42 protein-coding genes are annotated in these 54015 nt (G+C 45.1%); 26 read left to right on the forward strand and 16 right to left on the reverse strand.

All coding sequences use genetic code 11. The features are described 5' to 3' along the window. Positions 1-244 precede the first annotated feature (244 nt). The 12 genes from H8S63_RS18235 (at position 245) to H8S63_RS18290 (ending at position 9703) form a co-directional block, all read left to right on the forward strand. The gene (locus tag H8S63_RS18235) at positions 245-625 is read left to right on the forward strand and encodes a DUF3876 domain-containing protein (protein WP_002560979.1); all 381 of its coding nucleotides are present in this window, start codon (positions 245-247) and stop codon (positions 623-625) included. A 23-nt stretch (positions 626-648) separates the two neighbouring features. Further along, positions 649-1278 carry a DUF4141 domain-containing protein gene (locus tag H8S63_RS18240; protein WP_002560978.1) on the forward strand — a complete coding sequence of 210 codons (630 nt, stop codon included), beginning with the start codon at positions 649-651 and terminating at the stop codon, positions 1276-1278. 3 nt (positions 1279-1281) lie between these two features. Further along, complete coding sequence (gene traJ / locus H8S63_RS18245) at positions 1282-2286, forward strand: conjugative transposon protein TraJ (RefSeq protein WP_122121712.1); 1005 nt, start codon at positions 1282-1284, stop codon at positions 2284-2286. A 30-nt stretch (positions 2287-2316) separates the two neighbouring features. Further along, positions 2317-2940, forward strand: a complete 624-nt coding sequence (traK, locus tag H8S63_RS18250) for a conjugative transposon protein TraK (protein WP_004293887.1) — start codon at positions 2317-2319, stop codon at positions 2938-2940. A gap of 39 nt (positions 2941-2979) precedes the next feature. Further along, the gene (locus H8S63_RS18255; protein WP_005796920.1) at positions 2980-3267 is read left to right on the forward strand and encodes a TraL conjugative transposon family protein; all 288 of its coding nucleotides are present in this window, start codon (positions 2980-2982) and stop codon (positions 3265-3267) included. Continuing rightward, positions 3248-4594, forward strand: a complete 1347-nt coding sequence (gene traM / locus H8S63_RS18260) for a conjugative transposon protein TraM (protein WP_010538266.1) — start codon at positions 3248-3250, stop codon at positions 4592-4594. Before H8S63_RS18255 ends, traM begins: the two co-directional genes overlap by 20 nt. Positions 4595-4640: 46 nt before the next feature. Further along, positions 4641-5630: a conjugative transposon protein TraN gene (gene traN / locus H8S63_RS18265; protein ID WP_010538267.1), complete on the forward strand. Its 990-nt coding sequence runs from the start codon at positions 4641-4643 to the stop codon at positions 5628-5630. 2 nt (positions 5631-5632) lie between these two features. Beyond that, a complete protein-coding gene (locus H8S63_RS18270; RefSeq protein ID WP_029425577.1) occupies positions 5633-6208 on the forward strand; it encodes a conjugal transfer protein TraO in 576 nt (191 codons plus the stop codon). Between the two features lie 7 nt (positions 6209-6215). Further along, positions 6216-7118 (forward strand): toprim domain-containing protein, encoded by a 903-nt coding sequence (locus H8S63_RS18275; protein WP_029425578.1) that lies wholly within the window; start codon positions 6216-6218, stop codon positions 7116-7118. Beyond that, positions 7115-7612, forward strand: a complete 498-nt coding sequence (locus H8S63_RS18280) for a DUF3872 domain-containing protein (RefSeq protein WP_010538270.1) — start codon at positions 7115-7117, stop codon at positions 7610-7612. The genes H8S63_RS18275 and H8S63_RS18280 overlap by 4 nt, the downstream gene beginning before the upstream one ends. Positions 7613-7614: 2 nt before the next feature. Further along, entirely contained in the window at positions 7615-8142 is a 528-nt protein-coding gene (locus H8S63_RS18285; RefSeq protein WP_029425579.1) for a lysozyme, read from the forward strand. An 82-nt stretch (positions 8143-8224) separates the two neighbouring features. Continuing rightward, the gene (locus H8S63_RS18290; protein WP_010538272.1) at positions 8225-9703 is read left to right on the forward strand and encodes an ATP-dependent endonuclease; all 1479 of its coding nucleotides are present in this window, start codon (positions 8225-8227) and stop codon (positions 9701-9703) included. A gap of 211 nt (positions 9704-9914) precedes the next feature. Here H8S63_RS18290 and H8S63_RS18295 read toward each other — a convergent pair whose 3' ends face one another. Genes H8S63_RS18295 through H8S63_RS18330 form a run of 8 tightly spaced genes read right to left on the reverse strand, consistent with a single transcriptional unit; the run spans position 9915 to position 13259 of the window. Continuing rightward, complete coding sequence (locus H8S63_RS18295) at positions 9915-10223, reverse strand: hypothetical protein (protein WP_004293896.1); 309 nt, start codon at positions 10221-10223, stop codon at positions 9915-9917. Between the two features lie 53 nt (positions 10224-10276). Further along, positions 10277-10579, reverse strand: a complete 303-nt coding sequence (locus tag H8S63_RS18300) for a hypothetical protein (RefSeq protein WP_310591693.1) — start codon at positions 10577-10579, stop codon at positions 10277-10279. Continuing rightward, positions 10519-10749, reverse strand: coding sequence for a DUF3873 domain-containing protein (locus tag H8S63_RS18305; RefSeq protein WP_010538274.1), 231 nt, complete (start codon positions 10747-10749; stop codon positions 10519-10521). The genes H8S63_RS18300 and H8S63_RS18305 overlap by 61 nt, the downstream gene beginning before the upstream one ends. Positions 10750-10770: 21 nt before the next feature. Next, positions 10771-11028: a hypothetical protein gene (locus tag H8S63_RS18310; protein WP_010538275.1), complete on the reverse strand. Its 258-nt coding sequence runs from the start codon at positions 11026-11028 to the stop codon at positions 10771-10773. Between the two features lie 24 nt (positions 11029-11052). Next, positions 11053-12384: a PcfJ domain-containing protein gene (locus tag H8S63_RS18315; protein WP_010538276.1), complete on the reverse strand. Its 1332-nt coding sequence runs from the start codon at positions 12382-12384 to the stop codon at positions 11053-11055. After that, entirely contained in the window at positions 12381-12797 is a 417-nt protein-coding gene (locus H8S63_RS18320; RefSeq protein WP_029425580.1) for a PcfK-like family protein, read from the reverse strand. The genes H8S63_RS18315 and H8S63_RS18320 overlap by 4 nt, the downstream gene beginning before the upstream one ends. Before the next feature lie 13 nt (positions 12798-12810). After that, positions 12811-13032: a hypothetical protein gene (locus H8S63_RS18325; RefSeq protein WP_004348431.1), complete on the reverse strand. Its 222-nt coding sequence runs from the start codon at positions 13030-13032 to the stop codon at positions 12811-12813. 11 nt (positions 13033-13043) lie between these two features. After that, positions 13044-13259 (reverse strand): hypothetical protein, encoded by a 216-nt coding sequence (locus H8S63_RS18330; RefSeq protein WP_010538278.1) that lies wholly within the window; start codon positions 13257-13259, stop codon positions 13044-13046. A gap of 421 nt (positions 13260-13680) precedes the next feature. Between H8S63_RS18330 and H8S63_RS18335 the strand changes: the two genes are divergently transcribed. The 4 genes from H8S63_RS18335 to H8S63_RS18345 all read left to right on the forward strand — a co-directional run bounded on the left by H8S63_RS18335 (position 13681) and on the right by H8S63_RS18345 (position 20269). Then, complete coding sequence (locus H8S63_RS18335; RefSeq protein WP_010538279.1) at positions 13681-13818, forward strand: hypothetical protein; 138 nt, start codon at positions 13681-13683, stop codon at positions 13816-13818. 106 nt (positions 13819-13924) lie between these two features. Beyond that, positions 13925-14146, forward strand: coding sequence for a hypothetical protein (locus H8S63_RS20435; protein WP_010538280.1), 222 nt, complete (start codon positions 13925-13927; stop codon positions 14144-14146). 337 nt (positions 14147-14483) lie between these two features. Then, a complete protein-coding gene (locus H8S63_RS18340) occupies positions 14484-18818 on the forward strand; it encodes a hybrid sensor histidine kinase/response regulator transcription factor (protein ID WP_186927586.1) in 4335 nt (1444 codons plus the stop codon). Positions 18819-18958: 140 nt separating this feature from the next. Further along, positions 18959-20269, forward strand: a complete 1311-nt coding sequence (locus H8S63_RS18345; protein WP_186927587.1) for a glycoside hydrolase family 28 protein — start codon at positions 18959-18961, stop codon at positions 20267-20269. A 142-nt stretch (positions 20270-20411) separates the two neighbouring features. Here the strand turns inward: H8S63_RS18345 and H8S63_RS18350 are convergent, their stop codons facing one another. Then, positions 20412-21368, reverse strand: coding sequence for a polysaccharide deacetylase family protein (locus H8S63_RS18350; protein WP_186927588.1), 957 nt, complete (start codon positions 21366-21368; stop codon positions 20412-20414). 244 nt (positions 21369-21612) lie between these two features. Here H8S63_RS18350 and H8S63_RS18355 point away from each other — a divergent pair, with 244 nt between their 5' ends. Then, a complete protein-coding gene (locus tag H8S63_RS18355) occupies positions 21613-24015 on the forward strand; it encodes a glycoside hydrolase family 2 TIM barrel-domain containing protein (RefSeq protein ID WP_186927589.1) in 2403 nt (800 codons plus the stop codon). On the opposite strand, the gene H8S63_RS18360 is transcribed toward H8S63_RS18355, so the two are convergent. Further along, entirely contained in the window at positions 24005-26761 is a 2757-nt protein-coding gene (locus tag H8S63_RS18360; RefSeq protein ID WP_186927590.1) for a glycosyl hydrolase, read from the reverse strand. The genes H8S63_RS18355 and H8S63_RS18360 overlap by 11 nt on opposite strands. Before the next feature lie 187 nt (positions 26762-26948). Between H8S63_RS18360 and H8S63_RS18365 the strand changes: the two genes are divergently transcribed. From H8S63_RS18365 to H8S63_RS18390, 6 genes are all read left to right on the forward strand, one after another. Further along, on the forward strand, positions 26949-28070 hold the full coding sequence (locus tag H8S63_RS18365) for a glycoside hydrolase family 88 protein (RefSeq protein ID WP_007764909.1): 1122 nt from the start codon (positions 26949-26951) through the stop codon (positions 28068-28070). Positions 28071-28331: 261 nt separating this feature from the next. Next, positions 28332-29612: a rhamnogalacturonan acetylesterase gene (locus tag H8S63_RS18370; RefSeq protein WP_007751059.1), complete on the forward strand. Its 1281-nt coding sequence runs from the start codon at positions 28332-28334 to the stop codon at positions 29610-29612. Between the two features lie 121 nt (positions 29613-29733). Then, positions 29734-30672: a fimbrillin family protein gene (locus H8S63_RS18375; protein WP_055278520.1), complete on the forward strand. Its 939-nt coding sequence runs from the start codon at positions 29734-29736 to the stop codon at positions 30670-30672. A gap of 34 nt (positions 30673-30706) precedes the next feature. Next, positions 30707-31597 (forward strand): fimbrillin family protein, encoded by an 891-nt coding sequence (locus H8S63_RS18380; protein ID WP_022276129.1) that lies wholly within the window; start codon positions 30707-30709, stop codon positions 31595-31597. A 22-nt stretch (positions 31598-31619) separates the two neighbouring features. Further along, on the forward strand, positions 31620-33221 hold the full coding sequence (locus H8S63_RS18385; protein WP_186927591.1) for a fimbrillin family protein: 1602 nt from the start codon (positions 31620-31622) through the stop codon (positions 33219-33221). Between the two features lie 21 nt (positions 33222-33242). Continuing rightward, positions 33243-34013, forward strand: a complete 771-nt coding sequence (locus H8S63_RS18390; RefSeq protein WP_022276127.1) for a hypothetical protein — start codon at positions 33243-33245, stop codon at positions 34011-34013. Between the two features lie 502 nt (positions 34014-34515). On the opposite strand, the gene H8S63_RS18395 is transcribed toward H8S63_RS18390, so the two are convergent. The 6 genes from H8S63_RS18395 to H8S63_RS18420 form a co-directional block, all read right to left on the reverse strand. Further along, the gene (locus H8S63_RS18395; RefSeq protein ID WP_186927592.1) at positions 34516-36120 is read right to left on the reverse strand and encodes a RagB/SusD family nutrient uptake outer membrane protein; all 1605 of its coding nucleotides are present in this window, start codon (positions 36118-36120) and stop codon (positions 34516-34518) included. Between the two features lie 14 nt (positions 36121-36134). Further along, positions 36135-39266 (reverse strand): TonB-dependent receptor, encoded by a 3132-nt coding sequence (locus tag H8S63_RS18400; RefSeq protein WP_186927593.1) that lies wholly within the window; start codon positions 39264-39266, stop codon positions 36135-36137. Between the two features lie 207 nt (positions 39267-39473). Then, complete coding sequence (locus H8S63_RS18405) at positions 39474-40352, reverse strand: sialate O-acetylesterase (RefSeq protein ID WP_186927594.1); 879 nt, start codon at positions 40350-40352, stop codon at positions 39474-39476. Between the two features lie 135 nt (positions 40353-40487). Continuing rightward, on the reverse strand, positions 40488-43451 hold the full coding sequence (locus H8S63_RS18410; protein WP_186927595.1) for a sugar-binding domain-containing protein: 2964 nt from the start codon (positions 43449-43451) through the stop codon (positions 40488-40490). 205 nt (positions 43452-43656) lie between these two features. Further along, positions 43657-47949 carry a two-component regulator propeller domain-containing protein gene (locus tag H8S63_RS18415; protein WP_186927596.1) on the reverse strand — a complete coding sequence of 1431 codons (4293 nt, stop codon included), beginning with the start codon at positions 47947-47949 and terminating at the stop codon, positions 43657-43659. Between the two features lie 80 nt (positions 47950-48029). Then, positions 48030-49931 carry a rhamnogalacturonan lyase gene (locus H8S63_RS18420; RefSeq protein WP_186927597.1) on the reverse strand — a complete coding sequence of 634 codons (1902 nt, stop codon included), beginning with the start codon at positions 49929-49931 and terminating at the stop codon, positions 48030-48032. Positions 49932-50159: 228 nt separating this feature from the next. Between H8S63_RS18420 and H8S63_RS18425 the strand changes: the two genes are divergently transcribed. Genes H8S63_RS18425 through H8S63_RS18435 form a run of 3 tightly spaced genes read left to right on the forward strand, consistent with a single transcriptional unit; the run spans position 50160 to position 53676 of the window. Further along, positions 50160-51629 carry a glycoside hydrolase family 28 protein gene (locus H8S63_RS18425; RefSeq protein ID WP_186927598.1) on the forward strand — a complete coding sequence of 490 codons (1470 nt, stop codon included), beginning with the start codon at positions 50160-50162 and terminating at the stop codon, positions 51627-51629. A gap of 45 nt (positions 51630-51674) precedes the next feature. Further along, positions 51675-53225 (forward strand): rhamnogalacturonan lyase domain-containing protein, encoded by a 1551-nt coding sequence (locus H8S63_RS18430; RefSeq protein ID WP_186927599.1) that lies wholly within the window; start codon positions 51675-51677, stop codon positions 53223-53225. 22 nt (positions 53226-53247) lie between these two features. Next, positions 53248-53676 carry a hypothetical protein gene (locus H8S63_RS18435; protein ID WP_022276118.1) on the forward strand — a complete coding sequence of 143 codons (429 nt, stop codon included), beginning with the start codon at positions 53248-53250 and terminating at the stop codon, positions 53674-53676. Positions 53677-54015 lie beyond the last annotated feature (339 nt).

Genomic DNA, 54015 nt, shown 5'->3' on the forward strand with positions numbered 1-54015 from the left:
GCCGGATACAGGGAGACTTGTAAGTCCGGTTCGGAGGCGAGTACTCGGAAACCTACCATAGAAATATGACAAGGCGCTGGGTGCTTAGCCTACGCGTACACCACCGAGGAAACGGAGAAAGTGGAGGTTTACTGTCTGGCGGATAAGTTGGGCGGCGACATCGAAGCCGCCATCCGGCAACTTGCCGAGAAGCGGAGAACCAAAAGTTAATCATTTAATCATCAGCTAAAAACAAGAAATGCGTATGAATTTATCAAAAGTTAAAATGCTGCAAGTCAGCAAGTGCCTGATCGGATTGGCGGTCATGATGCTGCAATCCTGCGATGTGGTCGATAACCGCCGTGATATGCTGTGCGGGAACTGGGAGAGCGTGGAGGGGAAGCCCGATGTGCTTATCTACAAGGAGGGCGAAGCCTACAAGGTGACGGTGTTCCGCCGGAGCGGTCTGCGCCGCAAGCTGAAACCGGAAACCTATCTCTTGCAGGAGGAAAACGACAACCTGTTCATGAACACCGGCTTCCGCATCGACGTGTCCTACAACGAGGCAACGGACGTGCTGACCTTCTCGCCGGGCGGCGACTATGTGCGGGTGAAACCGCAGCCGGGACACCCGACAGAAGAATAACAACCACTAAAATCCAAAGTAACATGAGAACAAGAATAACAATGATTATCTGCCTGTGCCTGCTTTTCGCAGGCAGGGCAAGCGCACAGTGGGTCGTAAGCGATCCGGGCAATCTGGCGCAGGGTATCATCAATGCCTCCAAAAACATCATTCATACCTCCAAGACTGCCACGAACATGGTGAGCAACTTTCAGGAAACGGTGAAAATCTATCAGCAGGGCAAAAAGTATTACGATGCCCTCAAATCGGTGAACAATCTCGTCAAGGACGCCCGCAAGGTGCAGCAGACCATCCTGATGGTAGGCGACATCACCGACATTTATGTAAACAGTTTCCAAAGGATGCTCCGTGATGGAAATTTCAGACCAGAAGAGCTGTCGGCAATCGCTTTCGGTTACACGAAACTGCTGGAAGAGAGCAACGAAGTGTTGACGGAACTGAAGAATGTGGTGAACATCACCACGCTCTCCATGACCGACAAGGAGCGCATGGACGTGGTGGAACGCTGCTACTCCAAAATGAAGCGTTACCGCAACCTTGTGAGCTATTACACCAACAAGAACATCTCCGTGAGTTATCTGCGTGCGAAGAAAAAGAACGACCTCGACCGCATCATGGGGCTGTACGGGAACATGAACGAAAGATACTGGTAGCCTATGGAGTTTGACAACCTTCACCAGATTCTACGCTCGCTCTACGAGCAGATGATGCCGCTGTGTGGGGACATGGCGGGTGTGGCGAAAGGCATCGCCGGGCTGGGTGCGCTGTTCTACGTCGCCTACCGGGTATGGCAGTCGCTGGCGAGAGCCGAACCGATAGACGTATTCCCGATGCTCCGTCCTTTTGCCATCGGTCTGTGCATCATGTTCTTCCCGACTGTGGTGCTGGGTACGATAAACAGCATCCTCTCACCCGTTGTACAGGGCACGGCAAAGATGCTGGAGGCGGAAACGCTGGACATGAACCGATACCGGGAGCAGAAGGACAAGCTGGAATACGAGGCGATGGTGCGCAACCCCGAAACCGCCTACCTCGTGTCCAACGAGGAATTTGACAAGCAACTGGAGGAACTCGGCTGGTCGCCCTCCGACATGGTGACGATGGCGGGAATGTATATCGACCGGGGAATGTACAATATGAAGAAGAGCATCCGCGACTTCTTCCGCGAGATACTGGAACTGCTGTTCCAAGCCGCCGCCCTCGTGATAGACACCGTCCGCACCTTCTTTCTCGTGGTGCTGGCGATACTCGGTCCGATAGCCTTCGCCCTGTCAGTATGGGACGGTTTCCAAAGCACGCTCACGCAGTGGATATGCCGCTACATACAGGTCTATCTGTGGCTTCCGGTGTCGGACATGTTCAGCACCATACTGGCGAAGATACAGGTGCTGATGCTGCAAAGCGACATCGAGCGGATGCAGGCAGACCCGAACTTCTCGCTGGATTCGAGCGACGGGGTGTATATCGTGTTCCTCTGCATCGGCATCATCGGATACTTCACCATTCCCACCGTTGCCGGCTGGATTATCCAAGCCGGAGGCATGGGCGGTTACGGTCGCAACGTGAACCAGATGGCGGGACGCGCCGGAAGCATGGCTGGCGGAATTGCAGGAGCGACCGCAGGAAACGCAGTCGGACGTGTCGGCAAATTGCTGAAATAATCAATATGCAATCATAAATTAAAAATATAAATGGAATTCAAATCACTTAGAAACATCGAATCGTCGTTCAGGCAGATACGCCTGTTCGGTATCGTCTTCCTCTCGCTGTGCGCCGTGGTGACGGTGTGGAGCGTGTGGAACTCCTACCGTTTCGCAGAGAAGCAACGGGAGAAAATCTATGTGCTGGACAACGGCAAGTCGCTGATGCTGGCTCTCTCTCAGGATTTATCGCAGAACCGTCCGGCGGAGGCACGGGAGCATGTGCGCCGCTTCCACGAGCTGTTCTTCACGCTATCACCTGAAAAAAGCGCGATTGAACACAACGTAAAACGTGCCTTGCTGCTGGCAGACAAGAGCGTGTACCACTATTATTCGGACTTCGCCGAGAAGGGGTACTACAACCGCATCATCGCCGGAAACATCAACCAAGTGTTGAAGGTGGACAGCGTGGTGTGTGACTTCAACGCCTATCCCTACCGAGCCGTGACCTACGCCACGCAGAAAATCATCCGGCAAAGCAATGTCACCGAGCGCAGTCTCGTGACCACCTGCCGCCTGCTGAACGCATCACGGTCGGACGACAACCCCAATGGCTTCACCATCGAGGGCTTCACCATCATCGAGAACAAGGATTTACAGACAATCAAACGGTAACGGATTATGAAACGGAAAGTAAAAAGTATCAGAAAAACAATGTGGGGCGCATACTGGAAGCTCCACGACAAACGGAAACGGCTGGTGGCAAGGCTCAAAGGGTATCTGGACGGTTTGCCGCCGGAAACACGCCGCCGCATCGTGCTGGGGATGCTCGCCGCCTTCGCGGTGCTTGCCCTCTATACCTTCGGCAGAGCCGTCTATGACATCGGCAGAAACGACGGCTCACGCATGGAAACGGGACACGCCGGACGGGTGGAACTGCCGACCCCGGTGGAAACAGACAATCACTTAACACCTTATTCATATGGAACAGACGAAGAATGAACCGACGAAAGAGAACAAAGCCGCTCCCGACACGGGAAAGCCGAAAAAGGGGCGCGAACCGCTGACCGAGGCGCAGCGGCTGAAACGGCAGAAGATGATAGTCCTGCCCGCTATGGTGCTGGTGTTCATCGGGGCGATGTGGCTGATATTCGCCCCGTCCTCCGGCAAGGAGCAACAGCCGGGAACAGACGGATACAACACCGAGATGCCCGACGCGGACAAGGCGAACCGGCAGATTATCGGCGACAAGTTGAAAGCCTACGAGCATGGGGAGATGGAAGAGCGTCTGGAGAGCCGCAACCGTGCCATCGGGCAGCTGGGCGACATGTTCGACCGCGAGATAGCTGGAACGGAGGACGGGACGGACTTCGACCTCGCCAATCCGGGCGGCAAGGAGGAAAAGGCACAGCCCGCCACGCCGCAGACCATCCAATCCTCCGCAGCCGCCTACCGTGACCTGAACGCCACCCTCGGCAACTTCTACGAACAGCCGAAGAACGACAATGCCGAGATGGATGAGCTGTTGGAGCGCATCGCCTCGCTGGAGTCGGAACTGGAAAGCGAGAAGAGCAGGACTTCATCTATGGACGAACAGGTGGCACTTATGGAGAAGTCCTATGAGCTGGCGGCAAAGTACATGGGCGGTCAGAACGGAGGAAAGCCGGAACAGGCGGCAGAGCCTTCCACCGTGCAGAAGGGAAAGAAGAACACGGCGACACCCGTAAGGCAAGTGACCCGCCAAGTCGTTTCCTCCCTTGCACAGCCCATGAGCAACGCGGAGTTTGTCGCCACCTTCTCGCAGGAGCGCAACCGGGGGTTCAACACGGCTGTCGGCACTACAGAGGTATCGGACCGGAATACCATCCCGGCATGTGTGCATGGTGCGCAGAGCGTGACGGACGGACAGACGGTAAGGTTGCGCCTGCTGGAGCCTATGGCAGTGGCGGGCAGAACAATCCCACGCAATGCAGTGGTGGTCGGCACGGGCAAGATACAGGGTGAGCGGCTCGACATCGAGGTCACCTCGCTGGAATACGATGGCACGATTATCCCGGTGGAGCTTGCGGTCTATGACACGGACGGACAGCCCGGTATCTTCATCCCAAACTCGATGGAGATGAACGCCGTCAGGGAGGTTGCCGCCAACATGGGCGGCTCATTGGGGAGCAGCATCAACATCTCCACCAATGCCGGGGCACAGCTCGCCTCCGATTTGGGCAAGGGGCTGATACAAGGCACGAGCCAGTACATCGCCAAGAAGATGCGCACCGTCAAGGTGCATCTGAAAGCCGGGTACAGGGTCATGCTCTATCAGGAAAAGGACTGAAAACAACAATCAATAAAAACCATTTACCACTAAAAAACCAAAAGTAATGAGAAAAGTAATCATCATGTTTACCCTCGCTATGGGCATCGCAACTGCCAATGCGCAGGAGAATGTAACCGTTGAACAGAACAACGGAAGTAATGAACAGCCAACCTTAACGAAGGAGGTCTATCCGCAGAAGGAGGCGGACGGCGACCTGTATCACGGTCTGTCGCGCAAGCTGACCTTCGACCGCATGATACCGCCGCACGGTCTGGAAGTGACCTACGACAAGACTGTCCACGTCATCTTTCCGGCGGAGGTGCGCTATGTCGATTTAGGCTCGCCCGACCTGATTGCCGGGAAAGCCGACGGAGCGGAGAACGTCATCCGCGTGAAGGCTACCGTGAGAAATTTTCCCAACGAAACGAATATGTCCGTCATCACGGAGGACGGCAGTTTCTACACCTTCAACGTGAAGTACGCCGCCGAACCGCTGTTGCTCAACGTGGAGATGTGCGACTTCATCCATGACGGCAGCACGGTGAACCGCCCGAACAACGCGCAGGAAATCTATCTGAAAGAGCTGGGCAGCGAAAGCCCGATGCTGGTGCGCCTTATCATGAAGTCCATCCACAAACAGAACAAACGGGAGGTGAAGCATATCGGCTGCAAGCGTTTCGGCATCCAGTATCTTCTCAAAGGCATCTACACGCATAACGGATTGCTCTATTTCCACACGGAGATAAAGAACCAGAGCAACGTGCCTTTCGATGTGGACTATATCACATGGAAAATCGTGGACAAGAAGGTGGCGAAGCGTACCGCCGTGCAGGAGCAGATCATCCTGCCGCTCCGAGCGCAGAACTACGCCACCCTCGTGCCGGGCAAGAAAAGCGAGCGCACGGTCTTCACGATGGCGAAGTTCACCATCCCCGATGACAAGTGCCTCGTGGTGGAATTGAACGAGAAGAACGGCGGCCGTCACCAATCCTTCGTGATTGAGAACGAGGATTTGATACGCGCGGGTACCATCAACGAACTTCAAGTGCGCTGACTATGAGAAAATACATCGCAATAATCATCGCGTCGCTTGCCCTTTTCACGGGGCAGGCGCACGCCCAGCGGTGTCTGCCGAAGATGCAGGGCATCGAGGTGAGGGCGGATATGGCGGACGGCTTCAATCCCGGCGGCAAGGACGGCGGGTACAGTTTCGGGGCGGGTCTCTCCATCTACACGAAGAGGGGGAACAAGTGGCTGTTCGGTGGCGAATACCTCCTGAAGAACAATCCTTACAAGGATACCAAGATACCCGTGGCGCAGTTCACGGCGGAGGGTGGATATTACTTCAAGATACTGTCGGACGCCCGAAAAATCGTGTTCGTCTATGCCGGGGGTTCGGCTCTCGCCGGATATGAGTCTGTGAATTGGGGGAAGAAAGTGCTGCATGACGGCTCCACGCTGCACGACCGGGACGCCTTCATCTATGGCGGTGCGCTGACGCTCGATGTGGAGTGCTATGTGGCAGACCGTATCGCCCTGCTTGCCAACCTGCGGGAGCGTTGCCTGTGGGGTGGCGACACGCAGAAGTTTCATACGCAGTTCGGGGTCGGCATCAAGTTCATCATCAACTGACACGGGCATGGAACGGACGGAGATAGATGCTGTCAGAAGGATGCCGCTTGCGGACTTCCTCGCACGGCTGGGGCATGAGCCTGTCAGAAGGAGCGGCAACGAGCTGTGGTATATCGCCCCGTACAGGGGCGAGCGGACACCTTCTTTCCGTGTGAACGTGGCGAAACAGCTCTGGTATGACTTCGGTTTGGGCAAAGGCGGCGACATCTTCACGCTTGCCGGGGAATTTCTGCAAAGTGATGACTTTAGGACGCAGGCGAAGTTCATAGCGGAAACCGCCAATATGGTGGTTGACAGGTTGGAACCCCCGACCTATCAAGCAAAACCAACCGAATCGGTCTTTGAGGATGTGGAGGTCGCTCCGCTGTTTCGCTCACCGCTGACGGAGTATCTGGCGGAACGGTGCATACCTTACGCTGTCGCATCCCGCCACTGCTGCCGTCTGAATTACGGTGTTCGTGGGAAACGGTATTTTGCTGTCGGTTTCCCGAACATGGCGGGTGGCTATGAAGTCAGAAGCCGCTATTTCAAGGGGTGCATACCGCCCAAAGATGTGTCTTTGGTGAAGGCAACGGACATCCCGGCTGGCGAGTGCCTCGTGTTCGAGGGCTTCATGGACTTTCTATCTGCCGTGACACTTGACGTAACCGGTAACGCTGACTGCCTTGTGCTGAACTCCGTCGCCAACGTGGAGAAGGCGGCGGGATTGCTGGACGGCTACGGGAGCATCGTCTGTTTCCTCGACCGTGACGATGCCGGACGGCGGACGCTTGCCGCGCTTGTGGGGCGATACGGGGAGCGTGTCACTGACCGCTCTTTCCTCTATGACGGTTGCAAGGACTTGAACGAGTATTTGCAACGGACAACGAAAAAACAGAAAAACAACCATCTAAAAATCGAAGAACAATGAACATATTGAACAACAGAAACAAGAGAATATCCATCTTTAAGGCGGTGGCGTTATGCCTGATAGCCGCCGTGTCGTTCACCCTCGTGTCGTGTGACGACGACATGGACATCCAACAGTCCTATCCCTTCACGGTGGAGGTCATGCCCGTGCCGAACAAGATGGCGAAGGGGCAGACGGTGGAAATCCGCTGTGAACTGAAAAAGGAGGGCGACTTTTCGGGGACGCTCTATACCATCCGCTATTTCCAGTTCGAGGGGGAAGGCTCGCTCAAAATGGATAACGGCATTACTTTCCTGCCCAACGACCGCTACCTGCTGGAGAACGAAAAGTTCCGCCTGTACTATACGGCGGAGGGTGACGAGGCGCATAATTTCATCGTGGTGGTGGAGGATAATTTCAAAAATTCCTATGAGCTGGAATTTGACTTCAACAACCGGAACATCAAAGATGACGGCTTTGCCGCCATACCCATCGGAAGTTTCAAACGTGTATGAAGATGATGCGTGTATTCATGACAATGCTCTGTTCGCTTCTGGCGGTCTGTTCCGTGTCAGCACGGATCAGCCGCCAAGAGGGAACGGACGGGCAGGCGGCAATCTACCGGCTGCCACTTTTCGAGCGGGCGGTACGCTGCACGAAATATTTTGAAGGCTGGCATTCGGAAAAACACCACCCATACGTGGGCTGGGGTCATAGAATTTTGCCGGGAGAAAGGTATTCTGCACGCACCATGACGAAGCGGCAGGCGGACGTGCTTCTGCGGAAAGACTTGCGGAAGTTCTGCACGATGTTCCGGCAGTTCGGAAAAGACAGTCTAATCCTTGCCACGCTTGCCTACAACGTGGGTCCATACCGGCTTTTGGGTAGCAAGACAATCCCTAAAAGCACCTTGATAAAGAAGCTGGAGGCTGGCGACAGAAACATCTACCGTGAGTATATCTCCTTCTGTAACTACAAGGGAAAACGCCACGCCATGTTGCTCAAACGGAGAAAGGCGGAGTTTGCACTGCTGTATGTGCCATAAAAGGACTGACAAAACTGACAAGGGACGTGTCATATTTCATATTGGCACGTCTTTTGTATTTAATAAGTAAAAACTTACAATAATGCCCATTAGAAACAGACCTCAAAGACTTCAAAAAATTCAATTTCGTAAGTTGAAAAACTTGGAAAATTTGGAAATCTCGTTTGAAAATAAACATATTACGGGTATTTTCGGAACAAATGGTTCTGGAAAATCAACTATACTTCACGCTCTTGCGTGTTTGTATCAACCTGTTGCAAATAGTACTCGGAGGAATTTCAAATTTCCTAATTTTTTCATTCCAACAACCTTAGATTTATGGAATGGCAGTCAATTTACCATTGAATATGAAATGATAAATGGTGCTGCAATGGCTCCAGAAAGAAAAGAATATAAAAAAAACAGAGATCGATGGAGCCCCCGGTATCAAACAAGACCACATCGAGAAGTTTTTTATATTGGTATTGACAGTTGTGTTCCTGATATGGAGATAGAATCCAGAACATCACGTATTCCATTAATACGTGAAGCATATGATGATGCGGTTTTGGGTGAAAAAATAAAAGAAAAACTTTCTTTTATAATGCATCGTAACTATGGTGATTTTATTAACTATTGGAATGAACGAAAGTCGTACAAAGGATTAACATATGGGGCTGTTCAGTATCCGTCACTTTACATGGGTGCTGGAGAACAACGTATTATTAAATTTCTTGAAACGATTTACTCAATACCCGATTATTCATTAATCTTGATTGATGAATTAGATTTAACATTGCATACTGAAGCATTGTTGAGGTTAATGCAGGTTTTGAATGATGAATGCAACACAAGGAATATACAAATAGTATTTACTTCCCATCGTGAAGAATTACTTGATTGTAACTTTATAAATATACGACATCTCGTCAATGATACAAATGGCAAAACTTCTATATGCTTGGAACGAACAACCCCTGATTGTATAAAACGCCTTACTGGTATATGTCCTAAACCGCTTGAAATAATGGTTGAGGACAATCTTGCCGAAGCTTTAGTTCGTAAGATACTGCGAACACATAACTTAGAACAATCTTGTAAGGTATCTCAATTTGGTTCAAAAGAAAATTCATATCTTGTAGGTGCAGGATTGTTACTTAGAGGTGAAACATTGGATAATACGCTTATTGTATTGGATGGTGATGTTGATGTTGCAGAAGCTGAAAAAAGAACAAAAATAAATCGCGTAATAACAGGAACAGATAATGATAGTCAGCAAAGACGTGATAAACTATTATCAAAAATCAAACAATTCTGTTTGCCTGTAAATAGAAAGCCCGAAGAATTCATCACGGACGAATTAAAAACATTAGACGATGCAGTACACAGCTTAATACCTCATATCAAGGCAACTGGACCAGTACAAGACCATCACGACTTGTTAAACACCCCAATAACCAATAGTGGTATGCCTGAACAAACTGCATTTGCTGAAATAGTGACCTTAATGGAACATCGACCTTGTTGGGCAAATTACGTTGCTGAGATTGACGATTGGGTTGTGGATAAAAAGCAGAATTAGGCATTTAGTATAAACAAGAAAAAATCGTGTGTCTCAAAATTCAATAATAATAAGACACACGATTTCTGTTATCTATATTTCACTTTAATACTCTTTTTATCATATTAATACGACATTGTATCACAGATTGGACAAAGGTTTCTTTGCTACTTTCTTTGTCCGCCATCCTGCTCACTGAAAGAAAGTAGGGCGGCTTTCGCCGCCCCACCACTCAAAAGCGTGTGTAAAGTCCCGTCACCATCGTGAACATTTCTTCCAGCATATCAAAATAGATACCCTCGTGTACGGCAATGTCCTTTGTCTTGCACTCAAAGGTCTTTTTGCTGAACGTCCTGCGGTAGAAGCGCATATTGTAGAGGTCTGCCCCTGCGTCATAGATGATGTCAAGGCGGTTGGCACTTGTCTTGTTCCGTGTAAGGCTCATCCGTAAACCGTTGCCCATGTCGATGAAATCACGGCTGCCCGTCATGGCGGTAAATCTTCTTCCGCCTATCTGCTGTAATATCGTTTTTGCTATCATATCCTTTGTTTTTAGAGGTTTATGTGTTGGCGGTGCGGACACCGCCAACTTGTTCAAAATTCTCGAATCTCGGCAATGGGTGTCTGCCGTTGCAACCACTCCTTCACACATTCCATATTGTATTCGCTCGTGATGACCGCCGTATGGCTGTCGGTGGCGGTGAAACGTGTGCTTTCGTAATCATCTATCCACCCTTTGAGGGTGTCCGTTCCCCACGCTTGGGCATCGTCAAAGATACCGTCCAATGCCGTGATAGATTCGCTGAATTTGACTATCAGCGTTTGATAGGTCGTGTTCATCGGTTGCCCTCCTTTCCCTGCTTTGCGTTCAGCCACTTGTTCCTTGCGGTTCGGCACTCGTCCAATGTGGGTTTGACACAAGCGAACAGTTCTCCGTCCGTATGGCGGTAGTCGTACTGCACAAGTGTCCGCTTGCGTCTGCCGATACCCGATTGGAAACGCTCATATTTCTCCGTACCTGCGTCAGTGCAGGTGCTTACTCCGTTGATTGTCATCCGTGTTGCCATAATCGTTGTTTTTTTAGATGGTTAAAAATGTACAGACAGAACTCTGTTCTTCATCACCATTTCGGGATTGCTCGCGTGGCGTTGGTGCAGGTAGAAATGGTGTGAGCCGAAACCGTAAAAGAAAAACTTGTCAAGTCCGTGTTTCTCGGCAAACGCCTTTACGCTCTTTCTCAATTCCCCCTCACTCGTTGTGAGAGTGAGGAGATTGACAAATTCAATGAACATCGTGGAGATTGCATCATCCCACACACAAATCATACTTTCAATTCTTACTTCCATATCAATGTTGTTTTAGGGTTTATGCTATGCCGCTTTCATCCGCTCACGGATAAGGTTGGCGTTCTTGTTCACAAGGTCTATGATACGCTCGTGGTATTCGGTGTCTTGGTTGTACTTGCCGTGGCACTGCACCACCTTGAGTGTCCGCAAATCCACCTCTACGGTTTCAATTATCTCACCGCCAATCCTTGCCGAGAGTATGAGGGTGTCGGCTTTCTTGTAGTATTCACTGCCAAACACGCAGATGTTCTGTGCCTTGCCCTCGCTGTAATACTCGTCTATGCTTTCAAGCACCTTGATGATTATTTCCTCGTCAGTGATTACCAATCCGAAGAATTTGGATTTGTTGGCAATGAAATCCTCCGCATCTTTTTCCCTTTGCAGTTGCCGCTGTTGTTCACGCTCACGCCTTTCAATCTCCCAGCGGCGGCGTTGTTCGGCTCGTTCCTTCTCGTGTATGGCTTCAATCTTTCGGGTTGCGTTGTCGTGTGCCGCCATGAAATCTTCGGGGCAGATGTTCTTCGGGTTGCGGAGGTCTTGATCGAGTTTGTTGAGCATACGCAGATAGTCGCACCACATGGAGAAATTGTCTATCCGATACTTGTGACGTTTGGCAATCAGATATGATGCCCAGCATTCATCGGCAGTACGGGCATTGAAAAGAAAGTGTTTCATGACCTCAATCTCACCGCCTTTCATAAGGGTTTCAATTCTTGGGTCTGAAAGCAAGGCTTTGAAAAGACGCACGGGGGAAATGCCGTGGAAATCGCCCTTGAAGCCGTTGCGTCTGAGTTGGCGTAATACCCTCATCTTGGGATATGCACAGCTTCTTGCCACAACATCATCGTATAGGCTGTTGTGCGGTCTTATCTCCATCGCGCTGCACAATGCCCATACATCGCAGTAATAGAATGTGAAGCCACGAAGCAACGCCATGTCCGTAACCTTACCGTCGGGTGAAATCCAACGCTGCACAACCTCGTGGCAATAGAAGTGCATCGGCTCGCCTTTCCTGCTCTCGCATCTGACCTGCGCCACACGGATTACCTGATAGCCTTTGCAGGTGGTTATCACGCTGAAATACTGCGTTTCCTTGTAGATACGTTTGCGTGTGTCCTGCACTTTGAGTTCGGCATGGCATTTGGGGCAGGTGCAACCTTCAAGGGTGTCGCATAGTCCACTGTCACTGTGCCACTCGTGACCGCAGTCGGAGCAGGTAATGTTCCCTTTCTTGGTGCGGTAGCCGATATGTTCAACGCAGTGGCGGTATGCCCATTCAATTTGTGTCGTTGATATGGGGCGGAGGTTGGCTGAAAGTCTTGCCACCTCTTTCTGTATCTTGGTCTTCGGTTTCATAAGCCTAAATCAAATAATGAGGGTTGGGGTTGGTTTTCTTTTCTCGCTGACGGTCTGTTGCGGTTCTGCAACTTGCGGAGTTCCTCCTCTTGGTATCTGCGGACTGCATTCTGACGTGCCTCCGCCTTTTCCTCTTCCGTGAGTTCCACAACATGGTTCACCACCACTTGGCAGTTTATAGGTTTGCCCACCTCTATCTCGTTTTCCTCATAGTAGTGGATGGCTTGCCCGAATATCTCTCCGTCCGTGAAGCCGTTGCAACCACTTTTCTGCACATGGTTCAGAATGTGGGTCACGCACTCGTCTATGTTCTTGGCAGGGTTGCGGTACTTCTTCGCAAAGAGCGTATCTTCCTCCGCCCGCTGTTCCAGATACATTTGTATCGTTCTTTTGAAATGGTCTGTTCCTTTCATATCGCTGTCGTTTTTAGATTGTCTGTTTAAGTATCTCTCTCCAATAGGTCGGCTCTACCTCGCTGAGAAGGAAGTCCATGAAGTCCCTCCGTGCGTCCTTGTTTAGTTCGTGGTACAATCTTCGGAACGTTTCAAAATTGCCGTTGATGTACGTTTCCACCATATACACAAAGATGTTGTCCACCTCGTAATATCTGCACTGCTGCGCTACCGTCTTGCTGTTTCTCTTTGTCATGTCGGTAAGGGTTAAAGGGTTAATAACCAAAGGATGAAGCCGAAGTAGGCAATGGTGGAAAGGATAGCCACGATTACACCTATCACCACTCGGAACACTCCGTTTACAATCTCTCTGATGATGCCCCAAAGGATGCCGAACACCCCGAAGGCGGTGCGCATCATCAAGCCGCATATCGCCAACCCGATGTATTGCGCCACTTGTCTGAAATTTGCCGTTGCTGTCATATCTTCGCTGTTTTTGATTTTTTTGTTTTTTATGCGGATTCAAGAGCTGAGGAAGTTGAGTTTCAAACTATCTTATCTGCCTCTTGTTTATCCGACATTTTTTTTATGCGTCTTTCTGTCGCATCGGTCGTTTTCGTTTCGGGTGCTTGAAAAGGTAGGGATTAGGGAATGCAAGGTTTTTCGGTCAAAATACTACCCGCAGGGCTGGAGATTTTTACCGAAAACAGGAGGCTTGACCTTGCTTTCCCGTCCAATCCCGGAATTACCTTTGCGCCCAGAACGAAAATGACTGACTGATGCGGCTCACTGAAAGGGACAAAATGGAGGTAAACGAAAACAAAGGCAGATTGGGTAGAAAAAAACTTCAGGGGAAATCCGTAAAAAGAGGGAACAACTGAAAGGGAAAGACATCACCGGAAGCGTGAAAAGGGCAAACCACGACAAAGGAAGTATGATTGTTTCCGATCCGACAGGATTTATCCAGCCGGGCGGCAACAGTCTTTCTTCCCGGTTTGTCCGGCTGTGTGTGGCCGCTTGCTTCATTCATGGAGCAAGCTGACACACTCTGCATCCTTTCCGCTTCCGGCACAAATGGACTGCGAAAAAGAAAATCATCTGAAAACCCGTAAAAGCACCTCTTGGCATAGCCACAAAAGAAAGGGGCATTGCATCATCAGTCTAAACATTGTTTAGGCGTGAGGCAATGCCCTTTTCTCCGGCTATGCGGTAGTCGGCACACGTTTGTTCAAAACTCGTTTTGGGCAATGGTGTTCCGACGGATAATATCGCTTTTACGGAAAAATCTTATGAATGATGGGATAAAAAACGGGAGTTTATATCAAAATCTCGAATTAAATAGCTACTTTTGCATAGGAAGAGTTCTTTGAAGGTTACGCAATGCGCAGAAGGATAATGCAGTAGATAACTAACTAAATCGTAACCTATTACTATCAAGAGCAATTAACCTACGCTCATTTCCAATAAATTACACTCTTTTCGTAACTTCTTGGTGCAAAAGTACGATGTGTTCTTCTTCTTTTCAATATAAATTCATTCATATTTATTCAATATTGTGCATAGTACAGTCTGAATGAGGTTATATCACAATTTCTATATAATTACGTACAATATTCTATTTTAATAAAAAGCTATGGCCTGTACCTTTGTGTGTTGTTTTTTTAGTACTTTTGCCTGTCTAATTCATTATTAATCTGAAAATCTATTATGATAAACAGACATATCTTATTCTTCATCTTATCTATCGGTCTTGTGCTGAACATTTACGGGGCGACTGAACTTCGCTCTACACAAATGAGAACAAGTGATGGTTTGCCCAACAATTCTATTCGCTATATATATCAGGATACTAAAGGATTCTTATGGCTGGCAACCTTGAATGGACTGAGCCGTTATGATGGTAATTCGTTTCTGACATTCCGCCCGCAAGCCGGAGATAAAGTATCGTTGTCTGATAACCGTATTTTTGACCTTACAGAAGACAAGGATGGCTTTCTATGGATTTCTACGACACCGGAATTGATCAGTTGCTATGACCTGCAGCGTGCACGTTTCGTTGATTATACAGGTTGCGGAGATTTGAGGCAGAACTATTCGGCTATATTCGTAGCGAACAATGGTGATGTGTGGTTATGGCATTCCGGAAATGGTTGTCGGAGAATCGTTCATAAGGATAACGGAGAGATGACATCGACTGTGTTTAAAACAGAACGGGGTAATATGCCGGACAATAGAGTGCGGTTTGTCAGTGAGGGTGCGGATGGACGGATATGGATTGGGACACAGAGCGGATTAGTATCCGTTTCTAACGGTCAGTACAGGATTGAAGACCGGTTGATTCATTTTGCTTTTTCTCAGTCCTATAAGAATGATATGTATTTTCTGACGGAAGAGGGAGATGTCTATTGCTATCAGGCTACTACGCAAAAGATGAAAAAATGTGCTTCTATTGCTTCTATTGCGGGAAAAACATCACCTACCGGGAATTTTCTGTTGAAGGACCAATGGGTGATCCTTACTACTACCGGAGTGTATATGTATGATTTCAGTACCGGAGAAATAGCTGCGGATTCCCGCCTGAATATCAAACATGGCAAATTAACAATGGACAATCGTGGTGATTACTGGATTTTTAATCACACAGGGTGTCTTACCTATATCACAGCCGATAGTGGAAAAATAAAGGAATTCCGGTTGATTCCCCAAGACAAGTTGAGCTATATCGATTTTGAGCGTTATCATATTGTGCACGATTCGCGTGGCATTATCTGGATATCTACGTATGGTAATGGTCTCTTTGCCTATGATACGGCTGAGGATAAATTGGAACATTTTCTGGCTAATATAAACGATAAAAGTCATATCGCTTCAGATTTCCTGCTTTATGTGATGGAGGATCGTTCCGGTGGAATCTGGGTAAGTTCGGAGTATTCCGGATTATCCCATATCTCTGTTTTGAACGAAGGTACTTCTCGTATTTATCCGGAATCTCCCGATTTGTTCGACCGTTCGAATACCATTCGTATGCTGACTAAGACATCCGACGGAGATATCTGGTTTGGTACGCGTAGGGGAGGACTGTATACCATTGACTCGGATTTCCATTCGAAGATAACAAATCAGTATTTTCATTCCAACATTTATGCCATTACTGAGGATAAAGAAGGGAAAATGTGGATGGGTACTCGTGGAAACGGATTAAAGATAGCGGATTCATGGTATGTCAATGATCCTTCGAATCCGACTACATTATCCGCTAATGATGTCTTTTCGATCTATCGTGACCGGAAAGACCGGATGTGGGTAGGTACTTTCGGGGGAGGACTTGATTTGGCTGAACCGACTGCGGACGGGGGATATAAATTCAGGCACTTTTTTCAGGAAAGGTTGGGCCTGCGGATGGTTCGTGTGATAGAAGAAGACGAGAACGGTATGGTTTGGGTGGGAACCAGCGAGGGAATATGCATTTTCCATCCTGACTCATTGATTGCCGATGCCGATAATTATCATTTGTTCAGCTACACGAACGGTAAATTCTGTAGTAATGAGATTAAATGTATCTATCGGGACGATAAGGGGCGTATGTGGATTGGTACGTCGGGGTCGGGATTGAATCTTTGTGAACCACAAGAAAACTATGATTTGCTGAAATATGAGAATTACGGAACAGACGAAGGGTTGGTAAACGATGTTATCCAATCCATTCTCGGAGATAAAAACGGTGACTTATGGGTGGCTACCGAGTATGGTATTTCGAAGTTTAATCCGGTTACTCATTCTTCTGATAATTATTATTTCTCTTCTTATACTTTAGGAAATGTATATAGTGAGAACAGTGCTTGTGTGGGAAAAGACGGCAAGTTGCTTTTTGGAACAAACTATGGAATGATTGTCATTGATCCGGAGAAGATACAAAACAATGATTCTTTTTCTCCGGTTGTTTTCACTAATTTGTATGTGAATGGAATCCAGATGAATCCCGAAATGGAGGATTCGCCTTTGCAACAGTCACTGGCTTATTCGGACGAGATTTCTTTGAAATATTATCAAAGCTCCATTCTGATAGACTTCTCAACACTGGACTATTCGGATAGCGGACGTACGAAATATATGTATTGGCTGGAGAATTATGATAAAGGATGGAGTGCTCCGTCTTCTCTTAATTTCGCATCTTTTAAGTATCTCAATCCGGGAACCTATCTGTTGCATGTAAAATCTTGCAATGGCTCGGGAATATGGAATGAAAATGAGACTACTTTGAAGATTGTTGTGGTTCCTCCGTTTTGGAAGACTAATTGGGCGGTATTCGGTTATATTCTGGTATTGGTTATAGCCCTGTATCTTGCCTTCCGTATTATCCATAATTTCAATAGCTTACGCAACCGTATCAATATAGAAAAGCAACTGACGGAATACAAGCTTGTGTTTTTTACAAACATATCTCATGAGTTCCGTACCCCTCTGACATTGATTCACGGGGCTTTGGAAAAGATACAGCGTGTGACTGATATTCCGCGTGAGTTGGTACATCCGTTAAAGACAATGGATAAGAGTACTCAGCGTATGCTGCGCCTTATTAATCAGTTGCTTGAGTTCCGGAAAATGCAGAATAATAAACTGGCTCTTTCCCTTGAAGAGACGGATGTAATTTCTTTCCTCTACGAGATATTTCTGAGTTTCGGTGATGTGGCGGAACAAAAAGCGATGGATTTTCGATTCCAGCCTTCCGTCCCTTCTTACAAAATGTTTATTGATAAGGGTAACTTGGATAAGGTGACTTATAATTTGCTTTCCAACGCATTTAAATATACTCCTTCTAAGGGTATTATTATCCTGTCTGTAAATGTGGATGAGGTGAAGAAGATTTTGCAGATTCAGGTTTCAGATACGGGAGTCGGTATTCCGAAAGAGAAGCAGAATGAGTTATTCAAACGTTTTATGCAAAGTAATTTCTCCGGTGACAGTATTGGAGTAGGTTTGCATTTGAGCCATGAACTGGTACAGGTACATAAGGGGACTATTGAGTATAGAGATAACGAAGGTGGCGGTTCTGTGTTTACGGTGTGTATTCCGACAGATAAGACAGTTTATGAAGAGAAAGATTTTCTGGTTGCCGGTAATGTGCTGTTGCAAGAAGCGGATAGCTGGAATCACCATTTGGAACAATTGCCGGAAGAACTGCCCGAACAGGATAAAATGACGACTCCTTTGAATAAACGGAAAATCTTGATCATTGAGGATGATAATGATATCCGTCAATTCCTGCAGGAAGAGATTGGCGTGTATTTTGAGGTGGAAGTAGCTGCCGATGGAATTTCCGGATTCGAAAAAGCGACTACGTATGATGCGGACTTGATAATCTGTGATGTGCTAATGCCGGGAATGACAGGATTTGAGTTGACAAAGAAGCTGAAAACGGATTTTGCAACCAGTCATATACCGATAATTTTGTTGACGGCATTGAATTCTGCGGAAAAACACTTGGAAGGTATTGAGGCCGGCGCCGATGCATACATTGCGAAACCTTTCAGCATCAAACTATTGTTGGCACGGGTATTCCGTTTGATAGAACAGCGTGATAAACTGAAAGAGAAATTCTCCAGTGAGAAGGGAGTGCGCACTACGATTTGTGCTACCGACCGGGATAAAGAGTTTGCCAAAAGGTTGGATATTGTGATGGAGCGTAATCTGTCCCGACCGGAGTTCTCTGTGGATGAGTTTGCACAATTTATGAAATTGGGGCGGACGGTATTTTATAGAAAATTACGTGGCTTGACAGGCTATTCCCCTAATGAATATCTACGTGTAGTACGTATGAAGAAAGCTGCCGAGCTATTATCGTCGGATGAACGGTTGACGGTTTCGGAAGTGGCTTATCGGGTAGGGATTAATAGTCCGTTCTATTTCAGTAAATGTTTTAAGGAGCATTTTGGTGTAGCGCCTTCTGTGTATCAGCGCGGAGTAGACGGAGATGCTGTACCGGAGGAAGAGCTACCGGAAGAGAAATCCGGTGAACAAGAAGAAAATAGACCGGAAAACTAATAGGAATGAACGATTTTATATGAATTATTAAAGAAGAATGTACAAAAGTGCATTCTTCTGTTATTTTAGTCCATTCCTATTTACGGTGGATGTGATAACTTTGCAATGTACAAGTTTAATCAAAAAAAGTAATATCGAAGATGAAATTGATTGTTGCATTTATCACACTTTGCTGCTGCTTGCAGGTTTGGGGACAAGATAAGTTCCCTGATGGTAAACTGATTCCTGACTGGTTCAGGAATAATGAGAGCGTGAATATAAATTCGCTCGGTAAGCAGTATAGGATAACAGATTATGGGGTAGTTAATGACAGTGCAAAACTACAAACCGAACAGATACAGAATGTGATTGACCGGGCGGCGAAGAATGGTGGGGGAGTCATTGTAATTCCTAAAGGGACTTTTTTAAGCGGTTCGCTTTTCTTTAAACCGAAGACGCATTTGTATCTTGAAGAAAATGCCGTATTGAAAGGAAGTGATGATGCGGGTGATTTCCGAATTCAGCTTACCCGCATGGAAGGACAAACGGTAAAGTATTATACAGCTTTGATTAATGCAGACGGCATTGACGGTTTTACTATCTCTGGAAAAGGTATGCTCAATGGCAATGGTTTCCGTTATTGGAAAGCGTTTTGGTTGCGTAGGGAGTGGAATCCGAACTGTACGAATATGGATGAGCAGCGTCCCCGTATCATTTATTTGTCTAACTGCAAGAATGTTCAGATAGAAGGAATCAGTATTGCCAATTCTCCGTTTTGGACTACTCATTACTATAAATGCAGTTACGTGAAACTATTGAATCTTCATATAACGTCTCCCCGCAAACCGATGGAGGCCCCGAGTACGGACGCTGTTGATCTGGATGTCTGTAACAATGTGTTGATAAAGAATTGTTATATGTCAGTGTGCGATGATGCGGTGGCATTAAAGGGAGGCAAAGGTCCTTGGGCGGACAAAGATGTCAATAATGGCGGCAACTATGATATTGTTATTGAAGATTGCCGATATGGTTATTGTCACAGTGCTTTGACCTGCGGGAGTGAGTCAATACATAACCGCAATGTAATATTCCGTCGCAGTACGATGGATCAGGCACGTATTCTTCTGCATTTAAAAATGCGTCCCGATACTCCGCAGAAATACGAATATATCTTGGTGGAAGATATAAAAGGAAATGCCGGAGATTTTATCTATGTGGCGCCGTGGACTCAGTTCTATAATTTAGGAGACCGGAAAGATATCCCTATCTCATATTCTAATAATATTACTATGCGTAATATCGATCTGGATTGTACTACTTTCTTCAATGTGAAAAAGTCTGACCAATATCGGTTGTCCGATTTTTGTTTTGAGGATCTGGATATCCGGGCGAAGAAAGTCCAGTTTGATAAGGATATTGTTGACCGTTTTGTAGTTAAGAATGTAAAGGTCAATTCGCAAGAGGTACGCTAACGGGGTGGATGGAAATTCAAAAGTAAAACGCTGATTAACGCAAATTATCGCAGAAATAATGTTATAAGTCGTTGATTAATAACTGAAATAATACGATAATTTGCGTTAATCCTGCGTTTTTTTTTATCACCCTCCTTCTTGTTTATTTAAGATAAACTTTGATTGCTTCTCCGAAAGGATTAAAATCGAATATGAATTTATCGCCAATTTTATGAACTGCCAGTTTTTTCTTTCCTTGTCTGGCTGTCATCTTTCTGACACCTTCTTTTTGAATGACCATTGTAAGCGGTTCTGTGAAAATCTCTTTATCCAGATCCAGTTGCGGGGTTATGATGAGTCCTTTCTTTTGTTGGCGAATGTCCAGGCGCGTATGTTTCTGTTCTTTGGTATAAGCTGCCACTTCCCGGAAAGTACCTACCCAGATCTTATCTTCCATAGCTTTTACTTTGTCCCAATGATCCCATAAACGTTGTGGATTCGGGAAGGCATCGTAACCATACGTCAAACCATGTGTCATACCCACTCCCCAATCATTTGTGGCAATTAATGTCGCCACCCATTTTTCCAAGTCTCGTGGAGAGGATTTTCTTCCTATGGAACGTTGTTTGGTCCTTGTTCCTACCCGGTTCTGTACGGCAATTCGTTTGCCTTCTTCTTTTTTGTTATTATTGGGATAAAAGAAAGTACGGGGCATGACGCCGGTATTGGCTAATATGGCACTATCATTCTTTACTATATCTTCCCGGATTTCCTCTAAGGGAAAACGGGAGAAATTCTTATGTGCCCATCCGTGATTTGTGATTTCATGACCTTTGTCGGACATTTCTTTTAACTGTGTCCAGGTCACTCGTGTGGTATCTGTGATGTGTTTGTTGTCTTTGTTGACTTTGGCGCCATTCACACAGAAAGTTCCCCGAAATCCCCGTTTCTCCAGTTGGGGAGCAGCCAATGTATATTGTTCTGCTAATCCGTCATCAAAGGTATAACTGATGGCACAAGCTTTGTCTCCTTTATATCGGGCGACGTAAATGCTATCTGAACTGAAAGCATAGTTTGAAAAGAGTCCTAAAGTAAAAAGGTAAAAAAGAAATTTCTTCATGATATTTGAGTTTATTATATTAACTATGCAAAAGTAGGGAATATGATTTAGCATTTCTATGGATATATGTGCGGATTTCATGAAAAATAGTACATGAGGAAGTTGTAAGTGTATTATTTTATATGTATTCGGTAGAATTTATATAGGGATAGATGATTTTCCGGTTTATCTTTGTTGGGTGAATGATAATTATATGGATCATCCGTACAATTATTTAAGAATAATACTAAGAAAACAATCTAAGATGAAAAATTTTATTCTATTATCCTTTTTAGTACTGCAATCAGTGTTAGTCTTTGCGCAAGAACAGCCGCGTGTATCGCAATTATTTAATTTTGACTGGAAGTTTCGGGCCGGTGATTTGAAAGAAGCTCAATTGGTAACTTATGATGATGATGATTGGCGTGTGCTGGATTTGCCTCATGATTTCCAGATAGAGCAAACGTGGGATGAGTCCGCCGGAGGGGCACGTGGCTTTAAAGCTATGGGGACAGGTTGGTATCGTAAACATTTTAAGGCAAATCCTGCATGGAAGGGTAAACGTGTCTTGCTTGACTTTGAAGGCATTATGCTTGTTGGAGATGTTTGGGTAAATGGCAGGAAGGTAGGGAGTACCGATTATGGTTATCTTGGTTTTGAAACGGATATTACTGATTTGCTTAAATATGATGAGGATAATGTAGTGGCTGTCTGGGCCTCAACGGGCAAAAAAGACGGATCGCGTTGGTATACGGGCGGTGGTTTGTTTCGGGATGTTCATTTGGTCATCAAGAATCCCATTGCCATTGCAAGACATGGCGTATTTGTCTCAACTCCTAAAATCACGGAGCAAAGGGCGGAAGTCAGTGTACAAGTAGAGTTGGAAGGAATTCGCAATAAAAGTCTGGATATTGAAATCAATGCCCGAATATTGGCTCCTGACGGAAAAACGGTTGCCGGTACGAAAGGGAAGGCTCCTCAAAAATCGAAATTACAAACAGTTGAGGTTTCTCTTCCGATAGTAACGGTAGACAGTCCCGGGTTATGGTCTTGTGAGACCCCTAATCTTTATACTGCTGAAGTTTCTTTGGTGCAGGATGGTAAAGTTATTGATTGTGTGACGGAGACATTCGGCATTCGTACGTTAGAGTTCTCTCCTGATTTCGGATTTAAACTGAACGGCAAAAAATTGTTCCTAAAAGGTATTTCCAACCATCATGATTTGGGAGCTGTAGGAGTTGCCGCTTTTGACAGAGCTATCGAGCGGCAGTTTCAGCTAATGAAGCGGTTCGGTTATAATCACATTCGTTCGTCTCACAACCCTTATTCCGAGTCGTTCTTGAAACTGGCTGATAAATATGGTATTTTGGTAGTGGATGAGCTGATTGATAAATGGAGCGACAATAGCTATTGGGGTGGTAGAGTTCCTTTCACACAACTATGGTATCAGATGATTCCCGAATGGATCAAACGCGACCGCAATCATCCGTCTGTTATATTATGGAGTTTGGGAAATGAATTGCAGATGCGGGAAGACTTAGCCGGATTTCCTACCGGTGATTGGGGTGTCACCACTTACCGTATCTTCGATGTGCTTGTCAAACGTTATGATAAGACTCGTAAAACGACTGTGGCTATGTTTCCGGCACGTGCCGGAGCTATCGGAAAGAATGAACCGGAATTTAACACCAAAGTATATCCTCCCGAGCTGGCAACTGTAACAGAAGTGTCAAGTTTCAATTATCGTTATCTGAACTATGCCCAATATCTGGAAAAGTGTCCGCACATGACCGTATATCAGAGCGAAGCTACAACGAATGAGCTTGCTGCTCCTTTCTTTGGCATGGATCATGATAAGATGGTGGGACTCGCCTATTGGGGAGCTATCGAGTATTGGGGGGAATCGAACGGATGGTCGAAGAAAGGCTGGAACTTTTCTTTCTTCAATCATTGTCTGGAACCTTATCCGCAAGCCTATCTGATAAAGAGTGCTTTCTGCGAAGAGCCTTTGGTGCATATCGGAGTGATGGATAATGGCAAGGAAGCCATTGAATGGAATGATATTATGGTGGGAAGTTTATCTTTGGCTTCTCATTGGAACTGGGCAACGGGCAGTATGCAGAACTTATATACATATACCAACACCGATGAAGTGGAATTGCTGGTTAATGGCAAATCTATGGGGATACGTAAGAATGACCGGACGGATATCACCCGGCGCAATATCATTTATTGGGAAAACATACCATACGGTAAAGGAGGAAATATCATAGCAGTTGCCCGGAATAACGGAAAAGAGGTGGCACGTCATAGGTTGGAAACGACCGGTAAGGCGACTGCTTTGAAAATGGTGGTAGAGAATCCGGAGGATTGGAAAGCGGATGGGATGGACTTACAATATGTAAAGGTATATGCGGTGGATAATAAAGGAAGGGTAGTACCTGATACTAAAGACGAGGTTACTTTTAAGGTTTCGGGGGCTGCAAGGCTGATTGCTGTGGACAATGGGGATCATTTTACAGATGAGTTATTTACCGGAAATACGAAGAAGTTGCATAAAGGATTCATCATGGCGATCTTACGTTCGGACCGTTCCGGTGGCGAGGTAGTAATAACTGCATCCTCCAAAGGATTGAAGGATGCAGTAAAGAAGTTGGTTACAAAGTAGTTATCGGAATCAGTTTCACACCTCCATTGAGGCCTGAAGGAAGGACTTCCCAACTGTCGTATTTATTCTTTTTGTAGTTGAGTCCTACAAAGTTGATTTCTTTAAACTTGCGCCAGGGAACGTTTTGTCTGTCCAATTCTGCAATACGGTTAGCGGGAAGATTGGTCACCTCAATCTCAATCAGATTCTTGCCCGGTTGCAGATATTTGCCGACCTTTAACCGGAAAGGTGCGGCCCAGACAGTTCCCGCTTCTTTACCGTTAATGCGTATGCGGGCGCTTTCCCGCAAATCTCCCAGATCGAGAATCCAATCATCAGCGTTCAGCGCAGGCAGAACTGTCTCAAGACTGTATAACCCTGTGCCCATATTGATTTTTGCGTTCGGATGGTTGATTTCCGTCCATGAAGTCGGGCTATCGATAGCGAAAGTTCCTTCGATAGCGGGGGTACTTTGTACAAAACGCAACGTCCAGTCATGGTCGAGGCTGAGGCTGACAGGTTGCTCTTGGATATATTTCCATGCTTGAGTCTCAACCGGATGATCGAATGTTTGAATAATCACACTTTCGCCGGACTGTAATTGCAGATATACTTGTAACTTTCCGTCCTTTATCCGGGTTTGCGCTTTTCCTTTTTCTCCGGTCATCGGATCAAACAGCATGGCTGTTGGTTCATTAACACTGAGAGTAATCCAATTATCTACTCCTTTGTCTTGCAAAGAAGAGATGAAATAATGGTGTCCGGTGCTGTGTTGGCGGCGGATATATTGCAGACCAAAGTTTGTCTTCATCTCTTCAGGCATTACCTTACATTTACCTAATGTCGCAGCATAATCCGTACCGGTTATGATATGTCCTTTTCCGAATGAACTGCTAATGCTTTGGTTAAAATCGCTGATGTCGGGAAGTTGTTTTTGAACTTTTGTGAAAGCATTTCTGCGACTTTCCAGATTACCGAATCCGGGAACATCTTTAGGATAATTCTCCATGAATACAATTGTTGCTCCTTGTTTTGCCAATGAGACTAGATGTGCCAATACTTTCTCCGGCATATATTTTACAGCGGGCACGATAATTGCTTTATAGTTACTGCCTCCTTCTGTACGGAGATTTCCTCCCTCGTAGCGGGTATTCTGGAGGTACTTGTCCGAAATATAGTCTACATCGTAACCATTGGAGGTTATCTGGTGGATGGTTTTTATAAACTTCGGAGCACGCTTGGCCATTTGGTGGATGTCGAATAAGAGAAGCCGTCCCGGTTGTTCTTCCCACATATCATATACCGGAAGATAAACAAGGAAGTCATTATCAGGCTTACCCATTTGCAGGAAACTCTGGCAACGGGTGATGTATTGGAAAAAAGCCGGGGCGTCACGCCAGATGCTATTGGTCGGTGACATATTGATAGTGGCGTAAAATAACCAGCCCGGCCATTCCGCCTCTTTGGGAGAATAGGGGGTGCCGTGAAAAAACATATGGTTCACTCCGGAGACAAACATCAGATCCATATCCGGTTTACATTGAGACAGTGAAGTCCGGAAATGTTCCGTCAACCAGGTAAACGTCTCACTGGATGTATATGGCTTTCCTGTGATATGGGCAGCGGAAGAGGCATATTTCAGCATTGAAATGTCCGAATCGTTCTTGCGGGTAAGTGAATCCTGGCGTAATCCTTTGATATGGAATTGGGAAAGTCCGAAACCTTCACATTCCGGAATATCTACGGAGGCATATACATCAATCAGATTGGCGGGTGAACCATGCCCTTGATTACGCGTGATACTTCCATGCTTATGTGCCCATGCAGTCCATTGCCGGGTAAAGTTCTCAATCAGTAAGTCGGAGATCGTCTCCCGGTAATCCGTTATGATGCGTGTAGTTATTTCCGATCGTTTTTCATCCAGAAACTCGGGGAAGTAGTTTTCTAATTTGTATCCTCTTCGGCGGGCGAACTCTTCCAATAGGGTAGGTGTCCAATCGGCTTGGTACACTTCATACGAATCATTGAAGAATGTTTTGGGGTAAGTGACCTTATCTCTTTGAAAAGCCCTGTCGAATTTGTCAAGATAACGTTTAACGCTTCCCTTATCCAAGTGGTTCATTACATAACCTTCTCCTCCGGGAGCGGCACGCTTTACTTTTTGCTGTGTCTTTCCTATATATAATGCAATGATTCGCCATTCTCCTTTGGGAGCTTTCCATGTGAGCCGGTAATCTTTTACTTTTGAGGTAATATCCAGTTTCTGTCCCTGTGCATTGTAGGCCATAACTTTATTCAACTTTGCAACCTTTGCTTGCTTAGGGGCTTTTACCTCCAGATTGAGAATGTTTTCTTCCCCTCCTTCTATCTTGTATTCCTGAAATATGGCTTTGGTGGCAGCGTCCTCCAACGTAACTTCCGGTCCTCCGAAAGGCCAGCCGGTTCCGGTATTCATATCAATCTGCATACCGTTTCTGTTTGCTTCTGCCTGGGTATGCTTTAACATAGCCGTCCATTCGGGTGACAGGAATTTCAGTTCTTTGTCGTCCATTCCTTGTACTCCGTAGATTGGAGTCACTTCCAATGTTCCCAACCCGGCTTTAGCATATTCATCGATGTTGTAAGTCAGATTGGGAATATCGACTGTGTTTCCCATCCACCACCATCTGCTGCCGGGACGCGCTTCTGTTTGGACTGCCGGCCAATCTTGTGCCGCTAAGGTTCCGCTGACAAGCAGGAGACCTATCAATAGTGTATTTTTCTTCATGTTTTTATATATGTATCATTAGCTTTGTGAGGCTGTTTCTTTTCACGTTGCTAAATTACGGCATTCTTTCCTTAAAAAAATGCATATTTGTACTAATACATAGAATTATGTACAAATGTACATTGTTTCGTACGATTAATCCATCTACTTTTGCGGCATGAAGTTTAATTAATCATTTTGAATACACATGAAAAATAATTTAGTGCTCTTATTCTTTCTTGCGTTGACGGTTTCTGTCAGTGCCCAATCTTTGCCCGACCGGAAGGAAACGCTGGAAGTCATGAAAAAAGTGAACGGTTACTTTATGAAAAAGTATGCCGATTACACGATTCCCAGTTTTTACGGCCGTGTACGTCCGAGCAATATCTGGACACGAGGTGTTTATTATGAAGGACTGATGTCGCTCCATTCTATCTATCCGCGCGAGGATTATTATGAATATGCTTATGATTGGGCAGCTTTCCATAAATGGGGAATGCGTAATGGCAACACTACCCGCAATGCCGATGACCATTGCTGCGGACAAACCTATATCGATTTATATAATATCTGTCCCCAACCGGAGATGATTAAGAATATCAAACTATCCATTGATATGATGGTAAATACTCCGCAAGTCAATGACTGGTGGTGGATTGACGCCGTACAGATGGCAATGCCTATTTTTGCCAAATTCGGAAAAATGACCGGAGAGCAGAAATATTATGATAAGATGTGGGATATGTATTACTATACACGCAGCCAGCATGACGAAACAGGTATGTTCAATCAGAAGGATGGCTTGTGGTGGCGCGATCAGGATTTTAACCCTCCTTATAAGGAACCGAACGGTGAAGACTGCTATTGGAGTCGTGGCAACGGATGGGTATATGCCGCTTTGGTACGTGTGCTGAACGAAATCCCGTCAGACGAGCTGCATCGTCAGGATTATATAAATGATTTCCTTACCATGAGTAAGGCATTGAAGAAATGCCAGCGTGAAGATGGTTTCTGGAATGTCAGCCTGCATGATCCTACCAACTTCGGTGGAAAAGAAACTTCCGGAACGGCTCTTTTTGTATATGGAATGGCTTGGGGAGTGCGTAATGGCTTGTTGGACCGTAGTGAATACCTGCCCATTCTCTTGAAAGCATGGAATGCTATGGTAAAAGACGCTGTTCATCCGAACGGATTCTTGGGTTATGTTCAAGGGACGGGTAAAGAGCCGAAAGACGGACAACCGGTGACTTATAAGAGTGTGCCTGATTTTGAAGATTACGGTGTAGGTTGTTTCCTGCTTGCCGGAACTGAAGTGTATAAACTGAAATAAGCATTCTTTAAGTAATAAAGAAACCAACTGTATTTTATTGAAACGGTTGAAAACAATTCATCGGAAAAGATGCATTGGCTTTCAACCGTTTTTGTATATATGTAGAAGAACCAGGCTTTTGGGGGACAGGAAAAGCCGTGAATGGATAATCCTCCCTGCATTAACGTATAATTTTCCATTATCCGATTACTTGATTCCCGCTATCTTTGCGATAATTGAGAGAACGCGATGAAATGTTCAACTTTAAATAATTCAGATATAATGAAAAAGATTGCATTATTGCTAAATGTTTTACTGGTTGCAACGATATGTGTTGCCCAAAAGCAGACCTATAAGTTCGATTTTAGTTCGGATAAGAAAGTAAAGGAGGGGTATTTGAAGGTTACGCCTCAGACTTTGTTTAACAATGAACAAGGCTATGGGTATGATTTGCAACCCGCATGGGATGGCAAAAGTAACAAACCTTTCTTCTTCTCGGTGAATGTTCCTGATGGAAATTATAAAGTGACAGTGGTCATAGGCAGTAAGAATGAACCCTCCAGCACTACGGTACGTGGTGAGTCGCGCCGTTTGTTTATAGAGAACCTGTCTACCAAGAAAGGGGAATTGAAAACAGAGACGTTTACAATTAATAAGCGTAATATTAAAATATCCGGGAAAGAGAGAGTACGTATCAAATCCCGTGAGAAGAATAAACTTAATTGGGATGATAAACTGACACTGGAATTTAACGGAGAATCTCCCCGTTTGAACTCTTTAATAATAGAACCTGTGGAGAATGTTCCGACCGTTTATCTTTGTGGCAATTCAACGGTTGTAGACTACGACAATGAACCTTGGGGAGCTTGGGGACAAATGATTCCCCGTTTCTTCACGGATAAAGTGTGTATAGCCAATCATGCCGAATCCGGTTTGTCCGCTAATACTTTTATCAGTGGCAACCGTTTGAAAAAAATCATGTCCCAGATTAAAAAAGGAGATTATCTTCTCGTTGAATTCGGTCATAATGATCAAAAGCAGAAGCAACCGGGAACAGGGGCTTACTTTTCTTTTGTCTATAATCTGAAAATATTTATTGATGAGGCCCGTGCTAAGGGAGCCAATCCGGTGCTGGTCACTCCTACTTGTCGCCGTCGTTTTGACAAAGAAGGAAAATCTGTAAATACACATGGGGAATATCCGGACGCTATTCGTTGGGTAGCACAAAAGGAGAATGTTCCTTTGATAGAGCTTAATGGGATGACAACCATGCTTTGTGATGCTTTAGGAGTTGACGGCTCCATGAAATTATATGTTCACTATCCGGCAGGAACTTTTCCCGGACAAACGAGAGAGTTCAAGGATAATTCTCATTTCAGCACGTATGGCGCTTATGAGACTGCGAAGTGTGTGGTGGAAGGAATGAAAAAGGCAAAATTGGATATTGTCAATTATTTGAGAGCAGATTATAAAGGATTCAACCCTGCCCAACCGGATAAATTTGAAACCTTCAAATGGAATTTATGTCCATTTACGGAGATAGAAAAACCGGACGGCAATTAAAGGGGAAGCAATGGATGATTACCAAGTCATTTGCGTACAATCGTCCATTGTGCACTTCGATAAGTAGGCTTACATTTGCAAAAAACAATCGGAAAATAATAACTTAAAAATGAAGACATCAATGAAAAACATGTATCTGGCTGCCGCTATGGCAGTATCATTGGCTTTTACAGCTTGTAGTGATGATGAATCGGGAAAAGCGGACCGTGCTTATAATCCAATCGAGATTTTGGGAACTATCAATGATGCGACTGATGTTCAGAATACCCGTGCTGTCGGCTCAAACTGGGGAGTTGACGACCGTATCGGAGTCACTGTGGACGGACCGACGAGTGGTAATGCAGTCGATACTTATATCAATATTCAGTATCGTAAAGACAATGGCAATGCATTCCGTGTTGTGAACGAAGGTTCTGTGGATAACAATATCCGTTTGAAGGGTGATGGCGCATACACATTGGCGGCGTATTATCCTTATCAGGGAGAGAACGGTACTTTGCCGGGAGAAGAAGGAGTGATAACAAAGAAAATAAGCGGAGCGGACCAGTCTGCCGATAAACAACCTCAGATTGACTTCCTTTTCGCAGAGGCTACCGAAGTATATGCGGATTCTCCCGTAACATTTAATTTTACACATCGGATGGCTAAAATCATTCTTCGTTTCGCAGCAAAGAATGGTGCTACATTGAATGATATGACTGTACATCTGAAAAGTCTGCAACTGGAAGGTACATTTGATGTGAATACCGGAGAGGCGGTTGCTAAAGAAGGAGCTACTCCTGATTCTGAGTTGACAGTGGATGTAGCCAAACCGTCGGAAGGGGAAATGAATGTTTCCATCATCCTGTTCCCGCAAGAAATGACTGAAAGTGTGTTGTTGGAAGTCAGAATGAACAATGAGACTTATACTGAATATGTTCCTGCACAAAATCTGTTGGCCGGTCATGCATATCCTTACAATGTGACATTTGAAAATCCTGCCATGACTATTAAGACTGCTGAAATTGCCGATTGGGTTGAGGAAGATGAAAAGGATGTGACAGCGTCAGTGACAGAGTGAATAAAGCATGATAAGGATTCAAAAAAAGAACGGTATGAAAAGAAATAAATTAGCCCTTTCTTGCTTATTGATGGTAACAGGTTTCTTCGGAGCGTGTACCGATATGGCAGAAGATGACTTTCAGAATAATAAGTATCCGGTAGAATTGATGGCGGAAAAGGCGGATATGACCTTTACCCGTGCTATTGGAGAAAAGACCTCTTGGAATGGTGGAGAGGAAATATCTCTTTATGATGGCGTTACGCAGAAATTATATGAGGTTTCGGCTTCCAAGGAAATGACAGCCAAGAATAACGATCCTCTTTATTGGTACACAACTACGGAGGAAGAGACTTTATTTGCCTGGTATCCGGCTTCGGAGACATTGCTGACCGGATGGACTGTACCGGAAGATCAGACTACTGAAGAGGCGTACAATCAGGCGGATTTCCTTTATGCGTATGAAAAGATGAAATTCCGTAGCGATCGGAAACTTACTTTCCGTCATGGAACGGTTAAGTTGATTATTAATGTAAAAGGAGATGACGATACGGTATCAGAGACAGATTTGGAAGGTGCGGTATTTACTGTAAGAACTGTGACAAAAGCAACTGTTTCCGAAGGGAAGATCAGCCCTGCAGAGGGTGTGGAGACTTCCGTGATGCATCCGTTTGTATCGGAGGTTAGAAAAGATTATGTCGCTTCTTATCAGATGTTGACGGTTCCTCAGGATATGTCAGGTAAATTGTTTTTTCAGGTAGAGTTGAAAGATGGGAGAAAGTTTGCTCATACACCGGGCAATGGTGAAGGAATTTTGGAAAGCGGACACCAGTATACATATAATGTAGGAGTAGGAAAACCGGGACTCGTGGTGGAAGTAGAGAAGAATTCAGCGTCATGGGATGGTGATGATGAATCAGTGGAAGGAACTGATGATGCAGAGTAATATTCAAAACTAAGAATCGGATATGAAACAATATAAATTTATACAAAAGCTGTTGTTGGCAGTGTTGGCATTGGGTTGTGCAAGCTGCTCACAGGATGAAGAAACACAAGTAAATCAGCAAAATCTGGTTGTATTGAATGTGGCTGATACAGGGTTGGTAAGTAGTGAATCGCAGACGCGCACGGTTGACGACGGATTTGTGACTACCTTCACGCAAGGTGATCAATTAGGACTGTTCGCAGTGAAGGATGGTGTGATTATGGATGAAATAAATAATATGCTGCTCACTTACAATGGTTCTAGTTGGTCGGGTAAGCCGATATTATATGATGAAAGCTTGGAAGGCGTAGTATTTTATGCGTATTATCCTTATCAAGCAGATATGACGGGTAAAACTGATTTGCAGGGAGAGGATTTCTTTGCTCCTCTTGTAGATAGTTGGAATTTGACTAATGCACAAAGTGACCAGAAAGAGTACGCAAAACAGGATTTAATGACTTCGGGTAAGACGGAGCTAATTGGTGAAAATGGAAATTATTCATTGAGTTTTCAATTATCGCATCGTATGAGTCTGGTTGTGGTGAAGTTGCCTTCTACACATTATCTATTTACGGATGCAGAGGGAACGGTACTTCCGGAAGAAACTCCTTATATTGCGAAACCGAATCCGGCGAGTATTTCGTTTGAGATAGGAGAAGAGAAAATATTGCCTTATTATGATGCAGCTAAGGATGAGTATCGCTTGTTGAGAAAACCGTCGTCTGCAGAAACGATTACAGGGTATTATAATGGAAAGAAATGTTCACTAGTGACAGAAGGTAAAATGGAACAAGGCAAATATAAACGCTTCGTTGTTGATGGTGGTCATCAGGAAAAGAAACATCATTTGCAGGTGGGTGATTTTTATTATGCAGATGGTAACATTGTCTCTGTGACAGATGAAAATCCTCCGGTCAAAGGATGTATTGGTGTGGTTTATTATGTGGGAAAAACTTTTCCTTCTGAATTATATGAGGGTGAATATGGAGATGTGACTAAAGATGCATTGAAACGTGACTATCCTGCATGTAATCATGCTTTTGTTGTTGCTTTGACTGATGGAGAAGATGAACGTATTTATTGGGAGACGGAAAAGAAAAGTATAGAGTTTGGTAAATGGTTTGAAACACTATCTTTGCAGAGTTCTTTTTTCAATGTGCAAATAGCAGATTATGGAATTCCAAGTAAGTTTGAAAAAATGCTTGGATATAATAACACAAAGGTAATAGAAACTATAGTAAAACAAGCACCTGGATCTGAATATATTAATATTGGAAGTTTACAGGGATATCGTGATAATTGTTTACTACCTGAAATGACGACAAACTGGTTTATCCCTTCTATTCAGGAATTGGCTATACTTTATAAAAATAAGGATATAGTGAATCAGAAGCTAGAAATAATGCAGCAAAAGGAAATGGATTTTGTACTTAATGATAAACAACTAGGTTATTGGTCAAGTACTGAATTTAACAACCAAATGATGTATGCATACAATAGTAAAGTAACAGAAAAAAGTATCAAGGAAGCTAGAGCCTATAAGTCTACTAGAACGGCATATCTTCGTTTTACTTTTGCTTTTTGAATGAATTAATATAAGAAAATGATGAAAAAAGTATTTGTATCAATAGCTTTAGCTGCTGTAGCATTAGGCAGTCAGGCTCAAATCGTTAAGAATGACCTATTGAAAGGTTATAAAGAAGGTGATGTTTTGGAGAAAACAGTTTATAATGATAAAAGAGCGCCTATCAACGTAGATACTTGGTGTGGTGGTTTTACTTCTAAACCGGTTGAAGGATCGGTAAGCCCTACGATAGGAAAGGCGTTGACTTATGAGGGATATAGTGAAGCGGGGCCATCTATCACTTTGGGTTTTCCGCAAGGTGTGAAAGGCTCTCGTGTCAGCGTATATTCATTGGTTGAATCCGGAAAAGTATATTCTAAAGGTACATATTATATTGCCTGTCTGGCGAATTTCTCTAAAGTCGGAACAAACTTGGCCGACTTCTTGGCTGCCAGTGCCAGTTATGTAGGTGGTGGAAATCGTGGTCAGGTATATGTGAGACGCGAAGGAAATGATAAAATCAAATTTGCAGTTGGATTGTTGAAAGAACGTGCTGAAGCTCCGATGGCTTATGATTATAATAAAACTCATTTATTGGTCTTGAAGGTAGACTATACGAAGAATGAAGTTTCATTATTTGTAGATCCGGAATTGGGACAGAGCGAGCCAAAAGCTGATATAGTAGTTACTGGTGAAGAAGGTGCTTTGAAAGCAGGTCTGAAGTCTGTCGCACTCAGAAACCGTAATGGGTTTAAAGGAAATATCGGTAATTTCCGCTTTGCCAAAGACTGGGCTGGTGCCATAGGAAAATAAAAGAAGATTCATTTCTTATAAGAATGGGGAAAGCTGTATGTAAGGACAGTTTTCCCCATTCTTATTTCTTCAGTGCAACAAAATTGTCTTTATTTTAAGTTTTATACGGGGAAAAACAAAAATGTCACATCGCTTATAATCAGATACTTAATGATGAAAATGTCCCTAAATTAAAGTAAGTTTACAGAAAACATAAGGTCGTTTTCGCTCTTTTGGGAAATAAAATTTCACTTTTTGGATAACAGTCTGTTCATCAGCCTGTTACTTCTATATTATTCTGCCTGTTTACGATTAGTCTGTGCGGGAGAAGTGCTTACCTCGTCTATATGTTTCCGATAAAGCATACGGTCTTTACGTTCCAAAGCTAAGGGGAATTGATACAAGTAAACCTTATATAATAAAGAAAAATATAATAATAAAGAAAAGTCCTCCGATCCGTAGAACCAGACCGGAGGACTTTTCTTATCAACCTTTTAATAAATGAATGCCGGTATTGTATCGTCTAATTATATCCTTTATTTTGTTCATATAGCCCTTCTTTTACCTTCATTTGCGAGTCGGGTATCGGATAGATATATGAGTCTTTTGTAACCAATTTATATAGTTCGTATGTTTCCGGTTTGCTAATCACGCCGTTCTCGTCCGAGCCATTAAACTTGAACATTTCCTGCAATACCTCTACATAACGGTTTTGGCGTACGAGGTCATGCCAGCGAATGCCTTCGGAAGCCAGTTCAAGACGGCGTTGCCAGTCTACAATTTCGGCAAATTCTTCGGGAGTAACATGATCGGGTACGGTTGGGACACCGGCACGTTCGCAAATATCATCGACCAATGATTTTGCTTTATCGGTAGGTCCTACAATTTCGGCATACATCAACATTACATCTTCAAGACGGATTATCGGATAATTGATAGGGAAATAGGTACGGTCTGCAATCTGTGCATCAATATCTTCGTAACCTAGCATCTTGCGTTTCATCTTATGTTCAAAGAACTTCTGGAAGAAAGGACCGCCCGTATAAGGCACACCGTCGTCATCCACGAAATCATCCGTGTAAATCGTGCTCGGACAACGTATATCCAAAGACACCCCTTCCGTATCCATTAATTTGAAACGTCCTGCCAGTCTGGCTTCACACCATATTCTATTACCGGACATTTCCAGTTTTGTATACGAATCATTCACTTGCGGAACCGAGTTGAACACCATCGGATTACCATAGTTTTTGGAAGCTATGTATTGAATTTCAAAAATATGGTATTTGTTATCATTGTCGCTGATCCACACTTTCTGCCATTCGTCACCCGTTTGTGCCCAATATTTATTATTGGCGCGGGCATAGTCTATCACCTCACTGAATAGCTGTTCCGCCAATGCTTTCTTGGATTCGTCTTGCACGGGATATCCTGCCATTGTCAGATAAACACGTCCCAGCAACGATTTGGCAGCGGCTAAGGTGGCGCGTCCGGCAGAAGCATTGTTTCCCTGATAATTCAAGGGAGTGTCTACCAGCTTTCTCACTGCATCTTCCAGATCGGGGACAATTGCGGTCTCGTAAACATCGACTTGTTTTGACTGTTTGATGGTCATTGCTTCATTCACCGATACAGGTTCCAATACGATGGGGATATGTCCGAAGTAACGAACCAGGTCGAAGTAAGCCAATGCCCGGAGGAATTTGGCTTCACCGATAAACTGATTCTTTATCTTTTCGTCGGAGAAAGTAACACCGTCCGTTTTGCTGAGGAACATATTGGCACGCGCTACGATTTCATACAAATCATTCCATGCAGACGAAAGGGTGCTGATGGTGGATATATTGGGATTAAACGTACCTATGTCGATATAGTCGCGCTGTTTGTCGGTGGTTTTATCTACCCAAGCATTGTCCGAACGAACTTCCGACAACATCCATGAATAATTGGCAATCGGCAGCAGACCGTTGTAGATACCGATCAATGCCTGCTCCATTTCGTTGGGAGTGATGTAGAAATAATCAGTGGTACGTGTATCGTTGGGTTCTACTTCCAACCAGCTTTCACAAGAGGACAGAGTCAATGTCAGCGCCAGTCCTCCGCAAATGATATATTTATATAGTTTCATAGTTTATTGCTTTTTTAGAATGTAACATTAACGCCCAAAGTGATGACTCTTGCCTGCGGGTACGAACCGTAGTCGTAGTCTCCGCTTGAACCGGCGTTGTTGGCTTCCGGCGAGAATCCGCCGTCGTACTTATCCCACATCAGCAGGTTTTCTCCCGACAGATAGACGCGTGCGTTCTGAATAAATTTCTTTTTGAACGGAAGACGATAGCCCAATGTAATATTCTTGATTTTGATGAAATCGGTGCTGTACAGCCAGCGGCTGTCGTAGAATTGTCCGGTGTTGGCATTGTCGATACCGGGAGTCTTGCCGTCACCGGGTTCTGCTTCCGATTTCCACATATTTTTCCAATGTGCAAGCACGTTGATATTGGCGCCCATACCCGGACGGTCCATTGCACGTCCCAATACTCCGTAAATATGTCCGCCTGTCTGTCCTGTGATCAGGATGGAAAGATCGAAGTTCTTGTATTTGAAAGTATTGGTCATACCGAAAGTATAATCCGGATCAGGTTTCCCCATCAATGTACGGTCACTGTCGCTGATCACTCCGTCACCGTTTGCATCCCGATAGCGTACATCACCGACTTTGGTGTTCTGCATGACAGGGTATTTCTGTAAGTCGGCTTGCGTCTGATACACACCGACCGCATCATACATATAGAATGATCTTAAAGGCTGGCCTACCATGAACACTTGTGTCGTCTTGTCGTATCCGGTGAATACGGTGCTGTTGTCATCTCCCAGACTGAGAACTTTATTCTTGTTGTAAGATACATTCAGAGAAGTCGTCCATTTCAGTTTTCCCGTCAGGTTCTGGGTAGTCAGCTCCAGTTCAAAACCTTTATTGCGGATCGAACCGATATTTCCCCAAGCTTGGGTGAAACCGAGCAAGGCGGGAACAGTAACTTGATACAGCAGGTCTTTGGTTGTTTTTACATAATAGTCGGCAGATAGAAAGATACGGTTGTTGAACATTCCCATATCGAATGCGATATTCCAGCTTTCCGTCTTTTCCCAGCCAAGATCCGGATTGGCAAGTGATGTCGGTGCAAAACCGTTAATGATGTTTCCGGATGAGTAATTGGCGCTGCTTAGTTTGGCAAGGGCGGTGTTGGTAGGGATTGAGTTGTTACCGTTGGCTCCCCAACTTCCGCGTATTTTAAGAGAGTTCATAAAGAAGTCTTTCGGCCAGAATTTCTCGTTTGAGATGCGGTAAGCGGCAGAAACGGCAGGGAAGACTCCCCAACGGTTTTCCTTACCGAAACGTGAAGAACCGTCGCGACGGATACTGGCTGTCAGCAGGTAACGGTCATCATATTCGTATTGCACACGTCCGAAGTAGGACATCAGTCGGGAAGGGGTGGACAAAGAAGCTGCGGCTGCTGTCAGCACTACATCTGCCATGTCGAACACTTCCAGAGAATTATCAGGGAACTGCGTAGCGCTTAATTTGCTGGAAGAGCCTCCGGAGCTTTCCATCGAATAACCTGCCATCGCTCCGACAGTATGCCTGCCGAACGTTTTGTTATAATGCAGAATCGTTTGGAGAAGGAATTTACTGCTGCGTGCTTCCGAACGGCTTGCAGTCGTTTTGTACCCTTCGCTGTCTGTTCTGTATTTGGTGACGCTGCTCGGAATGAATGAGCGGCTTTGCGTACTGCTGAAATTGTAGGAACCGGTAACTTCCGCTTTCAGCCCATCCCATATATCCGCTTTCACATAGGCAGCGGAATTAAAACGGACACTTTCACCATGATTGGTCACTTCCTCCATATATGCGATGGGACTTACCTTGCTTGAACTGGTCCAGCGATAATAACCTTTGGAGCCTGAACCGGTATATATACCGTCTTCCGGTTCCGCAACGGGCACCATAGTAAGAACGTTGGTTGCCTGGCGGTCCTTGCCGTCTACCCGTCCGCCGTCACTCCAGTTGGCAGAAGGCGCCAGATTCACTCCGACGGTAATCCGGTTGAATAGTTTAGACTCTACATTGGCACGGAAGTTCAGACGTTTGTAACTGCTTTCGATAGCGATACCTTTCTGGTCGGTATAGCCCAAAGATACACGGTATTTGGTATTGCCGCGACCGCTTGAAAGTGACAATTGGTAATTTTGTATCGGTGCCAGGCGGAAGAATTCATCTTGCCAGTCAATCAGCTGCAAGTTGCCGTAGCCGGGTTCTGTCCAGCGCGGGTCATTCAGGAAATAATAGCTTTCTTTGCCTCCTATCATTGCCAGACGGGTGGCGTAGTCGTCTTCAATAGTAGCTCCTTTACTTCCGTATTGGGAAATATACCGGTTATTATTGTATGCGGTGCGGAATTCAATCCACTCTTCCGGTGACAGGACATCCACTTTCCTTTCCAATGATTGGATACCGAAAGAAGCTTGAAACTGTACTTTTACTTTATCATCGGCGCTCGCTTGCTTGGTTGTGATCAAAACAACTCCGTTGGCACCGCGCGAACCGTAGATTGCCGATGAAGAAGCGTCTTTCAATACCTCGATAGATTGTATGTCACCCGGATTGAGACTGCCTAGATCGTCTACGGGAATGCCGTCCACCACATATAATGGGGTAGCATCCGCATTGATCGAAGCGGCTCCACGTACGCGAATCTGAAGTTCCGAACCCGGTTCTCCGGTAGTGCTGCGTACTTCCACACCGGCTAACTGTCCTTGCAGTGAAGAGGCAATGTTGGTTGTTGCCCGGTCTTCCAGTTTCTCAGCATTGACTTTAGCGATAGCGCCGGTCACATTTCCTTTCTTTGCGCTACCATAACCGATAGCAACAACCTCATCTAGTGCAATGGCAGATTCGGTCAACTTGATTTGGAGAGTTTTACTGGTGATTGTAACAGTCTGGGTGTTGTACCCGATAAAAGATACTTCCAGAAGTTTGGCATTCGTGGGAGCGGAAATCACAAATTTACCGTCCAAGTCTGTAATCGTTCCTTTGGAAGTACCTTTCACTGTGACGTTTGCACCGATAATTGGTTCATCTTTCTCATCTACTACCACTCCCGTCACGGTTCGGTTCTGTGCGAGCGACAGGGTAGATTGTAATACGAACAGAGTCATCAAAAAGAGAGATTGCATCTTCCTTCCCAGACTACCATTTCCATGCAGAATGTTTTTCATGTTGATATATCTAAGTGATTAAATTAGTAAATAACGGAAGAAACAAACAGAGCCTGACGGTCTGTCCGACTTCCGTTGCAAAGGAAGCGTATCGGAAGAAATTATGCGCAAGTATTCGTACGAAAAAGATGTAATATTATACTAATGGCTAAAAAATACTCCTGATATTTGTACGCAACCCCTTATAAAAGTACAAATATAGCCTTTTCATCGCAGTTTTTTTATCTGCTCGTACATCTGTTTGCCCAGATATTCGGCTGAATTCTGATTGAAATGAAGGCGGTCTCCCATCAATTCCGCATCCGACATATCTATCAGATAGGCATTCTTGTCTTCTTTCGCCAGGCGTTTCATCGCTTCTTCAACCTCACTGCTGTATTGCTTGTTCTTCTTGGCTACCGTACCGAAGATAAACGGAAGCTTGGAGTAGTCTTCTCCTGTCTTTTCACTCAGATGGTTGCGCACATAAGCGACGACTGCTTTCAGGTTCTCGTAGTATTTGTCGCCGTATGCACGGTCGCTTTCTCCTTGATGCCACAGGAATGCGTCAATCCGGTAACCGTTCTTTAATTTCGCTAAGGTGTTGTCGATGCAACCGTCTATGTCATTGATAAAAGAAAGCAATAAGGACCGTCCCTTTTGGCTGGTTGCCACGTTGCCGGATAGCCATTCGGGATTTGCCGACCAGTGAACCGATTTGTCCGAACTGGCGGACGGTTCGATAGAAGTGCCTCCGATAGCCCATTTGATAACGTAAAAAGGCTCTTGCCATAATTGCTCCAACCAATAGTAGGTGATGGCGTCATATCCCCATGTGTGGGGCTTGGCTCTTCTTTTGCTCTTCGGCCAGAAAGGACGGAACTTCCCGTCTGTGCGGTTCTGGGCTATTTTACAGTATTTGTAGGCTCCTGTGGTGAAGGCCGTGTCTGTGGACATAGCTTTGATGTAATCCGGCAGACGGTCGTTGGGCACGCGTCCGTCGGTGTTTGACTGTCCGGCAGTGATAATGACATGGGCAGGTTGGTTATTATCTGCCAGGCAATTGCAACAGAATGCAAGCATTAAAATGATAACTAAATTTTTCATGATGAAATGATGGTTTATGATTTTAAATACAAACTGAATAATAAAAAGTCCTCCCAAACGATAGAAACGTAAAAGAGGACTTTTTAATCAAACTAACAATCTTATGTGGGTTCTATATACCTGTTGAAAACAAATCTATTTGATTGTCTCGAGGAACTCTGCCTCGATGATTCGCAGCTGATTCTTACTGCTGCTCTTTTCCAGTTCCATTTTGTTGGCGGCTTTCGCTTCTACTTCTATCAACTGCCCGAAAGCGTCCTTGTCACTTGTATTGCCTTTCAGACGGATCGTAATGGTATTGGCACGTACCGGCTTTTCTATGTTCAGGTGGACATATCCCAGGCTCTTCTCTGTGTTGCCGCTCCATATCAGCTCTTTGCCTGCATATACTTCCAGCGGGTAGCTGCGCGAACGCCATCCGTGCAGTTTCAGACAAACGTCATCTATCATTGCTTCTTTTTCCAATGTATAAGTAATCCATGCAGTGCTGAGCTTGCCGTCGTTTTTCCATTCAGACAGTTCTATATCATCGTAGCTCTTGGCAACATCTCCGCTGTTGGCTCCGGCCTTTGCCGATACAACCCGGATTCCTCTTTTGGTATCTTTATAAGAAGGAGTGGAAGGAGTCTCACCTCTGTCTAATCTACCTTTCAAACTAGCTTGAGGCAGATAGGAACTTAATCCATTGTTTACTTTCACCGGAACCGTTTCCAATGTAAGAGTGGCTGCAGGTAACCCTTTGGCTTGTGCGGTCAGTGTTATTTTTCCAGCAGTTGTCGTACTGCGGATAAGTGCACGGTTGATACCACATTCTACCGGTAGATTGGTATCGAGGATATGGTTGTTTTCACCTTGTGCGATACCTCCGCGCCATTCGGCATTTCCCTTTAAAGTGAACTGGACGGTGCGGTTATCCAACGGACAACGTTTGCCGTCTTTATCTACTACCTCTACCTGTATCAGAGCCATGTCGGCACCGTCTGCGTGGAAGCCTTCCGGATTCTGAATGGCGGTAAGTTTCAGTTTGGCTGGCTCACCTACCGTGTTTACGGCGTAACGGCTGATTTCCTTTCCGCTCTTGTTGTAGCTGACAGCTTCCAGCTTGCCCGGTTTGAAAGTGACCTTGTCGAAAGAAAAGAGGAAGTTGTACTGCCGTTTACCTTTTCCTAACGATTTACCATTCAGGAAGAGTTCCACATCCTCGCCGGTGGATACTACATGTACCGGTTTTACTGTATTCTCCGGGTAGTTCCAATGACCGATGATGTAGGTCTGGTCTGCTTCCGTGTCTACCCAGCCGTTCCACATGACCTGATGAGCGTAGAATGCGTCTTTCTCAATGCGCATGGCATCCGTCACCCCGCTTCTGCGGTAGTTCTCTTCGCCGCGATAATGAGTATTGGTATCGGAGAAAATAATCTTGGTTCCACCGGCACTGACTCTGTTGCCTGTTCCGGGACGTTCACGCCAATAGTCATACCAACGGTTAATCATAGTAATGGCAAGTTGGTCTTGATTGTGGTTGTAATCGGTAGCCGGTTGTCCTTTGTGAAGAGGTCCGTCTCCTTCTTTATGGAAAGGGTAACTGTATTCATCCCAATATTTTCTTAAACCTTCGTCGCGGCAATATTCGGTTGCCCACATCGGATGATGTTCGCTTTTGTTGATATACAGCATTTCGCCGCCATATTCCGCTTCACGGATATCCAACATCTCGCGGGAACCGATGGCACGTCCGCCGAACGGATCATATTTATCACGAACAGCTTTCATCTCAATCATGTGAGGCCGGCTGATCGCTTTGTTTCCACATTCATAGAACAAGATACTGGGATTGTTGCGATTATAAATGATAGCGTCACGCATCAGCTCTACCCGTTGTTCCCATTGGCGTCCTTCACGGTCTTTTTCCGAATCACCGGCAGGCATTGCCTGTATCAAACCTACACGGTCGCAAGATTCCACATCCTGTTTCCAAGGAGTGACGTGCATCCAGCGAACCAGGTTGGCATTACTCTTCACCATCAGGTCGTTTGAATAATCACTCAGCCAAGCCGGAACGGAAAGTCCGACAGCAGGCCATTCATTGCTGGTACGTTGGGCGTATCCTTTCATCTGGATCACCCGGTCGTTCAGCCAAACTTTTCCTTCTGCAAAACGTGTCTTACGGAATCCGGTACGAGTGCTTACTTCGTCGAATATGCGGTTGTTACTGTCTTTCAGAGCTGTCTTTACCGTATACAGATAGCCATATCCCCAACTCCAGAAATGAAGATCACCGATAAGGGCAGAAGCTTTTACTGTTTTAGTTTCTCCTGCTTTCAAAGTCACTTTGTCGCCTTGAAAAGTCTTCACTTGTTTGCCGTCGGCATCTAATATAGTCACCTGATAGGTGAACTGGCGAGGCTCTTTACTGTCATTTCTGACTTCCGATTCTGCACAGATCGTAGCTTTTCTGCCTTTGATGTCGATGTCCTTAGCGTACGTATATACTCCCGTCGTTTTCAGATTACTATACAGGGGAAGTGTCTGATATACCTTGTCAGTAACGTAGAGGAATACGTTTTTGGGAATACCGCCATAATTGGCGTTGAAGTTACGGTCGTTCCATTGAAATTTGGATTTGGTTCCTTCTTCCCTGTACATCCAGTCGTTGTCCGTCCGCACGGCAATCACGTTTTCGCCTTGTTTGATATAAGGAGTCAGGTCGAAACCTACTGCCATCACCCCGTTTTCATGTCTTCCCAGATTGTGTCCGTTGAGGTAGAAGTCTCCACGCTGGCGTACTCCTTCAAATTCGATAAATACTTTCTGATTACTTTTTAAATCGGGAATGCGGAAACTTTTACGATACCACACCACCGTGTCTGTCAGTTGTTCGATAGAAACTTTGAATGCTTCATCTTCATTGAAGGCATGAGGCAAAGTGACTTGTTTCCACTTGCTGTCATCGAATGTTGCATCTTTGGCTTTAGGAAAATCTCCTGTTTGCAGTTTCCATTCGCTGTTGAAATTGTACTTTTTACGTTCACTTGCCTGTCCCTTGACGGCGGGCAATGCGACCAGCAAAAATACGAAAAGAAATAAGTTGTGTTTCATGATGATCAATTAAAATGTTTTGCTGCAAAGGAAGCGCATTAATGGAAAATACGCCTATACTCCCGTACGGAAAGGATGTAAATTTTATCTTTTGATGAAAAAACAGTAATGGAGATTTGTACGCAAATCCGTAAGATAGTACACTGGGGCTTCTTCTCACCACAGATTAACACAGATAATAGATCTTGATTATTAATGCATTAAATTAATCTGTGTTAATCTGTGGTGAACTCGAACCATGCTGTCCTTTATTCTTCTGATAAATCGAAGGAGCGATTCCAAATTGGTTCTTGAAACATTTACTGAAATAATAAGGATCATTGATACCCACTTTATAGGAAATCTCGGCAACGGTCAGGTCTTCGGTCAATAACAATTCCGCTGCTTTCTTCATACGGATAACACGTAAGTATTCATTCGGAGAGTATCCTGTCACTCCACGTACTTTCTTATAGAATACGGTACGTCCCAATCCCATAAGGTTGGCATAGTCGTCTACCGAGAATTCGGCTTCTACCATGTGCTCGTTCAGTATTTCGTTCAGCTTTGCCAGGAACTTGCTGTCTTTGTTGTTGGTGCAGATTGCTGAATGGACGATTCCCGGTTCATTGGAGAACTTCTCACGGAGTTTGTCCCGTTGCTCTATCAGTCTGGATACTCTGGCGAGCAGCAAAGATACACTGAATGGTTTGGTGATATAGGCATCCGCTCCGGCCTCTATACCTTCCAGGTATTTTTCATCCATATTAAGGGCAGTCAGCAGGATGATGGGGATATGACTTGTTGCGAACTCATTCTTTAGTTTCTTAGTCACTTCAAATCCGGTCATTCCCGGCATTAACACATCACAGATAATCAAATCGGCGTCATAGGTCTGTGCGCGTTCAAAGCCACTGATCCCGTCCGCTTCGGCCACCACTTCGAAGTATTGACCGATTTCCTCTTTTAAGAATTCACGGACATCGTTGTCGTCTTCTATGATTAATACTTTCCGTTTATTCAATGGAACGGAAGGTGCTGCCGGTTCTTCTGTCTTGTCACTCGCAATAAATTCTTTATGGCGTTGTTCTTCTTCCTCAATCAGTATTTGGTTAGGGATGAGGAAGTCTTTTTCCTCGTAAACGTCGGCATTTGCCGGTAGTTCTACGGTGAAGATAGAGCCGCCTCCTTCATTTTCCTTATAAGAAATCGTTCCTTTATGTATATTGACCAGACCATAGGTGAGGTGAAGCCCTACACCTACGCTGCTGTGTGAGAAGCTGCTTTGCATGAAGCGGTTGAACAATTCGTTTCTTTTTTCTTTCGGGATGCCTACTCCTGTGTCCGTCACTTGGATACAAAGTTGTTGCTTTTGTTCCGAAATGTCTACCTTGAATATGATTTTCCCATTGGACGGAGTGTATTTGAATGCATTTGAAAGTAGATTGTAAATCACCTTGTCGAGATTTCCTTTATCGACAGGCATTTTGTAAGAGGTATGTGATGGCTCGAAGCGGAAATCCATGTTTTTGGATTCGCTTACATCCTTGAAACTTAGGAATATCTCATAGCAGAAAGCGATAATGTCCGTTTCTTCTAATGAAAGGGCAAGTTTATTCTTCTGCATCTTCCGGAATTCCAGCAATTGGTTGATAAGCCGCAACATCCGCTTGGTACTCTTATCCATGATTTTTAGGGAATGTTGCATATCTCTGGAATGGTTTCCCATATTGACGATTCTTTCCAAAGCTCCTTGAATCAGGGTTAATGGAGTGCGGAACTCATGAGATATATTGGTGAAGAATTCCAGTTTGTATTCCGTCAACTGGTTTTCTACTGCGATGCGGTTGCGCAATGCGTTGAAATTCCGGATGATATGGAAACTGAAATAACCGGCTACTGCGATTAACAGGGCATATAACAGGTAAGCCCAAGTCGTTTTCCAGAACGGAGGGGCTATCACAATCTCCATCACATTCTCTTCTCCCCAGATACCTGCGGCGTTACAAGCTTTCACGTGGAGTTTGTACTTACCTGGAGGCAAGTTCCGGTAAGTGGCGAAGTTCAGGCTGGAAGGCGAACTCCATTCCGTGTCATAAGGGGGCAGGCAATAGGAATACTTGGATACCCCATTCAGATAGTTGAATGTAGAGAAGGAGATGACAAATGATTGTTGATAATATTTCAAGTTCAGCTCGTTGATGTATGGCATTGCTTCCTGCAAAGGAGAATCTTCTACACCGGGAAGCATATTGGCTCCGTTGATCTGAAGTCCGGTAAAGACTACGGAAGTCGGTTTGTCCAGATTCTCTATTTTGTCGGCATTCAATACAACTAAGCCATAGTTGGTACCGAACAGTAGTTTGCCGTCGTTGCTTACACAAGCAGTGTTCTCACTATATACATTTCCCAAAGTGTAGGAAGAGAAAAAATAATTCTCAATTTGCTTGGTTGCAGGAGTGAAGCGTGAAATGCCATATTCGGTAGCTATCCACATCTTATTATCCTTATCCTGAACAATGGACTGCACTACGGCATTGGACAACCCGTCTTTGATGTCGTAACAGTTGAAGGTCAGATGCTGATAATCGCCTTCCGGATGGCAGACGGCAAATCCGGCTCCGGCGGTTCCGATCCACATATTGCCTTCATGGTCATTCATCAGGCAACGTATCTCATTGTTGGGGAATGTGCCGTTGACATGATTGTATATGATATAATTCTCGGGCGAAGCGATGAGGGAATCCGGATGGAAGATATAAATACCGTTATTGGTGCCTACCCACATCCGTCCGTTCTTGTCTTCTTCGATGACACGGATACGTTTCTCTCCATAGTTGTCCTGCAAGAAGTGCCGGAATTGATAGCCGTCCTTCGTCTTTACGGCTAAGTTCAGTCCTCCGCCGAACGTTCCCAGCCACATTCGGCCTTTCCGGTCACGGTAGATGGAGAACACTTGGTCGTTGGAGAGCGAATTGGGATCTTTGCTGTTGTTCTTGTACCATTTGTCCGCTCCGATACGAAGACCGGTTCCTCTCATACCCAGCCATAGGTTACCTTCCGAGTCCTCGTTCATACTGTACACATTGTGGGTGAAATCCTCGCGGCGTATTGTCTTGGTCAGACCGGGGTCGTATTCGTACAGGCTGCCCATGCGGTTTGCCATATAGATATTTCCGTTTCGGTTTTGGAAAAGCATACGGATGGTATTGGAGCGGTCGGAACTGTTCTCGCCGCTGGGATGGAGACGTTGTGTGCCTTTGTTCAGAATCTCCAGATGAGATAAACCGGAAAATTCGGAGCTTACCCAGATACCGCCGGAACGGTCTTCCATTACATATTGGAGATAATTAGAGTTAATATGGCTGGATTGGCCGATGTCAAAGGTGAAATGCTGCAGGTCTCCCGTAGCCAGCTCGTATGCGTAAAGTCCGTTTCCGTAAGTTGTAATCCAGATGATATCCCGTGAATCGTGTACGATACTATATCGCTCCACATCTATATAGCCGATATGTTCGGAAGAAAGGAACTGAAAAGGTTTGATATTGCCCGTTGTAACGTTGACGTACCATAAATGTCCGGTATAGTTGTGCACCCATACATTCTTTTTATTGTCTTTGGTGACCGCACCGTTTTTGATATTCAGGTCGGAGTAGCGGGAAAGTTTTCCGGTAGGGATATCCAGCAGATAACTGCCGTTGGCGGTAAACAATACCCATTTGTCTGCCAGGAGGAAGTTGCCCGTGACACGACTGTTGTCGTCAAAGCTTGCGGCAAGTGAACCTACTTTTTCCAGTTTGCCGGTAGAGTAGGTGTGACGGTAGATTTCATTCTTGTCGGTGATGATGCAGGTATATTGCTCATAAGCGATGATATGTTCCCAACTTTGGCTCTGCGGGTCTAGATTGTCAGTTTGCCCGTTCCGGTATTTCAATAGCCCTTTACGGGTTCCGATCCAGACTTCTCCTTTGGCGCTTTCCAATACAAACTGCACTCTGTCGGAAGGTAGATTTCCCAACTCTTTCTTATAAGTCTGTGACGAGAACTTCCCATCCTGATAAACGATTCTCCTGCATCCGTTTTGATTATGCCATAGCCAGACGGAATTATCGGAGGTAATGAAGAATTTAGAATAGTTTTCTTTATATTCGTTGCATCCGGTGAAATCCACAAAACGGCCGTGACGCAGGTCATAACAACTGATAAAAGAGGACATCGTTGAAATCCATAGGAAGCCGTTCGGATCTTCTTCTATACTCCGGATGCGTGAATCGGCCAGTGAAAGCGGATTGTGGATGTCAGGGTAGATGTTGACAAAAGAATTGCCGTCATAATAACTTAATCCGTTGAGCGTACCCAGCCAGATAAACCCCTTACTGTCTTGCGACATATACCGGATGGAGTTATTGGCTAATCCGTCTCCGGTAGTCAGTTTATTGGAACGTACCTCTACGGAGGCGAATGCCGGGTACAAGTAGAATAACAGGAGGGAGAATATAAGTAACGTATTCTTCTTCATAGTGAATTTATGTGTTTTATCTAAGGGCAAAGATAGTTATTTCTTTGGATTCCGTATAAATTTGCCCTTAGTATAACATTTCACTTGAACTGATATCCTCTGAAAGTCCCTTTCTTCTTAGTAAGATCCGGACCGAAATAGAATCCCGGTTGCGTTGGTTGGTTGTAGCCTACATTCTGGGTTGCGATACTGATTCTGTATATAGGATCTTCCAGGAAGGTATGGAAGCGGTATTCAGTAGGAATAGTCGATACATACAGGCGCAGGGAACAGTTGTCTTCCGAGCGTAACAGCACTTCTTCACGCCAGTCACCCACGATGTCACCTTGCAGACAGGGTACGGCTTTCGTTCCGTTATTGGAGAGAGCCCCTTCGAATGTTACGATTCTGTTTACCTTTTGTGCTTTCCAATCATACTTGCTGATAATGTTCTTATCCAATAACTCGCGTAGCAAGTCACCATCCCACCACACAGCCATGTTGGTGGGCAATCCTTTTATCCTGCCTGCAATAGCTTCTCCTTTTGCATTGCGCATTCCTGCTTCCCACGACCACATTTCCACTCCGGGCTGGGTCGGGTCGATGTCGGCTGCCATACAGCGGCCTACATCCTTGTTGCTTTTCACTTGGAGAATGATCTCTCCCGTTGCCGCGTCGCGATAAGTACTGCCGTCACGTTTGTTCTCATGACAGTCCCACACTTGCAGTCCCTTGCGTGAAGGGTCAAAATGGGTAAGATGGATAGCGTCTCCGTGTCCCATCTTGGTAGAGTAGAGTCCTTTGCCATTATGGTCGATGGCGCAAGAACCGTAAATAATTTCATCGCAACCGTCACCGTCCACATCTCCTACACGCAGGTTGTGATTCCCTTGTCCGGCATAATCTTCGCAACCGGGGTCATTACTATCGAATACCCAGTGTTTTTTCAGCTCTTTCCCGTTCCAGCCGAAGGCAGCCAGGACGGTGCGGGTGTAATACCCCCGGCACATCACTACACTTGGATGAATTCCATCCAGATAGGCTACACAAGCCAGAAAACGGTCGCTGCGGTTGGCACGTTCATCTCCCCAATCGGAAGGATCACCGCGCTGAGGGATATAGTCAATCGTGTGCAATGCTTCTCCCGTCAGTCCGGAAAATACGGTTAAATACTCCTTGCCTTTCCATACCCGTCCTTGATTGACAATCGCGTTTCTTTTCTTGCTGAAAGTACCGGGTTCACGATAATCGGCTTGAGTGTTCCCTATGACATTCCCTTTTGCGTCAACACTTCCGTCTGCTGTGCGCGTCACGACTTCCGCTTTCCCGTCACCGTCCAGGTCATATACCATAAATTGTGTATAGTGTGCCCCTGCCCGTATATTTTTACCTAGATTAATGCGCCATAACTGTTCACCGTTCAGCCGGTAACAATCGATAAGCACTTCTCCGGTATATCCGTCATGCGAATTATCCCGTGAATTGCTTGGATCCCATTTCAAGATGATTTCATATTCTCCGTCACCGTCCACATCACCGATGGAAGCGTCGTTGGGACTATACGTATAGCTGTCTCCTGCGGGAGTTACTCCGCCTTCCGGTCTTTTCAATGGTATTTGCAGATAGCCGAGAGGAGAGTTCTCTGGTAAGGTATACTTGCCACCCGTATGGTGGGTCTCTTTGCCTTTTATCACAGGGCGTACTTCATAAACTGCCGCTGCCGGACTTCCGTTCTTGTCGCGAAACATCGTACCGGTGATAACGGGTTGGTCATTCAGTTTCTTGCCGTCCCGGTAAACATTGAATCCGGTTTTTATCGGGTCGGAAGATAAATATCTCCAGGAGACGACAACTTCCGAAGGGTTCTCACGGATAGCGATTACTCCGCGTCCGAGCTTCTCCCGTTGGAGTTTGGAATAGTTGTAATTGGGTTGTGCCATTACAGTCGGTATAGTAACCAATGTAAGCATACATAACAGTAACCAGCTTGTACTTCTTTTCATGTCACTCTATTATTTTGAGTATTAGATAATTCTTTTTATTTCATGTGGCAAATTTAGTCCTTTTTTGAATGCCTGTACATGGAAATATGTACAAAGACAATATAGAATTGTCCACCTGTGTATATAGGATTATCCATTCCATATAAATTTCTATCTTTTATGTACATTCGTCTATTTCGCCTTCTATGGAATGCGGTAATTTTGCAATGTGAATAAAAAGGAGTGAATATGAAGTATCTTTTATCTATTGTACTATTGACATTGATTGGCTTTACGAGTCCGGAAAGAACCATTACCGTTTCCGCGCATGACTGGGGGAATGTCCCTGTACAACCCGATTTGTCGTGGGCGGAACAGGTAGGTGCGCAACGGGTTCCTAAGTCCGACTGTATCCATGCAACGGACTTCGGACTGAAAAGTGATACTTCCGTTCTTAGTACCCGTTTTATTCAATCGGCTATTGACGCTTGCCATGAAAAGGGGGGAGGGACGGTTATCATTCCTTCGGGCGTTTACCGTATAGGCGCCTTATTCATTAAAAGCGGAGTGAACCTTCATCTGAGCAAAGGCACAACGTTGATAGCAAGTGAGGATATCCGTGACTATCCGGAATTTCCTTCGCGTATTGCCGGCATTGAAATGACATGGCCTTCGGCCGTTGTCAATATCATGGATGCGGAGAATGCTGCGTTGACAGGCGAAGGATTCATTGATTGCCGTGGAAAGGTGTTTTGGGATAAATATTGGGAGATGCGCAAGGAATATGAGAAGAAGAAACTCCGTTGGATTGTGGATTACGACTGCAAACGGGTGCGGGGAATCCTTGTCTCAAACAGCAAACATATCACTTTAAAAGATTTCACCCTTGTACGTACCGGTTTTTGGGCTTGCCAGATTTTGTATTCCGATCATTGTTCGGTGGATGGCGTTACCATTAATAATAATGTGGGAGGACACGGACCGAGTACGGACGGAATTGATATAGACTCTTCGACCAATATTCTGGTTGAGAACTGTGAGGTGGATTGCAATGACGATAATATCTGTATCAAAGCGGGCCGCGATGCGGATGGGCTACGCGTGAACCGACCGACAGAGAATGTGGTAATCCGTAACTGTACCGCACGCAAAGGGGCGGGATTGGTGACGTGCGGCAGTGAGACTTCCGGTTCTATCCGTAATGTGCTTGCCTACGATCTGAAAGCTTACGGCACGGGAGCGGCGTTGCGTCTGAAATCATCCATGAATCGTGGAGGAACGGTGGAGAATATTTATATGACCCGTGTGAAGGCTGATAGCGTAAAGTATGTATTGGCTGTGGGGTTGAACTGGAATCCCAAATACAGTTACTCCGCTTTGCCCGAAGAATATAAGGGGAAAAAGATTCCGTCACACTGGGTTACCATGCTGACTCCCGTCGAACCGAAGGAGAAAGGATATCCTTATTTCCGTAATGTGTATTTCTCGAATATACAGGCCGACAGGGCAAAACGTTTTATCACAGCTTCCGGATGGAATGAGGAGCTCCGCATTGAAAACTTCTACCTGTCTAATATTAATGCGAGTGTGGAGTCTGCCGGAAAAATCGCTTATAGCAAGAACTTCCGGTTGAAGGATATTCATCTGACAGTGGAAGATAAGACTAAAGTGCAGGAAGAGGATAATATAGACAGTCGGATTGAGATAGATTATAAATGATTTTTCCTTTTGCAATAATACCTTATATATATTGATATGAATACCATGAAACGCTTTTACTTTTTTCTTTCTTTTATAGGGATGTGTCTTTGTCTTCCGGCAACAAATTATTTTGTGGCTACGAATGGTAGCGATACCAACAGTGGAACAATAGAGAAACCTTTTGCCACTTTGAGGAAAGCACAATCGAAAGTGGTTGCCGGAGATACTGTTTATATCCGCCGGGGAACATACAAGATAACGGAGTCTGAGGTGATGGAACACCATACGGCGGGGAGTACTACCTGGAGCCGTGTCTTTAAAATGGATAAAAGCGGGACGGGGAAGGATAAGCGGATCTGCTATTCCGGCTATAAGAACGAACGTCCGGTATTTGACCTTTCGGAAGTAAAGCCCGTCAATGAACGGGTTATTGTGTTTTATGTAAGCGGTTCGTATCTGCACTTCAGAAATATGGAAGTAGTGGGCACGCAAGTGACAATCACAGAACATACACAGTCCGAATGTTTCCGCAATGAAGGAGGCAGTAACAATATCTATGAGCATTTGTCTATGCACGATGGCATGGCTATCGGCTTTTATATAGTGACGGGCAAAGATAATCTGGTGCTGAATTGCGATGCATACAATAATTATGATCCTGTATCCGATAGCGGAAGCGGAGGAAATGTGGACGGCTTCGGAGGTCATCTGACTTCGGAAGCCTATACGGGTAATGTGTTTCGGGGATGTCGTGCCTGGTACAATAGCGACGATGGCTTCGATTTAATTAATTGCAAGGCGGCTTTTACCATTGATAATTGCTGGTCTTTTCTGAATGGATATACGAAGGAGGGGGATAAGGCCGGAGATGGAACCGGATTTAAATCGGGAGGTTATGGCATGAGTGATAATCCAAAGGTGCCGAAGGTGATTCCGATGCATATCGTTCAGTATTGTCTGGCTTATAAGAATAAAAACAAAGGGTTCTATGCCAATCATCATCTGGGAGGGATTGCCTGGTATAATAACACGGGCTACCGTAACCCGTCCAATTTCTGTATGTTGAACAGGAAAAGTGCATCCGAAAAAGTAGATGTGCCGGGTTATGGTCATATTATAAAGAATAACATATCTTATATGCCTCGAAGCGCGGGCAAACACTTGATAGACGTGGATGAAACACTGTGCGAGATTGTGAATAACTCTTTTGCTCCCGAAAGTTATGAACTGACTTCTGCCGACTTTATAAGTCTTGAAGATACGGAACTGATGAATCCGCGTCAGGCGGACGGAACTTTGCCGGATATTGGCTTTCTGAAAATAACGGCAAGCAGCATGCTTTATGGCAAAGGCATGGGATATGAGGCCGGAGGGCAAGTTCCTGTTCCCGATGAGGATCGATTCGGTTGGCTGGAGGCTGCCGCTATCGCAGTGGAAGATAATATGGCAAGTGTGGTAGGACCGGATGCAGAGTTGTTTACCAGTTTTTTTGTGAACAACAATCGCGTATCGTTTACAGAAAGAAAAGTTGACCTTTCTTCCTATCAGGGACTTGTAATGTTGGAAGCGAGGGCTGCCAACGGTACTATTGTCCGGTTAAAAGTAAACAAATAATAACCTTGAAGATATTATTGATATGAGAAAACATCACATAATAACAAGAATCTTTTTAGCTACGGGAGTACTGTTCTGTCTCTTTCTCACTGCTTGCGGTAATGATAATGGCATGGATGACATAAATCCTGATATGTCTTCGGAGCAAACGCCTCATTTCTTGTGGGACACGAAAATCCTTTTGGAAGAACCGAACGGTTGGGGTTTGCTGGTACAGCCAGGTTCCGTTGCAATAACCAATCTTACAGAGGGTAAACAATACAGATTGCTATGGCAGGGAGATTGGTCTACGGGAAAGAAGGCTACTCCTGTTTTGAGAATTGTGGAAAAAGGGAAACAGACTGAAATCATAGCTTTAAAACAATTGGAAGTGTCTGTGATAAAGGACGGACACTATTCTCTCACGTTCGGTAGTGATGATAGAGAGGGGGAGTTGGTGCTCGCTAAGTGAGAGGTTGCATTAGCCTTAATTTCTTTTATCATGGTTCTCGATCCATATACCAGAGCTTCCATGCTTAATCTGGATATTCGTCAAGAAGTGAAGATTGTGAAAGATCCGATAGTAGATTAGGTGGCGGATGCCTGTAGGTAATACGTAAAGGCTACGTGCCTGTTAGTAAGAACATACGTGCTTAGTATGTAAAACGTCTGAGAATCGTAAAGGCTCACATTACAGGGCAGACGCATTAAAAATTATTTTCCTGTAAAAGTTGTGATAAATATTTTTCATCCCATCCGGCTTTTAGTCTTTTCAGATTCATGCTTCCTTTTGTTGTTTTCTCATTCTTTA

This window comes from Bacteroides sp. NSJ-39, from assembly GCF_014287315.1.
Taxonomy (GTDB): Bacteria; Bacteroidota; Bacteroidia; order Bacteroidales; family Bacteroidaceae; genus Bacteroides; species Bacteroides finegoldii.

What these genes read in the sequence shown, in the direction of transcription:
- H8S63_RS18370 (WP_007751059.1), top strand. Translation starts at nt 28,332, where the DNA reads ATGAAAAAGATTGCATTATTGCTAAATGTTTTACTGGTTGCAACGATA.
- H8S63_RS18270 (WP_029425577.1), top strand. Translation starts at nt 5,633, where the DNA reads ATGAGAAAATACATCGCAATAATCATCGCGTCGCTTGCCCTTTTCACG.
- H8S63_RS18235 (WP_002560979.1), top strand. Translation starts at nt 245, where the DNA reads ATGAATTTATCAAAAGTTAAAATGCTGCAAGTCAGCAAGTGCCTGATC.
- H8S63_RS18320 (WP_029425580.1), bottom strand. Translation starts at nt 12,797, where the DNA reads ATGAAAGGAACAGACCATTTCAAAAGAACGATACAAATGTATCTGGAA.
- H8S63_RS18365 (WP_007764909.1), top strand. Translation starts at nt 26,949, where the DNA reads ATGAAAAATAATTTAGTGCTCTTATTCTTTCTTGCGTTGACGGTTTCT.
- H8S63_RS18435 (WP_022276118.1), top strand. Translation starts at nt 53,248, where the DNA reads ATGAGAAAACATCACATAATAACAAGAATCTTTTTAGCTACGGGAGTA.
- H8S63_RS18345 (WP_186927587.1), top strand. Translation starts at nt 18,959, where the DNA reads ATGAAATTGATTGTTGCATTTATCACACTTTGCTGCTGCTTGCAGGTT.
- H8S63_RS18400 (WP_186927593.1), bottom strand. Translation starts at nt 39,266, where the DNA reads ATGAAAAACATTCTGCATGGAAATGGTAGTCTGGGAAGGAAGATGCAA.
- H8S63_RS18280 (WP_010538270.1), top strand. Translation starts at nt 7,115, where the DNA reads ATGAACATATTGAACAACAGAAACAAGAGAATATCCATCTTTAAGGCG.
- H8S63_RS18390 (WP_022276127.1), top strand. Translation starts at nt 33,243, where the DNA reads ATGAAAAAAGTATTTGTATCAATAGCTTTAGCTGCTGTAGCATTAGGC.
- H8S63_RS18360 (WP_186927590.1), bottom strand. Translation starts at nt 26,761, where the DNA reads ATGAAGAAAAATACACTATTGATAGGTCTCCTGCTTGTCAGCGGAACC.
- H8S63_RS18255 (WP_005796920.1), top strand. Translation starts at nt 2,980, where the DNA reads ATGTGGGGCGCATACTGGAAGCTCCACGACAAACGGAAACGGCTGGTG.
- traN (WP_010538267.1), top strand. Translation starts at nt 4,641, where the DNA reads ATGAGAAAAGTAATCATCATGTTTACCCTCGCTATGGGCATCGCAACT.
- H8S63_RS18340 (WP_186927586.1), top strand. Translation starts at nt 14,484, where the DNA reads ATGATAAACAGACATATCTTATTCTTCATCTTATCTATCGGTCTTGTG.
- H8S63_RS18430 (WP_186927599.1), top strand. Translation starts at nt 51,675, where the DNA reads ATGAAACGCTTTTACTTTTTTCTTTCTTTTATAGGGATGTGTCTTTGT.
- H8S63_RS18375 (WP_055278520.1), top strand. Translation starts at nt 29,734, where the DNA reads ATGAAAAACATGTATCTGGCTGCCGCTATGGCAGTATCATTGGCTTTT.
- H8S63_RS18285 (WP_029425579.1), top strand. Translation starts at nt 7,615, where the DNA reads ATGATGCGTGTATTCATGACAATGCTCTGTTCGCTTCTGGCGGTCTGT.
- traJ (WP_122121712.1), top strand. Translation starts at nt 1,282, where the DNA reads ATGGAGTTTGACAACCTTCACCAGATTCTACGCTCGCTCTACGAGCAG.
- traM (WP_010538266.1), top strand. Translation starts at nt 3,248, where the DNA reads ATGGAACAGACGAAGAATGAACCGACGAAAGAGAACAAAGCCGCTCCC.
- H8S63_RS18415 (WP_186927596.1), bottom strand. Translation starts at nt 47,949, where the DNA reads ATGAAGAAGAATACGTTACTTATATTCTCCCTCCTGTTATTCTACTTG.
- H8S63_RS18275 (WP_029425578.1), top strand. Translation starts at nt 6,216, where the DNA reads ATGGAACGGACGGAGATAGATGCTGTCAGAAGGATGCCGCTTGCGGAC.
- H8S63_RS18330 (WP_010538278.1), bottom strand. Translation starts at nt 13,259, where the DNA reads ATGACAGCAACGGCAAATTTCAGACAAGTGGCGCAATACATCGGGTTG.
- H8S63_RS18315 (WP_010538276.1), bottom strand. Translation starts at nt 12,384, where the DNA reads ATGAAACCGAAGACCAAGATACAGAAAGAGGTGGCAAGACTTTCAGCC.
- H8S63_RS18295 (WP_004293896.1), bottom strand. Translation starts at nt 10,223, where the DNA reads ATGATAGCAAAAACGATATTACAGCAGATAGGCGGAAGAAGATTTACC.
- H8S63_RS18395 (WP_186927592.1), bottom strand. Translation starts at nt 36,120, where the DNA reads ATGAAACTATATAAATATATCATTTGCGGAGGACTGGCGCTGACATTG.
- H8S63_RS18385 (WP_186927591.1), top strand. Translation starts at nt 31,620, where the DNA reads ATGAAACAATATAAATTTATACAAAAGCTGTTGTTGGCAGTGTTGGCA.
- H8S63_RS18305 (WP_010538274.1), bottom strand. Translation starts at nt 10,749, where the DNA reads ATGGCAACACGGATGACAATCAACGGAGTAAGCACCTGCACTGACGCA.
- H8S63_RS18240 (WP_002560978.1), top strand. Translation starts at nt 649, where the DNA reads ATGAGAACAAGAATAACAATGATTATCTGCCTGTGCCTGCTTTTCGCA.
- H8S63_RS18310 (WP_010538275.1), bottom strand. Translation starts at nt 11,028, where the DNA reads ATGGAAGTAAGAATTGAAAGTATGATTTGTGTGTGGGATGATGCAATC.
- H8S63_RS18355 (WP_186927589.1), top strand. Translation starts at nt 21,613, where the DNA reads ATGAAAAATTTTATTCTATTATCCTTTTTAGTACTGCAATCAGTGTTA.
- H8S63_RS18350 (WP_186927588.1), bottom strand. Translation starts at nt 21,368, where the DNA reads ATGAAGAAATTTCTTTTTTACCTTTTTACTTTAGGACTCTTTTCAAAC.
- H8S63_RS18425 (WP_186927598.1), top strand. Translation starts at nt 50,160, where the DNA reads ATGAAGTATCTTTTATCTATTGTACTATTGACATTGATTGGCTTTACG.
- traK (WP_004293887.1), top strand. Translation starts at nt 2,317, where the DNA reads ATGGAATTCAAATCACTTAGAAACATCGAATCGTCGTTCAGGCAGATA.
- H8S63_RS18410 (WP_186927595.1), bottom strand. Translation starts at nt 43,451, where the DNA reads ATGAAACACAACTTATTTCTTTTCGTATTTTTGCTGGTCGCATTGCCC.
- H8S63_RS18325 (WP_004348431.1), bottom strand. Translation starts at nt 13,032, where the DNA reads ATGACAAAGAGAAACAGCAAGACGGTAGCGCAGCAGTGCAGATATTAC.
- H8S63_RS18420 (WP_186927597.1), bottom strand. Translation starts at nt 49,931, where the DNA reads ATGAAAAGAAGTACAAGCTGGTTACTGTTATGTATGCTTACATTGGTT.
- H8S63_RS18290 (WP_010538272.1), top strand. Translation starts at nt 8,225, where the DNA reads ATGCCCATTAGAAACAGACCTCAAAGACTTCAAAAAATTCAATTTCGT.
- H8S63_RS18380 (WP_022276129.1), top strand. Translation starts at nt 30,707, where the DNA reads ATGAAAAGAAATAAATTAGCCCTTTCTTGCTTATTGATGGTAACAGGT.
- H8S63_RS18405 (WP_186927594.1), bottom strand. Translation starts at nt 40,352, where the DNA reads ATGAAAAATTTAGTTATCATTTTAATGCTTGCATTCTGTTGCAATTGC.